Source organism: Nocardia sp. NPDC101769 (genome assembly GCF_044766925.1).
Lineage (GTDB): Bacteria > Actinomycetota > Actinomycetes > Mycobacteriales > Mycobacteriaceae > Nocardia.
Window position 1 is genome coordinate 304,206 of record NZ_JBIWMX010000001.1, and the last position, 57,671, is coordinate 361,876.

51 protein-coding genes and 1 pseudogene (2 of these 52 cut by a window edge) are annotated in these 57,671 nt (G+C 69.0%); 28 read left to right on the top strand and 24 right to left on the bottom strand.

The window, feature by feature from the left end; all coding sequences use genetic code 11:
* Positions 1 to 1,703 carry the 5' portion of an ABC transporter ATP-binding protein gene (locus tag ACIRRA_RS01140; RefSeq protein ID WP_402762224.1) on the bottom strand. 376 nt of this gene lie to the left of the window's left edge, so the window shows 1,703 of its 2,079 coding nt (coding positions 1-1,703); the start codon lies at positions 1,701 to 1,703; the stop codon falls past the left edge of the window.
* Positions 1,704 to 1,917: 214 nt separating this feature from the next.
* Positions 1,918 to 2,541, bottom strand: a complete 624-nt coding sequence (locus ACIRRA_RS01145; RefSeq protein WP_402761447.1) for a TetR/AcrR family transcriptional regulator — start codon at positions 2,539 to 2,541, stop codon at positions 1,918 to 1,920.
* 87 nt (positions 2,542 to 2,628) lie between these two features.
* Here ACIRRA_RS01145 and ACIRRA_RS01150 point away from each other — a divergent pair, with 87 nt between their 5' ends.
* Positions 2,629 to 3,612, top strand: a complete 984-nt coding sequence (locus tag ACIRRA_RS01150; protein WP_402761450.1) for an SDR family oxidoreductase — start codon at positions 2,629 to 2,631, stop codon at positions 3,610 to 3,612.
* 59 nt (positions 3,613 to 3,671) lie between these two features.
* The gene (locus tag ACIRRA_RS01155; protein WP_402761453.1) at positions 3,672 to 4,316 is read left to right on the top strand and encodes a cysteine hydrolase family protein; all 645 of its coding nucleotides are present in this window, start codon (positions 3,672 to 3,674) and stop codon (positions 4,314 to 4,316) included.
* 9 nt (positions 4,317 to 4,325) lie between these two features.
* Here ACIRRA_RS01155 and ACIRRA_RS01160 read toward each other — a convergent pair whose 3' ends face one another.
* The 4 genes from ACIRRA_RS01160 to ACIRRA_RS01175 form a co-directional block, all read right to left on the bottom strand.
* On the bottom strand, positions 4,326 to 6,602 hold the full coding sequence (locus ACIRRA_RS01160) for an ATP-dependent DNA ligase (RefSeq protein WP_402761456.1): 2,277 nt from the start codon (positions 6,600 to 6,602) through the stop codon (positions 4,326 to 4,328).
* Between the two features lie 172 nt (positions 6,603 to 6,774).
* Positions 6,775 to 7,095 (bottom strand): antitoxin, encoded by a 321-nt coding sequence (locus tag ACIRRA_RS01165; RefSeq protein WP_402762226.1) that lies wholly within the window; start codon positions 7,093 to 7,095, stop codon positions 6,775 to 6,777.
* A 36-nt stretch (positions 7,096 to 7,131) separates the two neighbouring features.
* On the bottom strand, positions 7,132 to 8,253 hold the full coding sequence (locus tag ACIRRA_RS01170) for an MBL fold metallo-hydrolase (protein WP_402761459.1): 1,122 nt from the start codon (positions 8,251 to 8,253) through the stop codon (positions 7,132 to 7,134).
* A 41-nt stretch (positions 8,254 to 8,294) separates the two neighbouring features.
* Complete coding sequence (locus tag ACIRRA_RS01175; RefSeq protein WP_402761462.1) at positions 8,295 to 9,020, bottom strand: enoyl-CoA hydratase; 726 nt, start codon at positions 9,018 to 9,020, stop codon at positions 8,295 to 8,297.
* Positions 9,021 to 9,102: 82 nt separating this feature from the next.
* Here ACIRRA_RS01175 and ACIRRA_RS01180 point away from each other — a divergent pair, with 82 nt between their 5' ends.
* A complete protein-coding gene (locus ACIRRA_RS01180; RefSeq protein ID WP_402761465.1) occupies positions 9,103 to 10,233 on the top strand; it encodes an NAD(P)-binding domain-containing protein in 1,131 nt (376 codons plus the stop codon).
* 2 nt (positions 10,234 to 10,235) lie between these two features.
* Here the strand turns inward: ACIRRA_RS01180 and ACIRRA_RS01185 are convergent, their stop codons facing one another.
* The 6 genes from ACIRRA_RS01185 to ACIRRA_RS01210 all read right to left on the bottom strand — a co-directional run bounded on the left by ACIRRA_RS01185 (position 10,236) and on the right by ACIRRA_RS01210 (position 18,344).
* Entirely contained in the window at positions 10,236 to 11,093 is an 858-nt protein-coding gene (locus ACIRRA_RS01185; RefSeq protein ID WP_402761468.1) for an aldo/keto reductase, read from the bottom strand.
* Positions 11,094 to 11,212: 119 nt separating this feature from the next.
* The gene (locus tag ACIRRA_RS01190) at positions 11,213 to 12,763 is read right to left on the bottom strand and encodes a carboxyl transferase domain-containing protein (RefSeq protein WP_402761471.1); all 1,551 of its coding nucleotides are present in this window, start codon (positions 12,761 to 12,763) and stop codon (positions 11,213 to 11,215) included.
* Positions 12,764 to 12,916: 153 nt separating this feature from the next.
* The gene (locus tag ACIRRA_RS01195; RefSeq protein WP_174391578.1) at positions 12,917 to 13,519 is read right to left on the bottom strand and encodes an ATP/GTP-binding protein; all 603 of its coding nucleotides are present in this window, start codon (positions 13,517 to 13,519) and stop codon (positions 12,917 to 12,919) included.
* Positions 13,500 to 13,874 (bottom strand): DUF742 domain-containing protein, encoded by a 375-nt coding sequence (locus ACIRRA_RS01200; RefSeq protein ID WP_033085504.1) that lies wholly within the window; start codon positions 13,872 to 13,874, stop codon positions 13,500 to 13,502. Before ACIRRA_RS01200 ends, ACIRRA_RS01195 begins: the two co-directional genes overlap by 20 nt.
* 7 nt (positions 13,875 to 13,881) lie before the next feature.
* Entirely contained in the window at positions 13,882 to 14,295 is a 414-nt protein-coding gene (locus ACIRRA_RS01205) for a roadblock/LC7 domain-containing protein (RefSeq protein WP_029930951.1), read from the bottom strand.
* Entirely contained in the window at positions 14,292 to 18,344 is a 4,053-nt protein-coding gene (locus tag ACIRRA_RS01210) for an ATP-binding protein (RefSeq protein ID WP_402761477.1), read from the bottom strand. The genes ACIRRA_RS01205 and ACIRRA_RS01210 overlap by 4 nt, the downstream gene beginning before the upstream one ends.
* A gap of 339 nt (positions 18,345 to 18,683) precedes the next feature.
* Between ACIRRA_RS01210 and ACIRRA_RS01215 the strand changes: the two genes are divergently transcribed.
* The 7 genes from ACIRRA_RS01215 to ACIRRA_RS01245 all read left to right on the top strand — a co-directional run bounded on the left by ACIRRA_RS01215 (position 18,684) and on the right by ACIRRA_RS01245 (position 25,965).
* The gene (locus ACIRRA_RS01215; protein ID WP_402761480.1) at positions 18,684 to 20,834 is read left to right on the top strand and encodes an AMP-binding protein; all 2,151 of its coding nucleotides are present in this window, start codon (positions 18,684 to 18,686) and stop codon (positions 20,832 to 20,834) included.
* A gap of 127 nt (positions 20,835 to 20,961) precedes the next feature.
* Positions 20,962 to 21,348 carry a hemophore-related protein gene (locus ACIRRA_RS01220; RefSeq protein WP_354830809.1) on the top strand — a complete coding sequence of 129 codons (387 nt, stop codon included), beginning with the start codon at positions 20,962 to 20,964 and terminating at the stop codon, positions 21,346 to 21,348.
* A gap of 173 nt (positions 21,349 to 21,521) precedes the next feature.
* Positions 21,522 to 22,223: a response regulator transcription factor gene (locus tag ACIRRA_RS01225; RefSeq protein ID WP_354830812.1), complete on the top strand. Its 702-nt coding sequence runs from the start codon at positions 21,522 to 21,524 to the stop codon at positions 22,221 to 22,223.
* A complete protein-coding gene (locus ACIRRA_RS01230) occupies positions 22,220 to 23,611 on the top strand; it encodes an ATP-binding protein (protein ID WP_402761483.1) in 1,392 nt (463 codons plus the stop codon). Before ACIRRA_RS01225 ends, ACIRRA_RS01230 begins: the two co-directional genes overlap by 4 nt.
* Positions 23,612 to 23,681: 70 nt before the next feature.
* Positions 23,682 to 24,842, top strand: coding sequence for a YhgE/Pip domain-containing protein (locus ACIRRA_RS01235; RefSeq protein WP_402761485.1), 1,161 nt, complete (start codon positions 23,682 to 23,684; stop codon positions 24,840 to 24,842).
* A 147-nt stretch (positions 24,843 to 24,989) separates the two neighbouring features.
* Complete coding sequence (locus ACIRRA_RS01240) at positions 24,990 to 25,271, top strand: hypothetical protein (protein ID WP_402762228.1); 282 nt, start codon at positions 24,990 to 24,992, stop codon at positions 25,269 to 25,271.
* A 55-nt stretch (positions 25,272 to 25,326) separates the two neighbouring features.
* Positions 25,327 to 25,965: an RDD family protein gene (locus tag ACIRRA_RS01245; RefSeq protein ID WP_402761488.1), complete on the top strand. Its 639-nt coding sequence runs from the start codon at positions 25,327 to 25,329 to the stop codon at positions 25,963 to 25,965.
* Between the two features lie 77 nt (positions 25,966 to 26,042).
* Here ACIRRA_RS01245 and ACIRRA_RS01250 read toward each other — a convergent pair whose 3' ends face one another.
* Positions 26,043 to 26,405 carry an FKBP-type peptidyl-prolyl cis-trans isomerase gene (locus ACIRRA_RS01250; RefSeq protein ID WP_402761491.1) on the bottom strand — a complete coding sequence of 121 codons (363 nt, stop codon included), beginning with the start codon at positions 26,403 to 26,405 and terminating at the stop codon, positions 26,043 to 26,045.
* 90 nt (positions 26,406 to 26,495) lie between these two features.
* Between ACIRRA_RS01250 and ACIRRA_RS01255 the strand changes: the two genes are divergently transcribed.
* Positions 26,496 to 27,299: a TrmH family RNA methyltransferase gene (locus ACIRRA_RS01255; protein ID WP_402761494.1), complete on the top strand. Its 804-nt coding sequence runs from the start codon at positions 26,496 to 26,498 to the stop codon at positions 27,297 to 27,299.
* Positions 27,296 to 27,589: a DUF2537 domain-containing protein gene (locus tag ACIRRA_RS01260; protein ID WP_402761497.1), complete on the top strand. Its 294-nt coding sequence runs from the start codon at positions 27,296 to 27,298 to the stop codon at positions 27,587 to 27,589. Before ACIRRA_RS01255 ends, ACIRRA_RS01260 begins: the two co-directional genes overlap by 4 nt.
* 1 nt (position 27,590) lies before the next feature.
* Here the strand turns inward: ACIRRA_RS01260 and ACIRRA_RS01265 are convergent, their stop codons facing one another.
* The 3 genes from ACIRRA_RS01265 to serC all read right to left on the bottom strand — a co-directional run bounded on the left by ACIRRA_RS01265 (position 27,591) and on the right by serC (position 30,970).
* A complete protein-coding gene (locus ACIRRA_RS01265) occupies positions 27,591 to 28,331 on the bottom strand; it encodes a DUF6928 family protein (protein ID WP_402761500.1) in 741 nt (246 codons plus the stop codon).
* A gap of 256 nt (positions 28,332 to 28,587) precedes the next feature.
* Positions 28,588 to 29,613, bottom strand: a complete 1,026-nt coding sequence (sepH, locus tag ACIRRA_RS01270) for a septation protein SepH (RefSeq protein ID WP_402761503.1) — start codon at positions 29,611 to 29,613, stop codon at positions 28,588 to 28,590.
* 232 nt (positions 29,614 to 29,845) lie between these two features.
* Positions 29,846 to 30,970 carry a phosphoserine transaminase gene (serC, locus tag ACIRRA_RS01275; RefSeq protein ID WP_402761506.1) on the bottom strand — a complete coding sequence of 375 codons (1,125 nt, stop codon included), beginning with the start codon at positions 30,968 to 30,970 and terminating at the stop codon, positions 29,846 to 29,848.
* Between the two features lie 133 nt (positions 30,971 to 31,103).
* On the opposite strand from serC, the gene ACIRRA_RS01280 reads away from it, so the two are divergent.
* A complete protein-coding gene (locus ACIRRA_RS01280; protein WP_402761509.1) occupies positions 31,104 to 31,859 on the top strand; it encodes a hypothetical protein in 756 nt (251 codons plus the stop codon).
* A 39-nt stretch (positions 31,860 to 31,898) separates the two neighbouring features.
* On the opposite strand, the gene ACIRRA_RS01285 is transcribed toward ACIRRA_RS01280, so the two are convergent.
* Entirely contained in the window at positions 31,899 to 32,765 is an 867-nt protein-coding gene (locus ACIRRA_RS01285; RefSeq protein WP_402761512.1) for a polysaccharide deacetylase family protein, read from the bottom strand.
* A 295-nt stretch (positions 32,766 to 33,060) separates the two neighbouring features.
* Here ACIRRA_RS01285 and ACIRRA_RS01290 point away from each other — a divergent pair, with 295 nt between their 5' ends.
* On the top strand, positions 33,061 to 33,885 hold the full coding sequence (locus ACIRRA_RS01290) for an RDD family protein (RefSeq protein ID WP_402761513.1): 825 nt from the start codon (positions 33,061 to 33,063) through the stop codon (positions 33,883 to 33,885).
* Positions 33,886 to 33,981: 96 nt separating this feature from the next.
* Here the strand turns inward: ACIRRA_RS01290 and ACIRRA_RS01295 are convergent, their stop codons facing one another.
* Positions 33,982 to 35,124 (bottom strand): citrate synthase 2, encoded by a 1,143-nt coding sequence (locus ACIRRA_RS01295; RefSeq protein ID WP_402761516.1) that lies wholly within the window; start codon positions 35,122 to 35,124, stop codon positions 33,982 to 33,984.
* 101 nt (positions 35,125 to 35,225) lie between these two features.
* Here ACIRRA_RS01295 and pdxH point away from each other — a divergent pair, with 101 nt between their 5' ends.
* From pdxH to ACIRRA_RS01320, 5 genes are all read left to right on the top strand, one after another.
* On the top strand, positions 35,226 to 35,951 hold the full coding sequence (pdxH, locus tag ACIRRA_RS01300; RefSeq protein WP_402761519.1) for a pyridoxamine 5'-phosphate oxidase: 726 nt from the start codon (positions 35,226 to 35,228) through the stop codon (positions 35,949 to 35,951).
* A gap of 130 nt (positions 35,952 to 36,081) precedes the next feature.
* Positions 36,082 to 37,365, top strand: coding sequence for an MFS transporter (locus ACIRRA_RS01305; RefSeq protein ID WP_402761522.1), 1,284 nt, complete (start codon positions 36,082 to 36,084; stop codon positions 37,363 to 37,365).
* Between the two features lie 187 nt (positions 37,366 to 37,552).
* A complete protein-coding gene (locus tag ACIRRA_RS01310) occupies positions 37,553 to 38,866 on the top strand; it encodes a citrate synthase (protein ID WP_402761524.1) in 1,314 nt (437 codons plus the stop codon).
* Positions 38,867 to 39,099: 233 nt separating this feature from the next.
* Complete coding sequence (locus ACIRRA_RS01315; protein WP_402761527.1) at positions 39,100 to 40,305, top strand: GNAT family N-acetyltransferase; 1,206 nt, start codon at positions 39,100 to 39,102, stop codon at positions 40,303 to 40,305.
* A gap of 330 nt (positions 40,306 to 40,635) precedes the next feature.
* Positions 40,636 to 41,025 (top strand): YccF domain-containing protein, encoded by a 390-nt coding sequence (locus tag ACIRRA_RS01320; protein WP_356999267.1) that lies wholly within the window; start codon positions 40,636 to 40,638, stop codon positions 41,023 to 41,025.
* 1 nt (position 41,026) lies between these two features.
* On the opposite strand, the gene ACIRRA_RS01325 is transcribed toward ACIRRA_RS01320, so the two are convergent.
* A complete protein-coding gene (locus tag ACIRRA_RS01325; RefSeq protein WP_356999022.1) occupies positions 41,027 to 41,464 on the bottom strand; it encodes a MarR family transcriptional regulator in 438 nt (145 codons plus the stop codon).
* A gap of 110 nt (positions 41,465 to 41,574) precedes the next feature.
* Here ACIRRA_RS01325 and ACIRRA_RS01330 point away from each other — a divergent pair, with 110 nt between their 5' ends.
* A complete protein-coding gene (locus tag ACIRRA_RS01330; protein ID WP_356999020.1) occupies positions 41,575 to 41,817 on the top strand; it encodes a DUF2530 domain-containing protein in 243 nt (80 codons plus the stop codon).
* A gap of 132 nt (positions 41,818 to 41,949) precedes the next feature.
* Complete coding sequence (locus ACIRRA_RS01335) at positions 41,950 to 42,564, top strand: TetR/AcrR family transcriptional regulator (protein ID WP_379397885.1); 615 nt, start codon at positions 41,950 to 41,952, stop codon at positions 42,562 to 42,564.
* Between the two features lie 128 nt (positions 42,565 to 42,692).
* Here ACIRRA_RS01335 and ACIRRA_RS01340 read toward each other — a convergent pair whose 3' ends face one another.
* On the bottom strand, positions 42,693 to 45,890 hold the full coding sequence (locus ACIRRA_RS01340) for a sacsin N-terminal ATP-binding-like domain-containing protein (RefSeq protein WP_402761531.1): 3,198 nt from the start codon (positions 45,888 to 45,890) through the stop codon (positions 42,693 to 42,695).
* Positions 45,891 to 46,587: 697 nt separating this feature from the next.
* Positions 46,588 to 47,394, bottom strand: a pseudogene (locus ACIRRA_RS01345) (DUF3027 domain-containing protein); the annotation flags it as partial.
* A gap of 47 nt (positions 47,395 to 47,441) precedes the next feature.
* On the opposite strand from ACIRRA_RS01345, the gene ACIRRA_RS01350 reads away from it, so the two are divergent.
* The 3 genes from ACIRRA_RS01350 (at position 47,442) to ACIRRA_RS01360 (ending at position 51,054) form a co-directional block, all read left to right on the top strand.
* Positions 47,442 to 48,236: a glutaminyl-peptide cyclotransferase gene (locus ACIRRA_RS01350; protein WP_402761534.1), complete on the top strand. Its 795-nt coding sequence runs from the start codon at positions 47,442 to 47,444 to the stop codon at positions 48,234 to 48,236.
* Between the two features lie 153 nt (positions 48,237 to 48,389).
* The gene (locus ACIRRA_RS01355) at positions 48,390 to 50,444 is read left to right on the top strand and encodes an MFS transporter (protein ID WP_402761536.1); all 2,055 of its coding nucleotides are present in this window, start codon (positions 48,390 to 48,392) and stop codon (positions 50,442 to 50,444) included.
* Between the two features lie 16 nt (positions 50,445 to 50,460).
* The gene (locus ACIRRA_RS01360; protein ID WP_402761539.1) at positions 50,461 to 51,054 is read left to right on the top strand and encodes a DUF2771 family protein; all 594 of its coding nucleotides are present in this window, start codon (positions 50,461 to 50,463) and stop codon (positions 51,052 to 51,054) included.
* Positions 51,055 to 51,128: 74 nt separating this feature from the next.
* Here ACIRRA_RS01360 and ACIRRA_RS01365 read toward each other — a convergent pair whose 3' ends face one another.
* Positions 51,129 to 51,572, bottom strand: coding sequence for a cold-shock protein (locus tag ACIRRA_RS01365; RefSeq protein ID WP_402762231.1), 444 nt, complete (start codon positions 51,570 to 51,572; stop codon positions 51,129 to 51,131).
* A 182-nt stretch (positions 51,573 to 51,754) separates the two neighbouring features.
* On the opposite strand from ACIRRA_RS01365, the gene ACIRRA_RS01370 reads away from it, so the two are divergent.
* The 4 genes from ACIRRA_RS01370 (at position 51,755) to ACIRRA_RS01385 (ending at position 56,035) form a co-directional block, all read left to right on the top strand.
* Complete coding sequence (locus tag ACIRRA_RS01370) at positions 51,755 to 51,985, top strand: hypothetical protein (protein WP_356999008.1); 231 nt, start codon at positions 51,755 to 51,757, stop codon at positions 51,983 to 51,985.
* Between the two features lie 443 nt (positions 51,986 to 52,428).
* Positions 52,429 to 53,061 (top strand): transglycosylase family protein, encoded by a 633-nt coding sequence (locus ACIRRA_RS01375; RefSeq protein ID WP_402761542.1) that lies wholly within the window; start codon positions 52,429 to 52,431, stop codon positions 53,059 to 53,061.
* A gap of 146 nt (positions 53,062 to 53,207) precedes the next feature.
* The gene (locus ACIRRA_RS01380) at positions 53,208 to 53,396 is read left to right on the top strand and encodes a hypothetical protein (protein WP_356999003.1); all 189 of its coding nucleotides are present in this window, start codon (positions 53,208 to 53,210) and stop codon (positions 53,394 to 53,396) included.
* Between the two features lie 365 nt (positions 53,397 to 53,761).
* Positions 53,762 to 56,035, top strand: a complete 2,274-nt coding sequence (locus ACIRRA_RS01385; protein WP_402762233.1) for a helicase-associated domain-containing protein — start codon at positions 53,762 to 53,764, stop codon at positions 56,033 to 56,035.
* 93 nt (positions 56,036 to 56,128) lie between these two features.
* On the opposite strand, the gene ACIRRA_RS01390 is transcribed toward ACIRRA_RS01385, so the two are convergent.
* Together ACIRRA_RS01390 and ACIRRA_RS01395 are read right to left on the bottom strand one after the other, a co-directional pair.
* Complete coding sequence (locus ACIRRA_RS01390; protein ID WP_402761545.1) at positions 56,129 to 56,659, bottom strand: hypothetical protein; 531 nt, start codon at positions 56,657 to 56,659, stop codon at positions 56,129 to 56,131.
* Positions 56,660 to 56,981: 322 nt separating this feature from the next.
* Positions 56,982 to 57,671 carry the 3' portion of a cellulase family glycosylhydrolase gene (locus tag ACIRRA_RS01395; RefSeq protein ID WP_402761547.1) on the bottom strand. Its footprint extends 936 nt past the window's final position, so the window shows 690 of its 1,626 coding nt (coding positions 937-1,626); its start codon lies off the right edge, out of view — the gene reads right to left on this strand; its stop codon occupies positions 56,982 to 56,984.

Below are 57,671 nucleotides of genomic sequence, written 5' to 3' on the forward strand. Positions count from 1 at the left end.
CGGCCGCCCCAGTCCTCGATCTCGGTGCCGACGTCCTGGCGCTGCAATTGCAGGCGGGAATGCTGGAAGGCCAGCTGCACGGCCCCGATCCGCTTGTGCACCGGACGGGTCGTGCCCATGGGTTCGCGCAGCACACAGCTGCCGGCCGTCGGCATGGTCAGCCCGGCCATGATCCAGGCCAGCGTGGACTTGCCGGAACCATTGCCGCCCACGATGAGCAGGGCTTCGCCGCGGCGGACGCTCAGGTCGATGTCGTGCAGGGCGGGCGCTTCCCAGGGGGTGCCGCGGTTGTAGATGTGGCCGACGCCCTGCAATTCGAGGACGGCGTCGCCCATGGGCCGGCGGCGTGGATCACGGACGGGGCGCGGCCAGGCGGGCAGATGCCCGACCGAGCGGCCCTGTTCCAGATGGACCACCCGATCCGCGGCGGCCGCGTCCGCCTCGTGATGGGTCACCAGGACCACGGCCATCGGATGCCTGCGCGGCAGGTCGGCCAGCAATGCGACCAGGTCGCGACGGCCATCGGGGTCGATCATCGAGGTCGCCTCGTCGGCGATGAGCAGCGTGGGCTGCCGGGCCAGGGCGGCGGCGACCGCGAGCCGCTGCTGCTGGCCGCCCGACAGGGTCGAGGTTTCGCGGCCGCCCATACCGGTCAGGCCGACCTCGGCCAGCAATCCGTCGATATCGACAGCCGCGGCGTCCGCGGTGGGCAGGCCCCACACCACGTCATCGGCGACGAGCACGCCCAGCGTCTGGCTCTCCGGTCGCTGCAGCACCATCGCGGTGCCGCCACGCACACCCAGACCCGCCGCGCCCGGCCGGGTGACGGTGCCCGCGGTCGGCGGGCGACCCGCGAGAATCCTGGTGAGCGTGGATTTTCCGGACCCGTTGTGGCCGACCACCGCCACGAATTCGCCGACGTCGACGGTCAGGTCGATGTTGTGCAGGGCATCGGCGCGCGCTCCCCGGTATCGGAACGCGACCTCCCGCAACGTGACCGGCAGCGGCGCGACCGGACGCGGGTCCGCGGGCGCGTCCAGCAGGCTGTCACGGCCCGGCAGCCAGGACAGGCGATCCAGCACCCGTCCGAGCACGAACCAGGAGAACACCCCGCTGACCAGCATGGCCGCAATGATGCCGCCGCCCACGAAGGCCCACCACCAGTGCAGGACGGTGTCGGTGTAGCTCGCGACCGCGCGGCCCAGCGGTTCCAGCGCAGGCTGGCGCGCCGCGAGGTTTTCGATGCCCTCGGCGGAATTGCGGATGTTGTCGAACAGCAGGTGCCGAGACTGCGCGAAGGCCAGCAGCATGCCGACCGTCAGAGCCGCCATGGCGGATCCCGCCACAGCCGACAGCGCCACCACCGCGGGCAGACCCCCGCGCCTGCGCTTGACCGTCCCGATGATCCCCCCGATCACCGCCACACCGACCAGATTCTCCGCGGGCAGCAGTCCCGCCGCCACGAACGTCACCAGCGTCCCCGCGATGGTGGTCGCCAGCTGCGCCCGGAACCGGTGCCGATGCGCCAGCAGCCCCATGGGCACCGCCGCCACCAGTTGCAGCGCCGCCGCGAACGGCACCAGCGACCCCAGCGTCACCAGCCCCACCGTCGCCCCGCCCAGCACGGCCGACGCGGCCAGCTCGATCGGCCGCAACGCTCCCGTGGGAAGCGTCGCCCCGGCACTGCTCCCGGCACGGGACACGCCAGCCTGCTCGGCCAGGCCACCGCGAATCTGGTACGAATCGGTCACGCCTACCAGTCTGCCGTGTCCGCACCCCAACCCACCGCGACCTCTCAACATCTCCACAGACTGCGGGCAATGCCGCCACGAATATCCGCCGTCGATCAGTGGGAACACCGACCCCTATGGCACAGCCCACCCGGTCGTCCGGCGGATCGGACCGCATTACCGGCCGCTAGGCCGGGCGCTGGTCGATGAGGTTGGCGAAGATGTGGGTGATACGGGCGGTGAGGGCTTCGGGGGTGGTGCCGGATTGGGTTGCGCGGAGGCCGAATTTGCCGTCGACGGTGAGGGCGGCCATGCCGTGGGCCAGCGACCACCAGGCCAGAGCCATGGTTTCGGCGTCGGTGGCGGGGAGGAAGCCGGAGCGGACAGCGTCGGCAACTGCGGATTCGAGGATGGCGTAGGCGGCGTCGCCCGCAGCCTCGGTGTCGGGGTGCTTCTCGGGCTGGGAGAGCTCCGGGCGGAACATGATCCGGAAGTAGGCGGCGTGGTCGCGGGCGAAGCCGACGTACCCCTCGGCCATGGCGAGCAGGGCGGCGCGCGGGTCGGGGGCAGCGGTGCGAGCGGATGTCATTGCGGCGCCGAGTATTTCGAAGCCGCGGGCAGCGAGGGCGGACATCAGGGCGGCACGGTCGGCGAAGTGGTGGTAAGGCGCGCCGGGGCTGACGCCGGCTTCGCGGGCGACCTTGCGCAGGCTCACCGCGGCCAGGCCCTCGGACTCGATCAGCTGCAGGGAGGCGCGCAGTAGTTCTTCGCGGAGGTCTCCGTGGTGATAGCGGTCCTTGGTCGGCGGCATGGGATGAGCGTAAGGGGTTGACGGCTCCCGGCCTCGGAATCTATACATTGTTTAGATTCTAAGCACTGATCAGATTGGAGACAGGCAATGTCCGATCTCGTTCTCGTCACCGGCGCCTCCGGCTATGTCGCCGGCCAAGTCATCCAGGAACTGCTCCGCCAGGGCTACCGGGTGCGCGGCACCGTGCGCTCGGCCGCCCGCGCCACCGAGGTGGCCGAACTACTGCCCGGCGTGGAGCTGGTCGAGGCCGATCTGGGTTCGGACGCGGGCTGGGCCGCGGCCGTCGCGGGCTGCCGCTACGTGGTACATACCGCCTCGCCCTTCCCCTCCGGCGTACCCGAGCACGAGGACGAACTGGTCCGCCCCGCCGTGGACGGCACGCTGCGGGTGCTGCGCGCGGCCGCCGCTGGCGGTGTCGAACGGGTCGTCGTGACCTCCTCCATCGCGGCGGTCGAGGTCGGCAACGAAGGGCATCTGCTCACCGAGATGGACTGGTCCGACACCGCGCGGTGCGACGCCTATCAGAAGAGCAAGACCCTGGCCGAGCGCGCCGCCTGGGACTTCGCCGCCGAACACCCGAATCTCGAACTGGCCGTGATCAATCCGGGCATGATCATCGGCCCCGTCCTGCGCGCCGAGGCCGGCACCTCGGTGGACGGCATTCGCGCCCTGTTGGCCGGGGGCATGCCCGGCGTCCCCCGCCTGAACTTCGCGACCGTGGATGTCCGCGACCTCGCGGTCGCGCATCGCCTCGCCATGGAAACCCCGCAGGCCGCGGGCAATCGCTACATCTGCGCGGGCGAGGAAGTCTCCTTCCCGCAGATGGCGCAGATCCTCGCCCAGCGCTACCGGGTGGCGACCCGCGTGCTCCCCGACTGGCTCGTACGCCTGAGCGCCCGATTCAACCCCGACGCCCGCACCGCCGTCCGCTTCCTCGGCCGCGCAGCGCACCTGAGCGCGGCCAAGGCCGAGCACGACCTGCACTGGACGATGCGCCCCGTGGCGGATTCGCTGCTCGACACCGCCGAGAGCCTCATCCACTTCGGCCTGGTCGCAGCTCCCCGATCATGATTCGCCGGAGCGGTAGGGTGGCGAAAGAGGGTGGGGCAGTGGGAGATTGCGGAGGGCTCATGCGGCGCGGGAACGGGCTGGAGATTCCGGAGACGCTCGAGGACGTGTGTTCGCCGGAGAAAATGGCTGTCGTCGTGTACGACATGCAGGTCGGGGTGCTCGGACAGCTCGACGACGGGCCGGCGATCACCGAACGGGTCGTGCGGGTCGTCGAGGCCGCCCGCCGCGGCGGCTACCCCGTGATCTTCCTGCGGCACTTCTTCCTGCCCAAGCGCCTCATGGGGACCTTCGCGCTGCGCATGGCCATGAGCTGGCAGGGCGTGAACTCCGCGGACGACGTGGTGCCGATCCTGCAGCGGGACACCCCGGGATTCGAGCTGGTACCGGAACTGCGGCCGCAGGACGGCGAGACCGTCTTCGACAAGACCTCGATGTCGGCGTTCGAGGGCACCCCACTGGCCTCCACCCTGCGAGACCTCGGGATAGGGGCGTACGCCATCGTCGGTGTCGCGCTCGAGATCGGCATCGCGCCGACGGTGTGCCACTCCACCGATCTGGGTTTCATCCCGGTGGTGATCCGGGACGGCGTCGGCGGGCGGGACGAGCCCGGACAACAGCGCGCCTGGGACGATTTCACGTTCCAGGGCCACGCCATCGTCACCGATATCGACAGCATGGTGCCGCTGCTCGAGCGGTCGAACTAGCCGAAACGGTCAGTCGGAGCTGGGAATCCAGGCCGGATGCCAGAGGCGTCCGGTCTCGGTCCAGTTCATGAAGCGCACGGTGCCGGTGAGTTTCGGCGTCACCCACACCGCGTCCTTGCGCTCGTCGGCGGTGAGTTCATTGTCGAACGGACTGGTCTTGCGTTCCAGGCGGCGCAGCCGATCGGCGAGGTCGCTCATCTCCTGCTCACTGAACCCGGTGCCGACCCGGCCCAGGTAGTACAGCTCCCCCTCGTGCGGAACACCGACCAGCAGCGAAGCGAACTGCCGCACCTCCGATCTCCGGTAGCCGCCGACCACCACCGACAGCGTCCGCCAGTTCCGGGTCTTGATCCACGACTGCCCGCGCCGCCCGGGCAGATACACCGAGTCCCGCCGCTTGGCGACCACACCCTCCATGCCGTGATCCTGGCTGTACCGCAGGGCTTCCGTACCCGACCCGCGCAACTGTTTCGGCACGATCAGCGAACGCGCCTGACCGGCAAGGGCTTCCAGCACTCGCCGCCGGTCATCGTAGCGTTTGCGGACCAGCGAGGTGCCGTCCAGATACAGCAGATCGAAGGCCAGGAAGACCGCCCGCGTCGAATCCTCCCGCAGCAGGCCGAGATTCGCGCCGCCGTGATCGTCGAAGACCACCGCCTCGCCGTCCAGCACCGCGCTGTGCCCGGACAGTTCCGAACCCAGCACCGCCAGGCCCGGATACTTCCCGGTGACCACATGCCCGGCCCGGCTGCGCAGCGTGACCGCGCCGTCCTCGATCTCGGCGATCAGCCGGAACCCGTCCCACTTGGTCTCGAAGGCCCAGTGCTCGGCGTCGAGGGTCCCCACATCACCCGCCGTCGCCAGCATGGGCTTCAGTCCCCGCGGCATGGGCGCGGGGGTGCGCGGCGGCGCGACCGGAACCGGTTGCGCCCCGTTGTCTTTCACCCCCGGCGGCATCTGATCCTTCATCAGGTGCATGAGCCACTGGTTGCCATTGGTCTGGATCAGCGCGTACCGCCCCGTCAACCGCCGCCCGCGCAGCCAGACGATGACCTCGTCGTCATGCCACTTCTCGGTCTCGTAGGTGCCGGTATCCCAGATGGTCATCTCGCCGCCGCCGTACTCGCCCTTGGGGATCGTCCCGTGGAAGGTGAGGTATTCCATCGGATGGTCCTCGGTGTGCACGGCCAGCCGGTTCTCGCCGGTATCGGTGGGCGGGCCTTTGGGCACCGCCCAGGAGGCCAGCACGCCCTCGCGTTCCAGCCGGACATCCCAGTGCAGCCGCCGGGCATGATGCTCCTGCACCACGAACCGATCCCCCGACCCGGCGGCGGGCGGGCCCGGCGGCACCGGTTCGGGCGTGCGCCGCGGGTCGCGCATCGATCGGTAGGTGTCGAGCCGGTCCAGAACCGGTTCCGGCAGTGGCTCGTCCAATCCGTCGAGCAGATCCCCTTGCTCCCGCCAGCGCCGCAGCACCTCGTCGAAGCGCAAGTGCCGCAGCCGTTTCGGCTTCTCGATCTCCGTCCAGGCCCGCGGCGCGGCCACCCACGGCTCGGTGCGCCCGCGCAGCGAATACGGCGCGATGGTGGTCTTGGCCGGATTGTTCTGGCTCCAGTCCAGGAACACCTTCCCGCCACGCGAGGATTTGGCCATGGTGGCCGTCACCAGCTCCGGCCGCAGCTGCTGCAGGTTGGTGGCGACCTGCTTGGCAACCGCCGACGCCCCGTTCGGCCCGAGTCTGCGGTCCAGCGGCACGTAGACGTGAATTCCCTTGGAGCCGCTGGTGACCGGGTAGGCTTCCAGTCCCACCTCGCGCACCACGTCCCGCAGGATGAGCGCCACCTCGGCGCACTGCGCCAGCCCGGCCCCCGGCCCGGGATCCAGATCGAAGACCAGCCGGGTGATGTCCCCGACCTCGGCCCCGTCGAAACGCCATTGCGGCACATGCAGTTCCAGCGCCGCCTGCTGCCCGAGCCAGGCCATGCCCGCGAGATTGTCGATGAGCGGGTACGTGACCGGCCGGTCGGAATGCTGAACCGTCCTCCGCTCCAACCACTTCGGCGCGTGCTCGGCCAGATTCTTCTCGAAGAACGACTGCTCGTCCACCCCGTTCGGCCACCGCTTGCGGGTCACCGGCCGTTGCGCGATATGCGGCAGCAGGGCCGGGGCGATGGCGGTGAAATAGTCGATGACCTCCCCCTTGGTGGTCCCGGTAGCCGGGTACAGCACCTTGTCGAGGTTGGTCAGCCCAACCTCGATACCCCCGAAATCCCTGCGGGACCCCATGACAGCAGTTTAGGTCCGGGTCCCGGCAAAGACCGGCAACCCGAACCGGCCCGGAAGAACTCGCGCCACCCGTGAAATGCCAACGGGCCGTTCAGGTCAGCGACGGGGGATCCCGCCACTCCCGAACAGCCCGTGGAACGACCGGTGCGACCGCTGCGAGACGCCGCGACGATTACGCCGGAGGCTGTTCGCCTTCCGCGGCCTCCGGCGCGAGTTCCGGGGCCGGTTCGGCCGTCGCCTCGGCGGGTGCCGGCTCCGCGGCCGGTTCGGCCGCGGGAGCCTCCGCGGAGGCCGCTGCCGGCGCCTCGACGCCCGCCTCGGGCTTGATGGCGGACTTGATCGCCTCCGCGCCCTTGTCGATCTGGGAGGAGAACTTCCCCCCGGTCTTCTCGTCGATCACATGTCCGGCCTTATCGACCGCCTGCTCGATCTTCTCGGCGTTCTGGGCCGCCACCTCTCTGCCCTTGCCGACCAACCCCTTGAGCGTGTCCATGAGACTCACAGCGCTGCTCCTTCGAACTCGGTCCCGTTATTGGCGGACATCTTCCCACCACGAATCCCGTGGTGACAGGCCGATCGGGTCGATTCGCTCACCCGGCTTCGGCACGGCGATGCGTGTCCCCGCCGCCTCTGCCGCCTCGACCAGTCGCCGGACCGGCTCCGACCAGCCGTGGAAAGCCAGATTGAAGGTGGCCCAATGGATCGGCACCAGCAGCCCGTAGCCCGCATCGCCGACACCCAGATCGGCGTGGGCGCGCACCGCCTCCTCGGGGTTCATGTGCACATCCGGCCAGTGCCGGTCATAGGCGCCGATGGGCAGCAGGGTCAGGTCGAACGGGCCCAGCCGCGCACCCGCCTCCGCGAAGGCCTTGGTGTAGCCGGTGTCGCCGCCGAAGTAGACCCGGCGGGTGGGACCGGCGATCGACCAGGACGCCCACAGCGTGGTGTTGCGCACCAGCCCGCGGCCGGAGAAGTGCCGCGCCTCCGCGCAGGTGATCACCAGATCGGTGCCGTCACCGTGATCCCGCTGCAGCTCCGACAGCGAAACCGAAGCGGCCCAGTCCAATTCGACAATGCGATGCTCGGGCACCGCCCAGTGCCGCAGATGCGCGCCGATGCCGATCGGCACGATGAACACGCAGTCCTGACCGTCCACCAGCTCGATCACGGTGTCGCGATCCAGATGGTCGTAGTGGTCGTGGGAGATGAGCACCGCGTCCAGCGCCGGCAGCTCCGACAGCGGCGACGGCACCGGATGCAGCCGGGCCGGACCCACCAGCGGCGACGGCGAGACCCGCTCGCTCCACACCGGATCGGCCAGCACCCGGTAGCCGTCCACCTCGATCAGGCAGGTGGCGTGCCCGTACCAGGTGACGGCCAGGTCGCCCGCCTGCTCCGGCAGCGCGGGCCTCACCAGTGGGATCGTCCCGACCGGGCGGCCCCGGTTGCGCTGGGTGGCCAGCTGATACAGCAGCTCCAGCGGGGAACCGGTGATCTGGCTGCTCGGTTCGGTGTTGTGGAACTGCCGATTGCGATAGGTGGTCGCCCCGTGCGCCGTCGGCGCGATGGCGGACATGGAGGCGCCCATGGCGGAGGGAATCCCCCACGCCGCCCGCACCAACCAGGAAAGACCGAATGCACCCGCAGACATGCCCACCAGTTTCCGCGCATTCGCGGTCGCGCGCTGCTCGTTCATTTGCCCTCGAACTTCGGGGACCGCTTCTCCTGGCGTGCCGCGCGCGCCTCCTGCGCGTCGGAACTCTGCCACGCGGCGTCCAGGGCCGCGGTCTGCTCGAGGGAGTCCGGGCCGCGGGTGTCGTCATCGTTGAAGACCAGTTTCAGATGCCGCAGCGACAGTGGCGCGAGTTCGGCGATCTGCTTGGCCCAGGCCTGCGCGTCGGCCAGCGTGCCGATCCGGTTGGCGAAGCCGAAGTGGTACGCGTCCGCGGCCTGCACCCGCTCGGCGCCCATCAGGATGGTGCGCGCCGGGCCGGGCCCGATCAGGTTGGACAACCGGCGCACGGTCCAACGGTCCACGGAGATACCGAGTTTCGCCGCCGGAACGGCGATGAAGGAGTCCGGTGTCATGACCCGCAGGTCCGACGCCAGGGCCAGCTGCACGCCCGCGCCCAGCGCCCCGCCGTTGATGGCCGCGATCACCGGCACCGGGATCGTCTCGATGGTGTGCAGCATGCCGAGCAGCCCGGTCAGGAACTTGTCCGAATACACGCCGTCCAGATCCGCGCCCGCACTGAAGATCGGCCCCTGGCCGGTCAGCACGATCACCCGGGCCGAGGTCGCGGCCTCCTCGAGCGCCGCGCGCAGCAGCCCGATCAGCTCCTCGTTCAGGGCGTTCCGTCGATCCGGACGCTGCAGTTCGATGGTCACTACCTCGCCATCGCGGCTGACTCCGAGCATCTGTCCCTTCCCCACTGTCCAACTCACCTGCGCTGTCGACCCATGATCGGCCTTCACTCTAGGTGCGCGTACCGTCGGGTCGGTGACCGCAGCACCCGATGTCGACATCCTCGTAATCGGCGCCGGGCAGGCCGGTTTATCGGTCGGCTATCACCTGCGGCGGCTCGGTTTGCGGCCGGAGCAGGACTTTCTCATTGTCGACCACGCTCCCGCGCCCGGCGGGGCGTGGCAGTTCCGGTGGCCGTCACTGACATTGAGCAACGTCAATCGGGTGCACGATCTTCCGGGCATGTCGTTCGCGGAGACGCTGCCCGAGGGCTCGGAGAACGCGCAGGCGGCCACGGCCGTCCCGCACTACTTCGAGCTCTACGAGAAACGCTTCGATCTGCGGGTGCGCCAGCCGGTGTCGGTCAGCCTGGTGTGCGACCGGGCCACCGCGGCCACCTGCCCGGATCAGGAGGTCGACGGGCTGCTGCACGCGGAGCTGACACCGGACGCGACACTGCGGGTGCGCGGGCTGGTCAATGCGACGGGCACCTGGGACAAGCCGTTCATTCCCTACTACCGGGGCGCGGACACCTTCACGGGACGTCAGCTGCACGCCCACGATTACCGCACCGCAACGGAATTCGCGGGCAAGCACGTGGTCGTGGTGGGTGGCGGGATCACTGCCATCCAACTGCTGGACGAGATCTCGCAGGCCACCGGCACCACGTGGGTGACCCGACGCGAACCCGTGTTCCGCTCAGGGCAATTCGCACCCGAAGACGGGCGGGCGGCGGTGGCCCTGGTGGAAGACCGTGTGCGGCGCGGACTCCCGCCCGGCTCCGTGGTCTCGGTCACCGGCCTGCCCGAGGACGCACGGGTGCGGGCCATGCGCGACCGCGGCGTGCTGGACCGGCGGCCCATGTTCGATCACCTCGAAGCCGATGGAATCCGCTGGGCCGACGGCACTTTCCAGCACGCCGACGTGATCCTGTGGGCCACCGGATTCCGCAGCGCCCTCGACCATCTGGCCCCGCTGCGGCTGCGCGGCCCCGGCGGCGGCATCACCATGGGCGGTCGGCTCGCCACCCGGGTCGAGGCCGATCCGCGCATCCACCTGATCGGCTACGGGCCGTCCGCCAGCACCATCGGCGCGAATCGCGCGGGCCGGGCCGCAGCCGTCGAATTGACCTCGTACCTGGGCATTCCCACCCGGCACGAACCGTGAGCTCAGGCGGGGGCGTCCATATCGAAGAAGTTCGGATCCGCGCCCTGCCGCGCGCCCTTGTCGATGCCGGCGATCTGCGTCATCTCCCGGCCGGACAGCTCGAAATCGAAGACCACCAGGTTCTCCGCCATCCGGGACGGCGTCGTGGACTTCGGAATGGCCACATTCCCCAGCTGCATGTGCCAGCGCAGGATGATCTGCGCGGGCGTCCGGCCGAGCTTGTCCGCCAGCGCGATGATGACCGAGTCGTTGAACTCCGCCCCGCGCCCCAGCGGACTCCACGCCTCGGTCACGATGCCGTGCGCGGCATGGAAGGCCCGCAGCTCCGACTGCGCGTAATACGGATGCAGCTCAACCTGATTGATGGCCGGCACCTCACCGGTCTCGCCGATCACCCGCTCCAGATGCGCCCGGGTGAAGTTGGAGACACCGATCGAGACCACCCGGCCCTGCCGCTTGAGCGTCTGCAGCGCGCGGAAGGTGTCGACGTACAGATCGGCCGTGGGTAGCGGCCAGTGGATCAGGAACAGATCGATGGTGTCGAGGCCCAGTCGCTTCACGCTGGCGTCGAAGGCGCGCATGGCGGCGTCGTAGCCGTGGTCGGCGTTCCACAGCTTGGTGGTGACGAACACCTCGTCCCGCGGTAGGCCCGATTCGCGGACCGCGCGGCCGACCTCCTCCTCATTGCCGTAGAAGGCGGCGGTGTCGATGCTCCGGTACCCGAGCTCGAGGGCCGTCGAAATGGTGCCGACCGCCTCGTCGCCGACGAGTTTGTACACACCGAACCCCAGCTTCGGCATGACCTGGCCATCACTGAGCACAATCGCTGGAATGCCGCTGGCCTCGAACCGATAAGTCACCAGTCCGAAGGTAGAAGCGCCGTTCCACCCCGTCAACCGAACGCGCGATGGTGAAGAAGATGGATGTGATCCGCACGGTGGCAACTTCTCAGCGTCGCCCTGGTGCGATGTGACGAGAACTACGACCCGAGACCCAGGCGACGGTATCGCAACTGCCGCGCCGTCAGCAGATCCGCGGCGGACCGACTGGTCAGACCGGCCAGTTCGTCGGCAATGGCCGCCACCATGCGCAGCGCGAAATCCACCGGCTCGTCCGCGGCATCGGGATACTCGGACACGATGCGGTCCACGATCCCGTCGGCCCGCAGATCCTGTGCGCGAATCCGCTGGGCGGCGGCCAGTTCCGGGGCGTGCCGGGTGTCGCGGTAGACGATCTCGCTCGCGCCCTCCGGCGGGAGCGGAGCCAGCCAACCGTTCGCGGCCGCCAGCACCCGGTCCGCCGGCAGCAGGGCCAGTGCACCACCACCGGTGCCCTGCCCGAGCAGCACCGACACCGTCGGCGTATCGAGGGTGACGAGATCGGCTATGCAGCGAGCGATTTCGGGTGCCAGGCCACGCTCCTCCGCCTCACGGGACAACGCGGCGCCCGCGGTATCGATGACGAGGACCAGGGGGACGTGGAGTTCGGCGGCCAGATGCATGCTGCGGCGAGCCTCGCGCAACGCCGCCGGACCCATGGTGTTCTCGGGCGACTGCCCCGCGCGATCGTGGCCGAAGACAATGCAGGGCTGGCCCCGGAAGCGGGCGAGCGCGTGCACCACGGTGCGATCCAACTCCCCCTGTCCGGTGCCGGACAACGGAACTCGATCGGTGGCGTGGCGCAGCAGTTCCCGGATTCCCGGCCGATCGGCCCGCCGCGAGATGAGCACCGACTGCCAGCCGTGGACATCGCCGGTATCGAGCCGCGCCGGGCCGCCACGCTCCTCCGGACCCGTCGGCAAGGAAGCGGCGCCCTCCTTGGAACGGTATGGGCCGCCATCGTTTTCGGGCAGCGGGAGCGGTCCGTCGCACAAGACGTTCAGGGCGCGATGCGCGATCCGACGGAAGATCGGCACCGGTACAACTCCGTCGATAACGCCATTGTGGTAAAGGTTTTCGGCCGTCTGCACGCCCTCGGGGAACGATTTCCCATACAGCGCCTTGTAAACTCGCGGCCCGAGAAACCCGACCAGCGCGCCCGGCTCGGCAAATGTCATGTGCCCCAACGATCCCCACGAGGCGAACACCCCGCCCATGGTCGGGTCGCGCAGATAAACCAGATACGGATGCCCCGCCGCCCTGTGCGCGGCCAGGGCCCCGGCGACCTTCACCATCTGCACGAAAGCGACTGTGCCCTCCTGCATTCGGGTACCGCCGGAGGTCGGCGAGGCGAGCAGCGGCAGTCCCAGCTCGGTGGCACGTTCCACCGCCGACACGATGCGCTCGGCCGCGGCCACCCCGATGGACCCCGCCAGAAACCCGAACTCACACGCGAGCACGGCGACCCGCCGTCCGCGCAGCAACCCCTCCCCGGTGAGCACCGCCTCATCGGTACCCGCCGTTGCCGCAGCAGCCAGCAAATCCTCGCAATACTCGGCCGATGCCGCCACCGCAACGGGTGGCCGATCCCAGCTCACGAAGGAACCGGGATCGAGCAATGCGCCGAGCAGCTCCCGAGCCGAGATCTTCATGAGGCATGAGAGTAGCTACAAATGGCACACCATCAGTTCGCGGCCCGCCTCGGCCTGGACTGACGGAGCGGGGGAGCGAAGCGGAGGAGCGGAGGAGGGAAGGCCGAGGTAGCAGGGCCGCGAACCGCGGCGGCGGAGCCGCCGCAATTCAACTCAGTAGCCTTGAACGACCTTGCGCAGTGCGTACTCGGTGACCGCGACCAGAGCCTGCTTCACCGGCTCCCGGCGACGGGCGTCGATCGAGAGGATCGGCACGTCCGCGGGCACCGCCAGGGCCTGGCGAATGTCCTCGACCGGATACCGTGGCGCATCATCGAATTCGTTGATGGCCACCAGGAAGGGTAGGTTACGCGCCTCGAAGTAGTCGACGGCGGCGAAACTGTCCTCCAGCCGACGGGTGTCGACCAGCACCACCGCGCCGATGGCGCCCTTGATCAGGTCGTCCCACATGAACCAGAAGCGGTACTGGCCGGGCGTGCCGAACAGGTACAGCACCAGGTCATCGGCCAGGCTGATGCGGCCGAAGTCCATGGCCACCGTGGTGGTGGCCTTCGACGGGACCCCGGTCAGGGAGTCCACGCCGACACTGGCATTGGTCACCAAAGCCTCGGTGCGCAGCGGAACGATCTCCGACACGGCACCGACCAGGGTGGTCTTGCCGACACCGAAACCACCGGCCACGACGATCTTGGCCGACGTTGGCTTGCTGGTGCGCGTGTCGACCTGTGTCGTCGAATCAAATACGCCGGAGTCCACTGAGAACCCTTTCGATCAGCTCGCGACGTTCATCGTCGCTGGAATCGTCTTTCAATGTCGCCGATACCCGCACATGGCCGGCATCGATGAGGTCGGCGACCAGCACCCGCGCGACCCCGAGCGGGATGCCCAGACGCGCGGCCACCTCGGCAACCGACGGCGATTCTCTGCACAACTCCACGATTGACGTCTCGATATTGGTGAGTTCGAACTGCCGCTCGAGGGCGACCGGATGCGATGCGACGAGCGCCTCCAGGGCGAGCTCCACCTTCGGCCGGGTGCGACCGGCCGTCAGTGAATAGGGGCGAACCAGGCTCGGTTCGGCGCTCCCAACGCGTTCGTTGTCTATATCCATCCCGCCATCAGGAACCCATCGTGACGCGAGGTGTGGCCTGGACCGTCTGGCCCACTCGCTCGACCAACAACGCCATCTCGTATCCCACCTGGCCGATGTCGCAGGACGTATTCGTCAGGACCGCCAGGTAAGAGCCGTCGCCGACCGCCATGAGCAGCAGGTAGCCGTGTTCCATCTCGACCACCGACTGCAACACGGTGCCGCCCTCGAACAAGTTCGAGACACCCACCGAGAGGCTCGCGAGCCCCGCGGTCACCGCTGACAGCTGTTCGGCACGGTCCACGGGCAGCTGCGCACTCGCGGCCATCAGCAGGCCGTCAGCCGACACCAGGACCGCGTGCGCAACGCCGGGAACCTCATTGGCGAAATTCGAAACCAGCCAATCCAGCTGACGCTTCGTACCACCTAGATCGGGGTTCATCGGTCTCCTTTATCTCCGGTTAGGTTCATAGCTTTCATCGCGCGGCCATCCCGGACGCCCTGCTGGTGACGACTCAGACTTGACCTGATGGATTCTGGGTCCCGATGGGCCGCCTTGTCAGCGTTTCCGGTGACACCGCCGGGCACAAGTCGGTTACCGGGATCGCGCTGTGGCAGACCCGCGGCGGTCCGCTTGTCCGCCGAGGACTCGTTGACGCGGCGGGCCGCCTGCCAGCCCTCGTCACCCGGTGATTCGAAGGAAGATGCCACCTGGGACCGGTCGGCATTCGGATCCGACAGCCACGCCGACATCATCTCCGCGAAAATCGGCGTGCCGCCCATGATCGCATCACCACCGGATTCGGCGGGCTGCAAACGGGTCTGGAAGAACGACGCCGCCTTCTGCGGATTCGACCGGAAGCTGTGTCGTCCTGGCTCCTTGACAGCGTCGGAGCCGTTCTGCGGCAGGCCAACACCCGGAATCGGGCTCGGGCGCTGCGGCAGCACCGCACCCGGATCACGCTGCGGCAGACCGGTCGCGCCCCGCTGCGGCGCTCCACCTCCCAGCGCTTGCCCCGCGCCCGGATCACGCTGCGGCAGCGGACCGCCCAGCGGATCACGCTGAGTCAGACCACCCGACAACGGATCAGCACCCGCGGCACCACGCTGCGGCAGACCACTGCCCGCGTCCCGCTGCGGCAGGCCGTTGCCACCGCGCTGGGGCAGACCACCGGCAGCGGAATCACGCTGCGCTGCTCCACCTCCCAGCGGATCACGCTGAGTCAGACCACCCGACAACGGATCAGCACCCGCGGCACCACGCTGCGGCAGACCGTTGCCCGCGTCGCGCTGGGGAAGACCGTTGCCCACGTCGCGCTGGGGCAGGCCACCGGCCGCACCACGCTGCGGCAGACCACCCGCGGCCGAATCGCGCTGCGGCAGACCACCCGCGGCCGGATCACGCTGGGGAAGTCCCCCGGCGGCCGAATCACGCTGCGGCAGACCTCCCGCGGCCGGATCCGCTCCGCCTCCCCGCGCTTGCGGCGGCAGGACGCCGTCGCGCGGCGCGAGGCCATCACGCTTCGGCAGACCCGGCACGTCCGAATTCTGAGCGGCGGCGAGGCCATTGGCCCCGTCCCGCTGCGGCGCGGCACCCCGCTGCGGCAGCCCCTGACCCGGAGCACCCGGACCACGCTGTGGCGGAGCGCCATTGGCGCCCGGCTCCCGACGCGGCAGACCACCCGCGGCCGAATCACGCTGCGGCAGACCACCGGCGGCGGGCTCACGACGGGTCGGACCCGAATCCGCTCCGCCTCCCCGCGCTTGCTGCGGCGCACCATTGCTACCCGCGTCGCGCTGCGTCGCTCCACCACCCAGCGCCTGACCGCCGGGCGCGGGGCGCTGCGGCTGACCGAGGCCGGTCTCGCGGCCCGGCGCACCGTTGGTGCCCGGCTGACGCTGCGGCAGACCACCCGGTCCCGACGGAGCTCCACCCGGCGCGGAATCGCGCTGCGGCAGGCCGACAGCGGGATTGCGCTGCGGCATCGCACCCGACTGGCCCGGCTGCGGCAAACCTCCCTGCGCTCCGCCTCCCCGCGCTTCCAGACCGCTCGGCGCGGCTCCCGGCTCACCCGGTCGCGGCGGCATGCCGCCCGGTGCACCTTGACGCTTGAGCATATTGGCGGCGAGACCGCCACGCGGCTGCGACGGGCCCTCGGGGCTCTGGCCGCGCTGCGGCAGATTGGCGCCCGGCTGGGCCGAGGGCGCGGATGGACCGTGTGCGCCCGGATCACGCTGGGGTAGGCCGGCGGGTTTCGACCCGCCCGGGGCCGTCAGGGTGTGCTTGACGGTGGGCCCGTTGACACCGGGCTGCCGGGTCGGCAGACCGCCCGGCACCTGGGCGCCCGGCTGCCGCGTCGGCAGTCCGGTCGAGGCGCTGGCCGCCGCCGGGCTCGGGGCGGCGCCCGGCGTCTGCCCCGCCGGAGCCGGAATCGGCCCGCTCACACCCGGATCCACGGTGACCATCACATTGCCGGTCGCCGTGCGGGTGACCGCGCGCATCTGCATGGAGGACGGCGCACCGGCCTGGTTGCCCGCACCCTGCGGCGCGGGAGCCGGAGCCGACGGCGGCTGCTGACCCTGCTGCGGCGGCACCGAGATAGGCCCGCCCGCCGAGACGATCAGCGGCCTGGGCACGTGCACGGTGACCGTCACGCCCGGGTCCCGGGCGATGTCGAAGGTCGGACGCAGCCGCACGGTCAGGCCGTGCCGCTCGGCCAGGCGGCCGACGACGAACAGACCCATGTGGCGGGCGGTGTCCGGACCGACCTCGGCCACGGCCTCCAGTCGCCGGTTGATCTCGGCCATTTCGGCGGGGGGCATACCGATACCGCGGTCGGCGACCTCGATCAGCAGACCCTGATCGTGCGCCTGCGCGAAGGTGAACTTGACGTCCGTCTCCGGGGGCGAGGCGCGCAGCGCGTTGTCCAGGAGCTCGGCGAACAGGTGCGCGAGGTCGGAGGCGGCGGGCTCGACGAGCGCACCCCGCGGGGTGGCGCCCAGCTTGACGCGTTCGTAGTCCTCCACCTCGGAGATGGCGGCGCGCAGGACGTCGGCGATCTCGACGGGCGCGGACTTGCTCCGGCGCTGTTTGGTACCGGCCAGAATCAGCAGGTTGTCGCCGTTTCGCCGCATACGGGCGGCGAGGTGGTCGAGGCGGAAGAGGTTCTCGAGCAGGCGCGGGTCCTTCTCGTCGTACTCCATCGCCTCGATGAGCGAGAGCTGGTGATCGACAAGGGACTTGGAGCGGCGGGCCAGGGTCTCGAACATGTCGTTGACCTGGGTACGCATGGCGGCCTGGTCGGCGGCCAGTCGCAGCGCCTGACCGTGGATGTCGTCGACGGCGCGGGCCAGCTGGCCGATCTCCTCGTCGGTGTGCACCGGCATCGGTTCCAGCGGAACGTCTTCGGGGTCCGCACCATCACGCAGGGAGGAAACTTCCTGACCGAGGTCGTATTCGGCGACGCGGAGGGCGGCCAGACGCAGACGGCGCAGCGGGACGATCATCGCGCGCGCGATCAGCACCGCCAGCGCGAGGGCGCCGAGGATGGTGGCGATGACGATGATCGAGTAGCGGATGGCGCCCGAGCGGGCCGCCGCGGCCAGATCGTCCACCCGGGACACGATGTCCTTGGTGGAGGCGGTCGCGATGGACTGGTAGCCGTTGATGCTGGCGACCAGCGAATCCTTCAGCTCGGCGACGGGCAGCTGCCCGGCGAGCGCCTGCGGGCCGTTGACCAGCTGCACGCGGGTGTCGGCCTGCCGATCGAGCTCCGCGATGGTGGCGTCGCCGTCTGGGAAGCGGTGCGCCAGCACGGCCAGCATCTGCCGCTCGGTATTGACGCCGATCTGGATGTCCTTGAGGCCATCCTTGGGGTTGTTACGGAGCGCCTCGGCCATACCGGCGACCTCGTTGAACAGCATCCAACGGCTGTTCAGCGAGTCGACCAGGCGCAGCTTGGACTGGTCCACGTTCTTGTCGGCGACGCTGGCCACGATGTTCTCCACCGTGCGCACGCTGTCGCCGCGGATCCGTTCGACCGCGGTGACGGTATCCGGAATCGACTTCGACGGCGCCAGGCCCTGGGCCCGGATGTTCTTGGCGCCCGCGATCATCTCGTCCAGCGCCGAGCGGGCGCTGGGCATATCGCTCAACCGCGCGGCGGCCTTCTCGGCGAATGCGATGGCCGTATCCAACTGCGCGAGTTCCGGATCCGAGGTCAGCGACTGGGTCGGGCCCAGCATGACCATCTGACCACTCGCGACCTGCGCAGCATCAGCACTGAGACCGGTGATCGCCGGGATGACCCCGACATGATCGGTCGCCGTCGAAAGCCGGCTGGAGTCGGCGAACTCCGCCGAGATCCTGGACGCTCCCAGCACAACAGCGACCAACAGCGGCACGGCGAGCACCGCCGTGACCTTCCATCGCAGGTCCCAGTTGCTCAGCGCCCAGCGCTTGGTGCTGCCGGACCTAGCGGCGTCACGCATCTCCCACTCACTTTCCAAACTGGCCCCAGCCACGCGCCATCAGCGAGCCTCCGCGATCGCACGCTGGGCTCGACTGGCACAGCTGGCCGAGAACTGCGGCTGGCCGAGAAATTGCGTCCATGACGGCCGAAATATGTGACATGCGATTCTAACGGATCAATAACTTCTTGTGTGACCTCTTGGCAACCACCGGTCCCTGACCTGCCATTTGCAGGCAAAATCAAAGGTCGCGGCGTCCGCCCGGACGTCGCGTGAAGTCTGCCACAATCAGCTGGATCTATCGAGGCGGGCATCTCAGCGCATCTCAAAGACACATGGCGGAGCTAGGGAGTCACCGGGTTGAACGCGAAGCAGGAGTACCGACAGGCGTATCAGCTGAGCCTGGTCGATCCCTCGGAGTTCTGGCGCGATGCGGCCGAAGCCATCAGCTGGGATGTGCCCCCCACCCAGATTCTCGATACCGCGGTCCGTCCGACGGTGCGCTGGTTTCCCGACGCTCGCCTCAACACCTCCTACAACGCCCTGGATCGGCATGTGCGCGAGATCACATCCCCGGAGGGCCCGACCGGAGGCCAGGAGGGGGGTCGCGCCGAACAACCGGCCCTAATATACGACTCGGCTATGACCGGGTCCAGAAGGATCTACACATATCGGGAGCTGCTGGACGAAGTCGCCCGATTTGCCGGATCCATGCTTCGACTGGGCGTCAAGACCGGTGACCGCGTTGTCATCTATATGCCGATGATTCCGGAAGCCGTGGTGGCCATGCTCGCCTGCGCCCGCATCGGCGCGGTGCACTCGGTGGTCTTCGGCGGATTCGCCGCCCATGAACTCGCGGCCCGCATCGACGATGCCGAACCTGTGCTGATTATCACTGCCTCCGGCGGACTGGAGCCCGGCCGCCGCATCGAATACCCGCCGATCGTGCTGGCCGCCCTCGACCTCGCGCAGACCACCGCGCCCCGCACGGTGCTGGTCAAGCAGCGGGACGGCTTCCCCACCATTCGTTTTCCCGCCGAGCAGGCTGCCACCGAACATCTGCCCGCCTCCTCCGACACCGTCGCCGCCCGCTGGCTGGACTGGGACGAGGCGCAGGTCGGCGCGGAACCGGCCGATCCGGTCTCGGTGGCCGCGACCGATCCGCTCTATATCCTTTACACCTCCGGGACCACCGGGAAGCCCAAGGGCGTGGTGCGCGACAACGGCGGGCACGCGGTCACACTGGCCTGGTCCATGCGCAATATCTACGAGGTCGGCCCCGGGCAGACCATGCTCACCACCTCCGACATCGGCTGGGTGGTCGGGCACTCCTACATCGTGTACGCGCCGCTGCTGGTCGGGGCGACCACCATCCTCTACGAGGGCAAGCCGATCGGGACCCCGGACGCCGGGACCTTCTGGCGACTGGTGGACGAGTACAAGGTGGACGTGATGTTCACCGCACCGACGGCGCTGCGGGCCATCCGCCGCGCCGATCCGGACGCCGCGCTCGCGCATCGGCACGATCTGACCCGGTTGCGGGCGCTGTTCTGCGCCGGCGAGCGGCTGGATCCCGCCACCTACGAGTGGGCGGTGGAGACCCTGCTCGCGGAGCGGCCCGACTGCCCGGTCGTGGACCACTGGTGGCAGACCGAGACCGGCTGGCCCATCTGCGCCAATCCGCTCGGACTGCAGCAGCTTCCGATCAAGCCCGGTTCGGCCTCGGTGCCGGTGCCGGGGTACCGGCTGCGGGTGCTGGATTCCGAAGGCAATGCGGTCCCACCCAATACAGAAGGAAACATCGTCATCGGGCTGCCGCTGCCGCCCGGCACGCTGACCACACTGTGGCGCGACGACGCCCGCTACGAGCGCTCCTATCTCTCCGCGTATCCCGGCCACTATCTGACCGGGGACTCCGGCTTCTTCGACGAGGACGGTTACCTGTTCGTCCTGGGCCGCAGTGACGACGTCATCAATATGGCCGGGCACCGGCTCTCGGCGGGCGGTATCGAGGCGGCCATCTCCGGGCATCCGGCGGTGGCCGAGACCGCGGTGGTCGGTATCCCGGACGAGCTGAAGGGGCAGCGGCCGATCGGGTACGTGGTGCTCAAGACCGGCATCGACATCGAGTCCGAGCGGCTGCGCGCCGAGGTCATCGAGCGGGTGCGCGAGCGGGTCGGCGCCATCGCCACCCTCTACGACGTGGTCGCGGTGACCGCGCTGCCCAAGACCCGCTCCGGAAAGATCCTGCGCCGCACCATGCGTCAGATCGCGGCGGGTGAAACCTTCGAGGTGCCGCCGACCATCGACGACGCCGCCATGCTGCCCACCCTGGAGAAGCAGATCCGCGACGCGGTCACCCTGATGGAGGACAAGGAGCGCATCGCCGCCGCCGAGGCCGCCGCGGTCGCCACCACCCCGTTCCGCCGGATCGATCCGGCCGGCCTCGATACCGGCACGCCCGGGGTGGATCCGGCCGCTCAGGCCGGGGATTCGGCCGTCCCGGGCTAGCCTCAGAGAGTTTTCATACTTCGCTCATCGGCCTCCCATGCGGGTGGTTTAGCGTCGGGCGGGCGCGGATCGCGGGATTCGCGCGCGCCAAGTTTCGCTCTGCTTGTCGAACAAGAAAGGTCGATGCATGAGCTTCGTCCGTAATCGCCGCGTCGGTGCGCTCTTCGGAGCCGGCGCGGTCGCCGCCGTGGCCCTCGCCCTCGCGCCCGCCACCGCCTCCGCCTCCCCCGCGGATCTGGTTGCGCCGCTACTGAACTCGACCTGCACCTTCACCCAGGTGGACGCCGCCCTGCACGACAAGGCCCCGGCCCTGGCCTCGTTCCTGGACCAGAACCCGGGCTACAAGTCCGAGTTGCAGGCCAAGTTCGCGCTGTCGCCCGAGCAGCGTCAAGCCGAACTCGACCAGTACCTGAAGGACAACCCGGACGCAGCCGACCAGGCCGCGGCGGACCCGCGGGCCGGTGGAATCGCCGCGGCGATCCAGCAGGTCGCCGACTCCTGCCACAACTACTGACCTTCGTCGGACGATACTGATGTGGTGTGCCGCCCTGGTGGCACACCACATCAAGGTTCGCGGCCCGTCTCGTTCCGGACTGAGCGCAGCGGGGGAGCGAAGCGGAGGAGCGCAGGGAGGGAAGAACGAGACCTCCAGGGCCGCGAACCGCCCGGAGCGAAGCGGAGGGCAAATTGGATACAGCGGTACCCACTGTCCTGGTCGTCGACGACGACGAGGATGTGCTCGCATCGGTCGAGCGCGGGCTCCGGCTGTCGGGGTTCCGGGTGGTGATCGCCCGGGATGGCGCGGCGGCGCTGCGCAGTGTGAACGAATCCGCCCCCGACGCGGTCGTGCTCGATATGAACATGCCGGTGCTGGACGGCGCGGGCGTGGTCACCGCGCTGCGCGCCATGGGCAATGAGGTGCCGATCTGCGTGCTGTCGGCGCGCAGTTCGGTCGACGACCGGATCGCCGGGCTGGAATCCGGGGCCGACGACTACCTGGTGAAGCCGTTCGTGCTCGCAGAACTGGTCGCCCGCATCAAGGCGCTGCTGCGCCGGCGCAGCGACGTACCCGCCTCCGCCATTCCGGGCGCGATCACCGTGGGCCCCTTGGAAGTCGATGTCGCCGGCTACCGGGCGCTGCTGCACGGCACCGAGATCGAGCTCACCAAGAGGGAATTCGAGCTGCTGTCCACCCTGGCCCGCAGCGCCGGCGTGGTGCTGAGCCGGGAGCGACTGCTGGAACTGGTGTGGGGCTACGACTTCGCGGCCGACACCAATGTGGTGGACGTCTTCGTCGGCTACCTGCGCCGCAAACTCGAGGTCGACGGCACCCCGCGCCTGCTGCACACCATTCGCGGGGTGGGATTCGTCTTACGCGCACCCAAATGAACCGGCCCGCACCCGATTCCACGCCAATGCGTCGGCGCCGCCACTCCTATTCGCTGCGCTTCCGGGTCGCGGCGGCCGCGGCTCTGGGCGCGAACATCATCGTGGCGGTGCTCAGCTGGGTCACCATCACCGCCATCGAGCGCAACAATCTCGGTCAGGCCGATCAGCAGCTGGCGCTGACCTCGCGGATCGTGCTCATCGAGCCGCAACTCGCGGTGACCGTCCTCGATGTGCTGGGACCCACCAACCAGCTGGCGCTGACCGTGCGCAATGCCGACGGCTCCATGACCAGCACCGCCGTGCAACTGCCCGTCCTGTCGGTGGGCAATCACACCGTCACCGTGGACGGCAATACCTACCGCGTGCTCACCACCACCGAGAACCAGCCCGCGGGACGCGTTGTCTCCCTGGGCATTCCGACCACCGAGACCGAGCACGCCACCGCGGAGCAGCGGCGGTTCGTGTTCTTCGCGGCCCTGGCCGCGGTGGCGGCGTCGGCCGGGCTGGGCTGGCTGTTCGGCGGCCGCGCGGTGCGGCCCATCGTCCGGCTCACCGAGGCGGTCGATCAGCGCGGGCCTACCGGCGGCCCGAATGCGCCGCTACCCGTGGACGGTTCTGGGGTCAGGGAGGCCGACAAGCTGGGCGAGGCCGTCAACACCATGCTGGAGCGGCTGGATCGGGCGCAGGCCGAGATCGCCGCGGCGCTGGAGACCGCGCGCGACTTCGCCGCGGTGTCCGCGCACGAACTGCGCACCCCGCTCACCGCCATGCGCACCGATCTGGAAGTGCTGCGCACCCTCGACCTCAGCGAGGACCAGCGCCGGGAGATCCTCGGCGACCTGCAGCGCGGCCAGAACCGGGTGGAGACCACCCTCGCGGCGCTGGAACGGCTGGCCGCCGGTGACCTCACCAATGAACGCGACCACGTGGTCACCGATGTGGCCGAGCTCTGCGACGCCGCAGCGCACGACGCCATGCGGCACTTCCCGCAGCTGAAGGTGCGCATCGACACCGACGCCGAACTCGTCACCCGGGGCCTGCCCACCGGGCTGCGGCTGGCCGTGGACAACGCACTCACCAATTCGGCGCGGCACGGCGGGGCCACCGAGGCGCTGGTATCGGCGCACCGGGCGGCGAACGGGCGCATCGTCATCTCCGTCGACGACAACGGGCGCGGACTGCCGACCGCGGAGCGGGAGGCGGTGTTCGAACGGTTCTTCCGGGGCAGCCATGCCGCCAAGGGCGGGTCCGGGCTGGGGCTGGCGCTGGTCGCGCAGCAGGCCCAATTACACGGTGGCCGAGCCTATTTCGACGACGGAACGCTGGGCGGGGTGCGCCTGGTGCTGGAGCTTCCGGACCGCGATGCGCCGCCGCCCGGCCGCGGGTGAACGTACCGGTCTTTACCGAACTCTCAGACAACCATCAGAGCCGGGGACAAGCCGTCCCTCTACGGTCTGAATGGTGTTCGGAAAACGCACCCGCTGGGTCCTGATCGTCCTGCTGCTCGCCGCCGCGGTCACCGCGGGCACGATCAGCGTCCTCCGGCTGCGCTCCGCGCCCACCGCGGTCGCGCTCATCAACGGCGATACCGGGCCGCTGGGCGCGCGCATCGCAAAGGAGCTGCAGGGCAGCGGAACCCGGCACTGGGATGTGGTCGACGAGGCGAGCACCAAGGACTACGCCGCGGTGGTCACGCTGCCCACCGACCTCAGTACCGATATCACCTCCCTGCTCACCGACAAGCCGAAGCGGGCGCAGGTCACCGTCACCACCCACGATCGCGCCGACCCGAACCTGGTCAACGACGCGGTGGCCGAGGTGACCAAGAAGATCAGCGCCGCCGGGCTGGACACCCTGTTCGCGACCATGAACACCGCGCGGCTGCAGGTGTCGCAGATCGCGGGCACCTCGCAGCTGCTCGGCGCGGGCGTGCAGGCGGCCGCCGACGGGGCGCAGCAGTTCTCCGGCGGCGCCGACCAGATGATGGACTTCCTGAATCAGGCGAAATCCGGTGCGGGACAGCTGACCTCCGGCATCGACGCACTGAACTCCACCCTGAGCGCCGCCACCACACAGGCGAATCAGCTTGCCGCGGCGCTGGATTCGACCGGCGTCACCATGGGACAGGTCTCCCAGGCGGCGGGCACGCTGTCCAATGGACTCGACTTCGTGGTGCCCCTGCTGCAGGCGCTGCCGTTCGCCAATGATCCGCAGCTGGCGAATGTCATCACCCAGCTGCAGGGTCTGCAGAATGTGGCGAATCAGGCCAACACCCAGCTCAGCGGCTTCGCCAATCTGACTGGTACACAAGTCACTCCGGATACCGAGGTCGGACAACTACTGCGCGACGCCGCCGGCAGGCTGAACGACGCGAGCACGCAACTGAATCAGGGCGCGTCGCTGGCACAGAGCATTCCGGCCATCGCCGATCAGGCGGGCACCCAGCTGGTGGCGGCCATGCAGGCGCTGACCGGTGGCGTCACCCAATTGCAAGCCGTGACCAAAATATTGGGCAATCAGACCAATCAGGCGATGGGCGCGCTCCCGCAGCTCGGGGTACCGCAGCAGACGGCCATCGCGGCCACCCTCACCGACCCGGTCGACATCATTCGGAAATAACGATCGCAAACAATCAGCAACGATCGGCGATTCACCCGGATAGAATCTGCCCGGATTGCTCTAATCGACGCGTTTCGGAAGCTCAACTGCTCTACCGACCCTGGCTCCACCTAGCGCCCTGGTACCGGAGAGGAAACGATCGTGAGCATGCTGATGGCCGCGCATGATGTGTACGGCACGGTTCTCGCCCAGATGAGCAACCCCACCTCGGAAGCCCCGCCCGTAGCCGACAAGGTGATGAAGATGTTCCGCTACTTCACCTGGTTCACCCAGATGTCGGGCCTCGCGGCCATCACCTACGGCGGCGGGCGCTTCGGCTGGGAGAAGTGGGGCGGCGGCTCGGCCTCCCCCAAGATGGTCGCCAACGCCATGGCCGGCGGCGCGATCGCCACGAGCGCCGGAACAATCATGAATGCCATCGTGAACTAGGGATCCGGGAGACAATGCGGGGGCCAAGCCCCGCATTCCCCCTGGGGAGGAACCGATGACCTACGGCAACGATCCCTACTCGCAGCAGCCGCAACAGCCAGGATTCGGGCAGCAGCCCGGGTACGGCCAGCAGCCACCACCCGGGTACGGGCAGCCGATGGGCGGCTATCCGGGTCAGCCCGGGGGTTATCCGCCCGGACCCGGCTACGCCGCGTATCCCCAAGCGCCCTATGCCAGTTGGGGCGCGCGCGTCGGGGCGTTCCTCATCGACCGGTTGATCATCGGCGTGCCCGCGGGCATCTTCTACGGCATCGGCTTCGCGGTCGGGTCCAAGGACATGAACTGCACCACCGACTCGACCGACTCGTCCTACAGCACGTCCTGCTCGGGCGGACTGTCCGCGGGCGGGATCGTGCTGGTGCTCATCGGCGCGGCCATCGCGATCATCGGCGGGCTGTACCTCATCTATATGGAGGGCACCAGCGGCCAGACCCCCGGTAAGAAGCTGCTGGGCATCAAGCTGATCCGCGAGGCCGACGGGCAGACCCTGGGCTTCGGGATGGCCTTCGTCCGCCAGATCTGCCACATCGTCGACAGCCTCCCCTGCTACCTCGGCTGGCTCTGGCCGCTCTGGGACGCCAAGAGGCAGACCTTCGCCGACAAGATCATCAGCAGCACCGTCGTGAAGGTGTGAGGTCCGGCCGGAAAGACAACCGTGCCCGCCGCGCTGAAAAGCACGGCGGGCACGGGTTTTTCGTCGACCGGGAGTCGTCAGTTCACGACGTCCAGGAGGTCGATGACGAAGACGAGGGTCTTGCCGGACAGGTGGTGGCCACCCGCCTCGCCGTAGGCCAGCTTCGGCGGGATGGTCAGCTGGCGACGGCCACCCACCTTCATGCCCGGGATGCCGTCCTGCCAGCCCTGGATCAGGCCGCGCAGCGGGAAGACGATGGACTCACCACGGTCCCAGGAGGCGTCGAATTGCTCGCCCGAGTCGTACTCGACGCCCACGTAGTGGACATCGACGGTGTCGCCGGGCTTGGCTTCGGCGCCGTCACCCACAACGAGGTCCTTGATCACGAGCTCGGCGGGGGCGGGGCCGTCCTGGAACTCGATTTCCGGCTTGCTGCTCATGGGCTGTCCTCTTCGATAGATCGGAATCGGGTCTCGATCACCTTATGCCCCGCGCATTCGCCCGCCCGCAGCGGAGGCGAAAATGTCACGGTGTCAGAAGTGATCGATATCGACGACCCGGACGACCCGCGGGTCGCCGAATTCCGCGACCTCAACAATGCCGATCGACGCCCCGACCTGCCCGGCGGCAAGGGATTGGTGATCGCCGAGGGCGTGGTGGTCGCGCAGCGCATGCTGGCCTCACGATTCACTCCCTTCGCATTGTTCGGTGTCGCGAAGAGATACGAACAGCTCGCCGAGGAGCTGACCGGAGTGGAAATTCCGTATTATCGGACCAGCGCCGAGGTGATGGCGCAGGTCGTCGGATTTCATTTGAATCGGGGCGTCCTCGCGGGTGCCTATCGGCCGCGTGAACTCACCCCCGGCGAGGTGCTCGCGGACGCGCGCACGGTGGCGGTGCTCGAGGGCGTGAACGACCACGAGAACATCGGGTCGATCTTCCGCAATGCCGCCGGATTGGGTGCGGACGCCGTGCTGTTCGGCGACCGCTGCTCGGATCCGCTGTACCGGCGTGCCGTGCGGGTCTCCATGGGCCACGTGCTGCGAGTCCCCTTCGCCCAGCTGCCGCCCTTCCCGGCGGGGCTGGACCTGCTGCGCGACAACGGCTTCCAGATCATCGCCCTGACTCCGAACCCGAAGGCCGACACCCTCGCCACCGCCATGACCGGCGAGAAGGTGGCCCTGCTGCTCGGCGCGGAGGGCCCCGGCCTCACCGAGGAGACCATGCGGGCCAGTGACATTCGTGCCCGCATCCCCATGACGGCGGGCACCGATTCGCTTAATGTGGCGACCGCAGCCGCCATGGCCTTCTACGAGAGAGTGCGTGCCCAGTGAGCCATCCGCCCGACGGACCGTATGGATACGGCTATTCCGAGCCCACCCCGTGGGCCAGCGGCATCGCCGTGGTCGTCATGGTGGCCGCGCTGACCACCGTCGGCGTCTACGCCTTCGGCGCGGCGCTGGCCCAGATCCATCCGGTGCTGTCGGTGGCGGTCAATCTGATCGCGGTGGGCGGGGCCGCGCCGACCGCCTGGCGCTGGCGCTACGCCCCGGTGACCCGCTGGGTGATCGCGGGCCTGGGCGCGGGCGTGCTGCTGGCATGGCTGGGTCTGCTGCTGCTCTGACTCAGGAGACCCGGTCGCTGCCGCGCAGCCAGCGCAGCAGTCCGCGTTTGCTGCCGTTGTGTTCGGCGGGCGCCTCCGGCACGACCTCCGTCACCGTCGGCGCCTCGCCCCTGGGGAAAAGCGAGAAGCCGCACACCTCGATCCGGTCGGCGGTCAGCCCCTGCTCGGAATCCTGTCCGCGATAACGGAAGCCGAGCCACTCCTGATTGGCGGCGTCGGCGAAGTTCGGCGGGTCGAAGGGCAGCAGCTGCGGGTCGGGCAGCTCGCCGGGCGCGAGCTGGATGGGATGTTCGCCCGCCCAGTGCGGCCGCTCCCACACCCGCGGCATGCCCTCATCCTCCAGGATATTGACCCGGGTCGCGCTGAAGGAACGGCGGAATTCGCCGCGCTCCCAATACGCGAACGCACCCCAGCCCAGTGACAGCTTGTAGGAGATCAGGTAGGTCTGCTCGGAGGCGAGCGGACGCACCAGCAGCTCCGGCAGTCTGGTGGGGCGCGGCAGCGTGGCCCGGGTGGAGCAGACAACCGTGACGCCGGGATAGCAACCGATATAGATGGATCCGGGATCCGGGCCCGCCCACACCTTCATGGTGCCCGAGGCGGCGGGCACCACGTCGCGGTCCGGGTTGAGCTGTTTGGCGAGTGCGAAGGCGGCATCCGGGTCGGGTCCCGGGTGCGCACGCAGCACGGCCACCGGATCGGGTGCGTCGACGTACCACAGGGATGAGACCGTTGATGGCACCGACGTCACCTCCCCTCAGTCACTACACACAGGTTGGCTGCTTTGTAGCAAACATGCGGCGGCCGATAGTCGGCATCGACGTGGATCGGCCCGGCACTGACCGCCGACCAAATGAATCTACCCCCGCGAGGGCCGAAATATCGCCGATGCCAACGCTGTTTCGCGGCGCGGCGCAGAGCGGACGGCCGGCGGATTCAGCAATCCACTAGCATCCGAAAGATTCGAGCGGCCGACCCGGTCGACCCCTGAAACGGACTCAGTGACCCGAGGACCGCACGCCCAGGAGCACATCCTCCCAGGACGGCATGGGCGCCTTGCCGCCTCGTTTCGCACGATTCGGCTTCTGCGCGTTGGCCTTCGCCGCCGGCTGTGCCGGGGCGGGAGCCGGTTCCGCGGGCTCGGCGGCAGCGGCCGGAGCGGGCGCAGCCGGGAGCGCCGGAGCGGGCTGCTCCTTCGCCGCCGGAGCGGGCGCGGGCGCCGGGGCAGCGGCGGTGGTCACCGGCACGGTGCCGTCGCCGACCGCGGCGCGCTGCTCGAAGTAGTCGTCCATGTTCTGCTGCTTGGCGACTCGCGCCGGCGCGGACTCGTAGTCGGGGGTCCGCTCCTCACGCGGGGCGGGCGCGGGCGCGGGGACCGGCACCTCGTCCACCGCCGGGTCGGTCTGGTCCGGCAGGATGGTCGCCAGGCCGCGCAGCGCCCGGCCGAAATCGGGATCGATCAGGTCCGAGGCCGGATCATCGAGCGGCACCACCGAGCCGCCGTGCGCGTCCGGCTGGTAGCGCCAGTGCGCGGCGATCACGGAACGGCCCGCCTGCCACTGCAATTGGGCCACCCAGTAGCCCTTCTCATCCTTCCAGGCGTCCCATTCGGCGACCTCGATATTGTGGCCGCGCTCGGCGAAGGCGGCCGACACGATCTCGATCAGGGTCTCCACAGCGGGACCGTCGTTGCGGACCGGGTGGGCCTTCTGCGCCAGCTCTGCGGCCCGGGCGCGTTCCAGCAGAACGGGATACGCGAAACGCTCAACCCGCGACAGCGGCATACCCGACTCTTCGGTGACCTGCTCCACCGACGCACCGGCACGGATACGGGCCTGGATATCGCGAGGACGCATCGTGGCTTCCGTTTCGATCTCGATTTGGCCGAATCGGGCAAGATCTCCGCGGGCAGCGGCGCGTAGTTTATCGTCGGCGGCGAGCCGGTACTTCTGGCCGCTCTCGGTATCGATGCACACGATGTGCGTGGAATCGGGCGTCAATCCGATTACTCGAAGTTCACGCACCGTTACCTCCTGTTCGCTGCGCAACTCACAGCCATAGCTAGGCTCGCGACACCGCCCACGTTCTGGAACAGTAGTGCACTTCTGAGAATCATGGGGCAAGACACGCGGCGCGGAAATCTGTTCCCAGACTTCCGCGCCGCATTAGTGTGAGCGATTCCCCCCAGCGGCGAGACCGGTTTCATGATCTCCCGAAGATCGTGAGAGAACCGTGAACCGATGTCGTTTTTACTGCTCAGGCAAGCTTTTCGACGACCCAGTCGACACAGCGGGTCAGCTGCGACACATCTTCGGGGTCGATGGCCGGGAACATGCCGATGCGCAGCTGGTTACGGCCCAGCTTCCGGTACGGCTCGGTGTCCACGATTCCATTGGCGCGCAGCACCTTCGCCACCTGCGCGGCGTCCACGCTGTCGGCGAAGTCGATGGTGCCGACAACCTGCGAGCGCAGCGCCGGGTTCTGCACGAACGGGGTTGCGTACGCACTGGTCTCGGCCCACGAGTACAGGCGCGAGGACGAGTCGGCGGTGCGCTTCACGGCCCAGTCCAGGCCGCCGTTGCCATTCAGCCACTCGATCTGGTTGGCGAACAGCAACAGGGTGGCAAGCGCCGGGGTGTTGTAGGTCTGGTCCTTGGTGGAGTTGTCGATCGCGATCGGCAGCGAGAGGAATTCGGGGGTCCAGCGACCCGAGTTCTTGATTTCTTCCACCCGCTCGAGCGCCTTGGGGCTCATGAGCGCGATCCACAGGCCGCCGTCGGAGGCGAAGCACTTCTGCGGGGCGAAGTAGTAGACGTCGGTGTCGGCGATGTTCACCGGCAGACCGCCCGCGCCCGAGGTGGCGTCGATGGCGACCAGCGCGTGCTCGGAACCGGCCGGGCGCGACACCGGGATGGCGACACCGGTGGAGGTCTCGTTGTGGGCCCAGCCGATCAGGTCGGCCGACGGGTCGGAGGTCGGCTCGGGGGCGTCGCCCGGCTCCGACTTCACCACGATCGGGTCACCGATGAACGGGTTGCCCTTGGCGACCGAGGCGAACTTCGAGGAGAACTCGCCATTGCTCAGGTGCAGCGACTTCTCGCGGATCAGGCCGAAGGCGGCGGCGTCCCAGAACGCGGTGGTGCCACCGTTGCCCAGCACGACCTCGTAGCCGTCGGGCAGTGAGAACAGGTCGCGCAGACCGGAGCGCACCCGCGCCACCACGTCCTTGACCGGCTTCTGCCGATGCGAGGTACCGAACACCGAGGCACCGGTATCAACCAGGGACTGCAGCTGCTCGGGGCGGACCTTGGAGGGGCCGCAACCGAACCGTCCGTCGGCGGGCTTGAGATCGTCGGGGATGGTCGGGAACGCAGAGGTCATGGCGACAAGGGTAGAGGTGCTATCACCCACGGTCACGTCCGGGTCCGGTCGGAAAAAACATTCCCACGAGCGGGTTCGGCAAACCGAGAGTATCGCTGTGCCGGGGACCACACAGCCGTTACGGTGTACCGCCATGGACATGGCCGCACACGAGCGACCGCGCAGCGCTTCCGACCAGCCGCCCGCTTCCGGACCCGGCGCGCTCCCGAATTCCGGTCGGCCGCGCCGCGGTGCGCAGGTCGCGCCCGGCCCCCGACTCGGACTGCTCGCCCGGTTGTCCTCGCAATTCGGTTCCTGTGGCCTCGCCCGCCGCGGGCCCGCACTCGACGACGCCGCCCGGCGCGAACTGCTGCTGCACGGCGTCGAGGGCGCCGCGACCGTGCTCAGCGTCCACGGCACCGCCGAGGCCGAGCCGGGGCAGGAGTTCTGGGTGCGGATCGAGCTCGAGAGTCGGCATGCCTACGAGACGCGGGTCCGGCAGCGGGTGAACGCCGCCGATCGGGAGTGGATGCAGCCCGGCGATGTGGTCTGCTGCCGGGTCGATCCGGGCGATGACGACCGGGCGGTGCTGTATCTGCCCGCGCCCGAGGAGACCTCGCGCACCGGTATCGCCAAGATCCTGGCCGATGGCCGCCGCGCCCACGCCACCGTGCTGGCCGCGACACCGGTCGCAGCCGACTACACCGGCAGAGACGATCCGGTGCTGCGGCTGGATCTGGAACTGCACGCCTGGGACGAGCCGGGGCCGTGGCGGGTGCGGGTGGTGCAGCCGGTGCCCCTGTCCGGCCTGGAATTGGTGGATCTGGGTCGGCAGCTGGAGGTCGCCTTCTTCACCGTCGACCGCGGCGAATCCGTCGCGGTGGATTGGGCGGCCTCGCAACCCGACTGACCGAAGGGCCCGAGACGGTTTTGGCACGTGCACGAATTGCTATGGCAGGTGCACGAATTGGAAGCCGTTGGACTTCAGGGTGGGCAGGGCGGCGAGCATGCCCGCGCCGGTGCCCGACTTCGGGCGGTGCATGTGCGCCAGGGAGATGCCGCCGGCCTTGGCGGCCGTCATGTTGTTCTGGACCTGGGCGGCGGTCGCGGTCGCGCCGAAGTCGGCGTTGACCGAGAAGCCGACCGGGGTCTCGCCCAGTTCCTTCACGATCGCCACGGCCACGTCGTCGTAATGCGCGGTACCCGCGCGGAAGAAGCGGGGCGCGTGGCCGGTCAGGGCGGTGATGCGCTGGTGGTTGCCCCACACCTCGTCCACGGCCGCCTGCGCGGACGCGGTGCCCTTGATCTCGTAGGCGGCGCGGCCGGTCACCGACAGCGGGCAGTGCGCGGTGCCGTGATTGCCGATCTCGAAGAGCGGGTTGGCGGCCAACTGCCCGGCGCGACCGGGATTCGCGTCGATCCAGCGCTTGTTCAGGAACAGGGTGGCCGGAATCTGCTGGGCCTGCAGGAAGGCCAGCAGGTTCTCGTCGATGTCGTTGTTGCCGGGGCCGCCGCAGGCATCGAAGGTGATCGCGAACTGCTTGCCCGTGGCATTGAACCCCGTCACGATGCCGTCGAGGTCCATGCCCCAGTCCTGCGGCTGCCGACCGGCGTACTTCGCGGCCACGGCGTCTGGCGACACCGTGGTGGCGGGTAACCGCGACGGCGCGGTGGCCGGATCGGCCCCGGCGCGCGGATCGAGGATGCGGTCGGACGAATTGCCGTTCGCCACACCGCATCCGGCGGTGACGAGGCCCGCGGCGAGCGCCGCGCCCGCGGCGAACAAGCCGCGCCTGGACAGTCCTGCGTCGAGCACCGGTGCAGGTTATGTGAATCCGGTCGCAGTAGCCAGGACCACGATCATGATTGTTCGAACTGTTGCGGTCTGGCAACCAATTCGCCACCGCCGTTGGTACAGCTGCAATCGATTGTTTCACCAGAGAATTCGCCGCAGCCGCCCAGATACGGGCTGCTCGGGGCTGTGCCGCCGGTGAGCGGATCAGCAATCGTGCAGCGCACACAGCGTGTCGGATTTCCAGTTCATCCCGAAGGCCGGATTGCTCCAGACTGTAGCCTGCCCGACCGAAACAATCCCTTTGCGAGGAAACGCATTGACATACCCGAACAACCCGTACCCGCAGCAGCAGCCCGGATACGGCTACCCGCCCGCCGATCAGCCCGCCCCCGGCTACGGCGCTCCCCAGCCCGGCTACGGCGCTCCGCAGCAGCCCGCCTACGGCGCACCCCAACCCTCCTACGGCGCAGCACAACCCGCGTACGGCACCCCGCAACCCGCGTACGGCACCCCGCAACCCGCGTACGGCGCGCCGCAGCCCGGCTATGACGCCCAGTCCCCCTACGGCGCTCCGCAGCAGCCCGCGTACGGCGCGCCCCAACCCGCCTACGGCGCAGCGCAACCCGCGTTCGGCGCGCCGCAGCCCGGCTATGCGCCGTTCGGAGGGTACGGGGCACAGTATGCGAGCTGGGGCGCCCGCGTGGGCGCGTACCTGATCGACGGGGCGATCTGGATTCTGCCCGGGGCGATCCTGCGCACCATCGCGGTCACCGCCGGCACGTCGAAGGTGCAGTGCAGCGTCACGCCAGGCACGTACCACACGTCCTGCACGGGCGGTGGGATGAACGCGGTGGGCATCATCTGCCTGCTGCTCGCCTTCGTCGTCGGCGTCGCGGGCCTGCTGTTCATCAGCCACCAGGAGGGCACCACCGGTCAGACCCCGGGCAAGCGCGTGGTCGGCATCCGGTTGATCCGCGAATCCACGGGCCAGCCGGTCGGTTTCGGTCTCGCCCTCGGGCGCCGCCTGCTGCATTTCATCGACGCCCTCCCCTGCTACCTCGGTTTCCTGTGGCCCGCCTGGGACGACAAGAAGCAGACCTTCGCCGACAAGATCGTCAGCACCATCGTCGTGAAGGGCTGAGAGATTCCCGGGGCTGGGGGGTGACCCGGGGACGGATGTGAAAAACGGTGGCCCGCAGCGATTCTCGCTGCGGGCCACCGTCGTGTTCGGACCGGATTACTTGTGCGACACCAGATCCCAGCCCGGGACGGCGTCCGGCTTGCGCGGGGCCGGGCCGGTGTAGATGGCGGCCGGGCGGACCAGCTTGCCCAGCTTCTTCTGCTCCAGGATGTGGGCACACCACCCGGCGGTGCGGCCACAGGTGAACATGGCGGGCATCATGTGCGCCGGGACCTCGGCGAAGTCCAGGATCACGGCGGCCCAGAACTCGACATTGGTCTCGATGGCGCGGTCGGGGCGGCGCTCGCGCAGCTCGGCCAGAGCGGCCTGCTCCAGGGCGGCGGCGACCTCATAACGCGGGGCGTCGAGGCGCTTGGCGGTGGCACGCAGCACGCGAGCGCGCGGGTCCTCGGCCCGGTAGACGCGGTGGCCGAAGCCCATCAGCTTCTCCTTGCGGTCCAGGATGCCCTTGACCAGTGCCCGGGCGTCGCCGCTCTTCTCGACGGCTTCGATCATGGGCAGCACGCGGGCCGGGGCGCCGCCGTGCAGCGGGCCGGACATGGCGCCGATGGCACCGGACAGCGAGGCCGCCACGTCGGCGCCGGTGGAGGCGATGACACGGGCGGTGAAGGTGGAGGCGTTCATGCCGTGCTCGGCGGCCGACACCCAGTAGGCGTCGATGGCCTCGATGTGGCGCGGGTCCGGGTCACCCTTCCAGCGGGTCATGAACCGCTCGGTAATGGTGGCCGACTCGTCGATCTTCGCCTGCGGCACGGCCGGCTGGTAGATGCCGCGCGCCGACTGGGCGACGTAGGACAGCGCCATGACCGAGGCCCGGGCGAGGTTCTCGCGGGCGGTGTCGTCGTCGATGTCGAGCAGCGGCTCGTAGCCCCAGATCGGGGCCAGCATGGCCAGGCCGGCCTGCACGTCGACGCGCACGTCACCGGTGTGGATGGGGAGCGGGAACGGCTCGGCGGGCGGTAGGCCGCGGCCGAATTCGCCATCGACCAGCAGGGCCCACACGTCGCCGAAGGTGACCGAGTTGCCGACGAGGTCCTCGATGTCGACGCCGCGGTACCGGAGCGCACCGCCGTCCTTGTCGGGTTCGGCGATATCGGTGGTGAAGGCCACCACTCCCTCGAGACCGCTCACGAAGCCGTCGGGGACGACCGAGCTTGGTACCGCAGCGCTGGCAGTCATGTTGTGACTCTCCTTGCAAAGTCGGGCCGCCCGATCTTTGGGCAGCCACGCCGATCAACTGGAGCTTAACCCCCGCATTACTCCGGAGTAACGTCTGCCCCATGGTTGACCAGGAGAAATTCGCCACCCCCGACGTCGATATCGCGGCCCTGCGGGTCGAGTACGGAGTCGATCAGGGTGACAATCATCCGGGCCCGGAAACCGACCTCGACGAGACCTGGCTGTCCGACGGCTGGGAGCCGTTGCTGCGCAACTGGATCGAGGACGCGACCAGCGCGGGCATGACCGATCCGAACTCGATGGTGCTGAGCACCGTCGAGATCACCGAAACCGGTCCGCGGCCCTCGTCGCGAACTGTCCTGTGCAAAGGGCTCTCTCCCGAAGGTGTGACTTTTTACACGAATTACGAATCGTTCAAGGGCCTCCAGCTGACCCGAACCCCGTATGCCTCGGCCACTTTCGTGTGGCCCACCATGGGCCGGCAGGTCACGGTGCGCGGGCCGGTGCGGCGGGTCCCGGCCGAGGCCACCGAGGTGTACTGGCAGTCCCGTCCGCGCGGTTCCCGGCTCGGCGCGTGGGCCTCGGAGCAGTCGCAGCCCATCGCCTCCCGTGCCGAGCTGGACCGGCAGATGGATGCGACGGCTGCCCGGTTCGCCGAGGTCGGCGACATCCCGGTGCCGCCGTTCTGGGGCGGCTTCCAGATTCAGCCGGAGACCGTGGAGTTCTGGCAGGGCCGCCGCAGCCGCATGCACAACCGCATCCGGGTCACCGTCGAACCGGGCAATACCGACGTGTCGGTCATGAAAGTCGAACGCCTGCAACCCTGACCGGCTCTCGTGGCTGCCGGGGCTTCCCCTGGCAGCTACCCGAAAGAGTTGGATATCTCACGTTCAAATGATGGGATGATCGGCCCAAAATGCCTTCCCAAGCGCTCTTCGGCGTCGCTAGGTTGGGTCGGTGAAGCTGCTCGCCGACATAACTCCATTACGGAATCCCGACTACCGGAGGCTCTGGACCACCGGCATCGTCACCGTGATCGGCGCACAGCTGTCCGTCGTAGCCGTCCCCAAACAGCTCTACGACATCACCCACAGCTCTTCGTATGTCGGCCTGGCCGGACTGTTCGGCCTCATCCCGCTCATCGTCTTCGGCCTGTGGGGCGGCGCGCTCGCCGACGCCATGGACCGCCGCAAGATGTTGCTCATCACCGGCGCGGGCACCGGCCTGACCTCGCTGGTCTTCTGGGCGCAGGCCGCCGCCGAGCTGAACAACGCCTGGCTGGTGCTGATCCTGTTCTCGGTGCAGCAGGCGTTCTTCGCCATGAACCAGCCCGCGCGCAGCGCCATCTATCCCCGGCTGCTGCCGCCCGAGCAACTGCCCGCGGCCAATTCGCTGAGCATGACGGTCATGCAGTTCGGCGCCATCGCCGGTCCCGTGCTGGCGGGCATGCTGATTCCGTTCGCGGGCCTGGCCACGCTGTACCTGATCGACTCCATCGCGCTGCTGGCCACACTGTGGGCCACCTGGAAGCTGCCGCCCATCCCGCCGCACGGCGAGACCCGGCGCGCGGGCCTGCGCGAGGTGTTCGACGGCTTCGCCTACCTGGCCACCCAGCGCATCCTGCTGGCCTCGTTCGCGGTCGACGTGGTGGCCATGGTGTTCGGCATGCCGCGCGCCCTGTTCCCGCAGATCGCCCAGGACAGCTTCGGCGACACCGCTTCCGGCGGAACGGCACTGGGCCTGCTGTTCGCGGCCATGTCGGTGGGCGCGGTGCTGGGCGGGGTGTTCTCCGGCTGGCTGTCGCGGGTGCGGCGGCAGGGTCTGGCCGTGGTGGTCTGCATCGTGCTGTGGGGGCTGGGCATGGTCGGGTTCGGCCTGGCCGTGGGCCTGGTCGGGTACGGCCTGAGCATGACGCTCGCGCTCTGGATCGCGCTGGCCTGCCTGGCCTTCGGCGGCGCGGTGGACATGTTCTCCGCGGCCCTGCGCACCACCATGCTGCAGTCGGTGGCGACCGACGAGATGCGCGGGCGACTGCAGGGGGTCTTCATCGTCGTCGTGGCGGGTGGACCGCGCATCGGTGATGTTGCGCACGGTTTCGCGGCCGCGGCCGTGGGTACCGCGACGGCCGCGGCCGGCGGTGGTGTCCTGGTCGTGATCGGCATGATGATCGCGGCCTTGGCTTTTCCGGCGTTCGTGCGATACCGAGTGGCGCGTGCGCATTCGGAGGTGCAGCTCGCGTGACGTCGCGGGGTTCATGCACATAGCACATGACCGCCGCTCTCCTCACCCGCGAACGATGTGACTGTGAGGTAGCAAAGAGCCACCCTCATTGGTCGGGCGTAGTGGACAGCGGCTAGCGTTGACTCGAGCGCATCGCACGCCGACCGTGTCCGGTGCCTACGGTTACAAGCCTGAGAGGGATCCTTCCGTGCCCGCTGAGAACATCATCAACGTCGACGACGACGCCAAGCCGGTACTGCAATACCCGGGCGGCGAGTACCCGATGACCGTCGCCAAGGCTGTCGAGGGCAATGACGGAATCGACCTGGGCAAGCTGCTCGCCAGCACCGGGTACGTCACCTATGACCCCGGTTTCATGAACACCGCCTCGACCAAGTCGGCCATCACCTACATCGACGGCGAGGCGGGCATCCTGCGCTACCGCGGGTACCCGATCGAGCAGCTGGCCGGTAAGTCGACCTTCATCGAGGTCAGCTACCTGCTGATCTACGGCGAGCTGCCGACCCAGGCCCAGCTCGACGACTTCACCGACCGGATCCGCCGGCACACCCTGCTGCACGAGGACCTGAAGCGGTTCTTCGACGGCTTCCCGCGCAACGCGCACCCGATGCCGGTGCTGTCCTCCGCGGTCAACGCGCTGTCGGCCTACTACCAGGACTCGCTGGACCCGCGCGACCCCGAGCAGGTCGAGCTGTCCACCATCCGACTACTCGCCAAGCTGCCGACCATCGCGGCCTACGCGTACAAGAAGTCGGTCGGCCAGCCGTTCCTGTACCCGGACAACTCGCTGTCACTGGTGGAGAACTTCCTGCGGATGACCTTCGGCTTCCCGGCCGAGCCCTACGAGGTCGACCCGGAGATCGCCGCGGCACTGGACATGCTGCTCATCCTGCACGCCGACCACGAGCAGAACTGCTCGACTTCGACTGTGCGCCTGGTGGGTTCGTCCGACGCCAACCTGTTCACCTCCGTCTCCGGCGGCATCAACGCGCTGTGGGGCCCGCTGCACGGCGGCGCCAACCAGGCCGTGCTGGAGATGCTGGACGACATCAAGGCCAGCGGCAGCGACGTCAAGGAGTTCGTCCGCAAGGTCAAGAACAAGGAAGACAGCGTGAAGCTCATGGGCTTCGGGCACCGCGTCTACCGCAACTACGACCCGCGCGCCACCCTGGTCAAGCAGGTCGCGGACAACATCCTGTCCAAGATCGGCGGCGACGACCAGCTGCTCGACATCGCCAAGGCCCTCGAAGAGGCCGCCCTGACCGATGAATACTTCATCGAGCGTCGCCTGTACCCGAACGTCGACTTCTACACCGGCGTCATCTACCGGGCCATGGGCTTCCCGACCCGCATGTTCACCGTGCTCTTCGCCATGGGCCGCCTGCCGGGCTGGATCGCCCACTGGCGCGAAATGCACCGCGAGCCGCTGAAGATCGGCCGTCCGCGCCAGATCTACACCGGCTACGGCGAGCGCGACTACGTGCAGATCAACGGTCGCTGACCCCGACGGGCCCTGCGCCCGAAGGATTTCCGAAGAACCCCGCCGCAACTTCGTTGCGGTGGGGTTCTTCGTTTACAAGGACGTGTCGAGAATCCTGCTGGGGTGCGGCGGCAATCTTGTTCCCGTGAGCCGGAAACGATCTCAGCTTCGGTGTCACCTGCCGCGGCGGGCGCGGCAGGTGACACCGGAGAAAATCGGGTGCGGGGCCCGGTAACACGTGGGATGTTCGGGGTATGGCATCGACGACTGGCATTACCGTGCGTTCGGCGCGAGCGGACGAGCGGGCGGAGATCATCCGGCTCTCGGAGATCTGCTTCGGGATGCGGGTCGGCCCGGCCGATCTGGAATACGGCGGCGGCGTCTTTCCGACCGAGCGGGCCCTGGTGGCGGTGGACGGCGATCGCATAGTGGGGCACACCAACGACCGCACCATGACCGTCACCGTGCCCGGCGCGCGCACCGTGCGGGCCTGCGGCGTCACCAGCGTCGTGGTCGCGCCCACTCATCGGCGGCGCGGCATTCTGCGGGCGCTCTACACCGAGCAGCATCGCCGCACCGAGGCCGAGGGCATACCGCTCACCATCTTCACCGCCAGTGAGGGCACCATCTACGGCCGCTTCGGCTACGGCCCGTCCATTGTCGAGAACGAGATCTCCGTGCGCGGTCGCACCGCCGAATTCCGTTCCACCACACCGGATCCCGGCGGCGTACAGGTCGCCGATCCGGAAGAGGCGAAGCTCCGGTTGCCCGAGATCTACGACCGCTGGCGGCGGCTGGTCCCGGGCGCGCAGGCGCGGCCCGCGGCCCGCTGGCAGCAGCGGTTCTTCGCCGATGCCGTGCAGAGCGAGGAGAGCTCACCGCAGTTCTTCCTGATCCATCCGGACGGCTACGCCATCCTGCGGCGCGCCTGGCACCGGGACAAGAACACCGCCTCCGTCCGCGAATTGCGGGCGGTCACAGCTGAAGCCCATGCGGCGCTGTGGCGGGTGCTGCTGAGCCTGGATCTGGTGGACACGGTCGAGGCCGCGCTGAGCGATAACGATCCACTCCCCTACCTGGTCACGAATCCGCGCCTGGTGCGCGTCACCGGCCGCCACGACGCGCTGTGGACCCGGGTCATGGACGTCCCCGCCGCCCTCACCGCCCGCACCTACCAGCGGGATCTGGATATCGTGCTGGCCGTGGACGATCCGTTCCGCGACGCGGGCGGCAGCTTCGCGCTGCGGGTGCGGGACGGCATCGCCGAGTGCGCGCCCACCGGCCGCACCCCGGATCTCGAACTCGGCATCGATGTACTCGGCAGCCTCTACTTCGGCGCGTACCGGGCCCGGGTCTTCGCCGCCGCCAACCGGATCCAGGCCAAGGACACGGCGGTGCTGCGCGCGTTCGACGAGGCGTTCACCGCCGAACGCGACGCCGAACTCGGCTGGTTCTTCTGAGCGGATGGACGAAAACGGCTGCCGACGCTGTCGAACAGCAGCGCGCGAGGTGGCGACCAGGATGTGCCCGTCATAAGTCATGCTGACGCCGCTGGGCCCACCGATAGTCGCGATGCTTTGCTCAAAATGTGCTCCTGATTCTTTCCTTGCCAGAAAGAATGGGTAGAGCTGCATGAGCGGAGATAGCGCGACATTCGCATCGAGTCAAGGCGTCAAAACGCTTTTCAGGGCATTTCACCCGATTCGGGCGAGGGCCATCCCCGGCGAGTTCAGGGTTTTCCCGGTGGTGGGTGAGCACCGGACGCTGGCATGCTGGGGTACGTGAAACCCATCCAGTTGATACTCAACGTCCTGTGGCTCGTGCTGGTCGGATTCTGGATGGCCATCGGCTATGTCATCGCCGGACTGATCTGCTGCGTGCTGATCGTGACCATCCCGTGGGGAGTCGCGTCCTTCCGCATCGCCAATTTCGTACTCTGGCCCTTCGGGCGGGAAGCGGTGGAGAAGCCGAGCGCGGGCGTGGGCTCGATGCTCGGCAACATCATCTGGATCATCGTGGCGGGCTGGTGGCTGGCGCTGGGTCATCTGATGACCAGCATCGCCCTCGCCGTCACCATCATCGGGATTCCGTTCGCCTGGGCCAATCTCAAGCTGATCCCGATCTCCCTGTTCCCCCTGGGCCGCGAAATCGTCGACAGCGACCGGCGTTTCGGCTATTGAGTCACTCGGATTCGTCGACGATCTGCTTCATGATCCCGACCGCCTCGGCGAGCACGCCGACCTGGGCGGGGGACAGCCGGGACAGCTGATCGGTCATCCACGCCTCGCGGGCCTGGTTCTCGTCGGCGATCAGGGCCCGCCCGGCGTCGGACAGCGACACGATGATCTGCCGTCCGTCGGTGGGGTGCGGGTTGCGTTCCACCAGATCCATTTCCGACAGCGAGGCGATGACCCGTGTCATCGATGGCGGCTGCACCCGCTCCTTGGCGGCCAGCATTCCCGGCGTCATGGCGCCCTCCCGATTCAGCGTGGCGAGCGCGGACAGCTGAGTCAGCGAAATCTGGGCATCGGCCCGCCGGCCTCGCAGATGCCGAGTCAAGCGCACCACCGCCAGCGAAAGTTCACCGGCGAGCGCTCGAATGTCGGAAGGCGTTGTCACAGAGGCAAACGATACGGGACCGCCCGCGCGGGAGTCGGCTGTTCCGGTGCGCGCGGGCGGGCCGCCCCGGCGCGCCACCCGAACCGGGCCATGCCCTCTAGTCTGGTGGGGTGACCACGCCGCCCGTTCCGGAGATCCCCCCGCGCTTCACCGATCCGCGCCCGGTACTGGCCGTGGGCACCATCGGTTTCCTGATCGCGACGGTGGCGGTGTGGGGGAACGACGCGTGGGCCACTGCGCGGCCGGTCTGCCTGATGGGTCTGGCGGTGGGTCTGCTCGGTTACACGATCTTCACGATTCAACGCCGGGCCGCGCGGCGCGGGGACAAAGGCGCACAGCTCGGTCTGGATTAGCGGGGCCCGGGTCCGGATTAGCGCTCGAAGCGACCGGTCGGCCGTCCAGAGGGTCTGACAAAACGAACTTGCGGACCGTGCGAATTGACTGCACGCGCCTCGGAGGCTTAACTCCCTGGAGTGTCCTCCCGATTGAGCGTCGAAGAACGACGGGCCCACCTTATCGAGGCAGCCATCGGCCTTGCCGAAAAAAAGGGCGTGGCAGGAGTTACCACGCGCGATGTTGCCCAGGCAGCCGGTGTTTCCCTCGGTGTGGTGCATTACTGTTTCGAAAACAAAGATCAGCTGATGACCGAGCTGGTCAAGGCGCTCTCGATGGAATTGCGCGATTCCGTCGATGCCAACGAAACGGTATGGCAGGACGTCGGAACCGGAAAAGAAGCGCTGCAACAATTGGTGCGCGCCGGTCTGGAACTCATGTGGCTCAACATCGAAGCCACTCCGGAACGCCAACTACTCACCTACGAAACCACCACCTATGCCCTACGTGAAGGCGAACAGACCCCCGCGAAACTCGCCATCGCACGGGAGCAGTACACCTTCAACGACTCCACGGTCGCCGACGTCATCGAACACGCGCGCGAAGCCACCGGCACCTCCTGGACCGTCCCCGTCGACACCCTGTCCCGTTTCATCCTGGCCGCGATCGACGGCATCGTGCTGCGCTGGCTGGTCGACAACGACAGCGCCGCTGTCCGTCAGCAATTGGACGTCCTCGCCACCACCGTGGCAGCCCACGCGGCCTGACCCGGGCCTCCCCCGCTCCGGCGCGGGCACTGTGCAGCATCGCCCGCGCCGGACCCGAATTCGCCTGCCCGCCTGTGTATCTCACCCAGGTCGGGCCCGCGTACGGCCATTCGGGCCGCCGCGAACCCTCAGCGGCGCGAGAAGTTCTGCGGCTGCGCCTGCACGTGGGTGATATCGCCCTCCCGCCACCACGCGACCGTCACCGTGGCCTCGAACGCACCCGTCAGCCGGACCCGGAGTTCGTCGTGCACCACGAGATCGCCTGTGGGCAACGGCAAGTCGAACTGCAGGCGCAGCAGCACGCCCAGCGGCTCGGCGGTCCAGCTGGTCTCCCGGCCGGTGCTCACCACCTCCGCCGTCACCGCCTCGGAGGCCAGCGGCAGATCCAGCAGCGTGGCCAGCGGGCGCGCCGACGCCAGGTCGCCCACGACCAGCCGATCGGCGGGCAGCGCCGGGCCCAGCCACGGGCGATCCAGCACCAGGGCGTCCGCGGCCGGGATCACCTCGCCGGTCAGGGCGCGCACCTGACCCGGCAGTACCAGATCCTCGGTGTCCAGGCGGCCCGCGTCGAGGGCCTCGGCCAGATGCCGGTACGTCTGTGAAATCGATTCCGGGGTGGGCATTCTCGCCGGATCGGCGAGGGCGTCGAGAAGTTCCTCGGCCAGCGCGGGCGTGAGCACCTCCGGGTCGGCGAGCACGCCGCGCAGCACCGCCAGATCGTTCGCGTCGAAGCCCGGCAGCTGCGGGAGCAGACCCGCGAACAGGGTGTCGTCCGGGTGGCGCAGCAGGCCCAGCGGAATACCATCGACGTGCGCGTGATGGCGCAGCCACCACGCGGTGTAGCCGTCGCGGTCCGCGAGCAGCCGGCGAGTCGTCTCATCGGACAGCAACAGCCGCAGCGCCTCCGGCCATTCGGCGTCATCCACCAGGTCCAGGTCGCGGACGGCCACCAGTTCGGCCGGATCCTCGGCCAGGCCCTCCCACCAGGTCTCCTCGTCGTCGAGGTGGTGGTCCGGGCCGGTCGGATCCGACTCGGCGACCAGGGTGAAGCTCCAGCCGACACCGATGGCGCGCAGGGCCTCCGGGCCGTAGCGCTCGAGCACGCCGGCGTCCACGGTGGTGAAGGGCGAATCCTCGACGAGCACGCGGGCCAGCGGCGCTCCGGGCAGCAGCAGTTCGTCGGCCGGCGTCGATTCGCCGTCGATATCGGGCAATTCGACCAGACCCAGCCAGGACGGGAGAACACCCGGTGCGGCCAGGGTGGTGGCCGCCAGCTTCAGCACCGCGTCGACGGTGTCCGGATCGCCCGGATCGTCCTCCAGCACCGCCTGCAGCCCGGCGTCATTGAGCAGATCCTCCGGCGCGGCCGGGCGCGCGCCCAGCCGGCCCAGCAGCTCGTGCACAGCCTCCGGATGCACCAGGCGTGCCCAGTGCACCGGAATCGCCTGTTCCAGACGGTCATCCAGCACCACCGTGCGCGGCCCGGTCACCAGGCGGCCGTCGGTCAGCGGCACCGCCAGGGCGCCCAGCTCCTCCACCGCCAGCGGATCCACCGCGAACGGCTCCAGCGCGTCGTAGAGCGAATACCACCACTGCGGTTCACGTTCCAGGCTGCTCGAGAGCTCGGCGATCCGGGCCAGGCCGATCCGGTGCACATCCAGCACGGCGAGGGCGTCGGCGTACATGCGTCCCGACAACTCCGGAATCACCAGCGGGCCAACCATGTCCGCCAGCAGATCGGCCAATTCCACGGTCGCACCGGTGAATACGGTGGCCCGGCGCGGCGAGGCGACATTCGCCCGCGAATCTCCACCCGCTCCGGGGGTTTCGGTGACCGCCGACTCATCCACAAGCATCCCCAGGTCCGCTGGGGATGGTTCCTCGAACTCGGTCGGGTCGAAGGTCGCGACCACATCGTGCGGTCCGATGGCGTCGTGGGGTTCGACCGTGTCGCCGGGCGCTTCGTCCTGGGCCGGAAGATCCCACAGCGGCAGGGTTTCCTGCTCCCATGCCGCGCTCGCCTTGGCGGTCGGCGCGGCAGCAGCCTCGACGTCCGGCGCGGCGGCCAGTTCGAGCGCGGCCGCGGTATCGGGATCGCCCGATGCCTGCACCCGACCGGCCTCGGCACCGTGACCGGCCGGCGCGACGGCTGCCGCCTCGCCGATCGCGGCGTCGAATTCCTCTGGTGCCGGTGCGTATTCGGCAGCGCGCCCCGGGCGGCCGGTGAGGACCGGAAGCCACTCGTTGTCGCGGAGCTCGGCGATCAGGGCCTCGCGGAGCAGGCCGTCGGCCTCGCTGCGGGCGAAGCCGGGAGTGGGGACCAGGACCAGGCGGTCGCGTGGCGGCAGGGCGCGGGCGAACGTGGCGTAACCGGCGGCGAGGGCGGTCAGGTGCGCACCGGGGAGCAGGCGGCGGCGGTCCGGCTGCATGGGGATGTCGGCGATGAGCAGGGCCGGGATGGACAGCTCCTCATCGGAGCGGGTGGGTGCGCGCAGCACATCGGGCCGGGCGGCGATCGGGCGGCCGTCGCGCACGGGCAGCAGCCAGCGGGCGCGCTCGGTGCGGTACTGCCACCACACGCGCTCATCGGAATTCGGGCCGGTGACCCGCAGTTCCGTGAGGCCGTCACCGAGTTCCCGCTCGGCACTGGCGATCTCGTCGTCACCGATCCGGATGGCGTGCAGCGCACGCAATTCCAGCAGCAGATCGGCCGCCTCCGACCGCATCTCCGCGAGCAGGGCGACGGTGTCCACGTTCTCGCGCAACCGCAGCACGATCTCACTGTCGAAGCCGTTCGCGGGCTTCTCCGCGGTGGCCCAGGCCAGTCGCAGCGCGGGCGGCTCGAAACCGCCCGGCGTCTCCGGAATCGCGATGCCCTCCACGCCGAGCAGCGCCCAGGTCTCGGCCCGCGAGAACCGCACCGAGCCGCCGGTCGAGCGGAACTCCACCTCGTCCGACACCGTCAGCACGGCGGTGAATCCCACACCGAACTGCCCGACGGCCGCGGCGTCGGTCTTCCCCGACGCGCGCAGCGCGGTGAGCGCGTGCACGCCCGAAACATCCAGCGGTGCACCGGTATTGGCCACATGCAAGGTGCGGCCGTCCAGCCAGACCGCGATCCGCCCGTCAACGCCCGCCTTGGCGGCCGCGTCGGCGGCGTTCTGCGCCAGCTCGGTCAGCAACCTGTCCCGGTATCCGGCCCGGACCAGGTCCGCCTCCGTGGCGGCGTCCTCCCGCAACCGGGTGGGCGACCCGCGCCAGGCGGCCACCACCCCGGCCCGCAGTTCCGCCGTCCCGAACGGATCCCCCGCATCGGTCGCGACCACGCCCTACACCCCTTCCGCACAACCGTTGATGGCACGCCAGAGCCAAGCATCCGGGTATCTCACAGAACTCCGGCACGATCCATCGAAAACCGCACCCGCCGCCGGGAATCCGGTGGCGCTACAACCTAGCCGGGCGATCGCCTCAGCGCGACTCGGCCGAACCGGTCTCGGGCTCCACCGGCACCGCATTCACGGCCCACGCATCGTCGTACACCGCATCCGGATGGCCCACCTCGAACAACCCGGCCGCGCCGGAATCGTCCGCGACCACCGTCTTCTCGGACGCTCCCGCAGCCTCGCCGTTCTCGGACGCTCCTGCGGCCTCGCGGCTCTCGGACGCTCCTGCGGCCTCGCCGCTCTCGAGCACCACCGAAACAGCGGCGACCTCGACGTCCGCATCGACTACACCTGCCCGCGCATCCGCGGCATCAGCCAGGCCTGTCGCCGGATCAGCGTCAGCCGCAACACTCGTATCCGCGGCGACCGCGTCGGTCTCCGCAGTCCGAACCGCGCCAGATTCGTCCGTCTCGCCCGATTCCACTTCGGCCACAACGGCAAGTTCAGTTGCCGCGACCTCGATAGTCGTGGCAGCGTCAGCGGTCGCATCGGCGTCGGCCGTCGCGTCGGCGGCGTCAGCTGTCACGGCGGCATCGGCGGTCGCGGCGGCATCGGCCAGGGTGGGCGTCGAATCAGTGCCGCTCGCGGGCGCTTCCGCACCCGCTATCTCGCCGGAATCGTCTGTTTCGCCGGGCTCGGCTGCTTCCAGCGCGGCGGTTTCGGTGTGGAGGTCGGAGGTCGGGAACAGGTCCACGGCGGCGTCGTCGTAGGCCTCGTAGAGGGGAGAGCCGCCGCCGGTGGGGAGTTCGACGTCGGAGTGGGCGCCGCAGCCGTAGGCGACGTGGACCACATGGCCGTCGGCGCCCATGGCATTGGCGCAGACGCCGAAGGCGGCGTGCAGGGCGCCGGCAATGGGGACGAAGAAACCGCAGCGGCCACAGGTGGACGGCGCGGCGCGAGCCATGTCGGTGTCGGGGCCGTATTCGGAGAACCAGCGGTCGGCGGCCTCCTCGCGACCCTCGCGGGAGAGCACCTGGGTGCGGCCGAGCCCGATCTCGAGGGCGACCTCGTCGACGGCCGGGTCACCGGTGGCGACATAGCCGGGCACCAGGCGCGGGTCGCCGAGCGGCGGGGCCAGCAGATCGCCCGGCGCGAGATCGCCGGGGCGGATGCGCTGATCCCACGGAATGAAGTCGGGCGCCACCAGCGCGTCCGGCCCGGGCAGCAGCGCCGACTCGCTCACCGTGGCGCTGGTCGCCTCCGGCGGCGCGGCCACCACGACCGCCCACTGCCAGCCGCGATAGCCGGGCAGCGTCGCCTCGAAGTGATGGGTGGCCGAGGATTCGTCCTCGCCGGTCACGCCCAGATGCGCGCCCACCCCGACCGGTTCCAGGTCCAGGAGCGCACGGCGGGCCAGCTCGACCGCCTCCGCCAGGATCGGCCGCATACCGGACTCCGAAACTCCAACCGCGCTCACGCCCTACATTTTGCCGTATGGAGCGCAAACGCCGTGCACCGGTAGCGGCCGCCACGATCATGCTGTCCACGGCCCTGGCCCTGGCCGCGACCGCGACCGGCTGCACCAGCAGTGACAACACGCCGAAGCTGCGGGTCGAGGTGGTCGCCACCTGGCCGCACGACCCGGGTGCGTTCACCGAGGGCCTGGAGGTCGACGGGTCGGTTCTCTACGAGAGCACCGGACTCGCCGGCAATTCCTATATCCGGGCCACGGACCTGAACACCGGCGCCGAACTCGCCCGCGCCGACCTGCCCGCACCCCTGTTCGGCGAGGGCATCACCCGGGCCGGCGACGTGCTGTGGCAGCTCACCTACAAGGACGGCGTGGCCATCGCCCGCGACCCGGGCACCCTCGCGGAACTGCGCACCACGCATTTCGACGGCGAGGGCTGGGGCCTGTGCACCCGGGACGATCGCGTGGTCATGAGCAATGGCAGCTCGACCCTCACCTTCCGCGATCCGCAGACCTTCGCGATCACCGGGAGCGTGGCGCTGACCAGCCACAAGGACGCCAGGCTCAACGAACTGGATTGTGCCCCCGACGGTTCCGTCTACGCGAACACCTGGCCGACCGACACCATCCTGCGCATCGATCCGGGTACCGGCGAGGTGCTCGCCACGATCGACGCCTCCGGCCTGCTCCCAGACAGCGCACGCACCCCCGACACCGATGTCCTCAACGGCATCACCCACCTCCCTGGCACCGACCACTTCCTCCTCACCGGCAAGAAGTGGCCGACGTCCTATGAAGTGCGTTTCGTCCCCGCCTGAGCGGGCCCATCGCGACCGGTCGCCACGAACTTGTGGCGGCCCACACCGGCCGTAGTGCAGCCACCGGCCGACGGCACTGCAAGAATTGGGTGCGTGACTCCTCCCCGTGACCCCGGTGCCGACCCAGGTCGCTGGGGCGACGAGGACTCGCCCATGATCGAACGGCACCCGGGGTACGACCGCTATCCGCCCGCCAACCGCGCGGGCCGTCGACCCGTCCCGCCGGGCGACGAGAACGAAGTGCCGGAATTCCTGGCCCGGCGTACGTCCGCGCGTCCCACCGACCCGCCGTCGAGGTCGCGCGGCGAATCTCCCCGCAGCCTTGGTGGCGAACCCGAGGGCCGGACCTCTCGCTGGGCGCGCCGCCGCCACGACAAGGCCGAAACTCACGACAGGGCCGAGGACAACCCGCCGACTCGGCCGTACGAGACCCAGCCGCCCGAAGGAACCGCGAGCGAGCCGGAAGCGTGGCAGCAGCCGCACGACTTCGGCACCACGCGGCGGGTGCGCTACGACCCGGAGTCCGGATACTCCCCGGAGTCCAAGCGCTCGCACCGCCACGAGCGCTCGCACGACCCCGAACGGTACGACGCGGAGTCCACGTCTCGATCCCGGCGACACGAGCCGGAATCCGCGCCGCCCGCACACCGCGATCAGGGTCATCCGACGCGCCCCGACGACACGCGGCACGCGCACACCGAGCCGCCGCGCCCGGAAACGGCTCACACGCAATCGTTTTCACACGAAGCCGACCCGGATGCCCAGGACAGCGGCGGGCTGCACAAGCCGCCCCGCAAACTGACCGTCACCCGGGTCGCGGCGCGCCGCAGCATCGAGCTGACGCAGAGCGGTTTCGCGACCTTCCAGCGCGCCGCCAAGGCCGACGGGGCGGAGGAGTCGGGTCTCACCGCGCTCATCTACGCCACCATGGCCAACTTCGCCACCGACGCCGCGATCGCGGTGGCCCTGGCCAACACGCTGTTCTTCGCGAGCGCCACGGCGGAATCCAAAACCAAAGTGGCGCTGTACCTCTTGATCACGATCGCGCCGTTCGCGGTGATCGCCCCGGTCATCGGCCCCATGCTGGACCGCCTGCAACGCGGTCGCCGGGTCGCGCTGGCGGGCTCGTTCGCGCTGCGGGTGTTCATCGCCGGGCTGCTCATCTTCAATATCGACAACTGGGCGCTGTACCCGCTCGCCCTGTGCATGATGATCCTCAGCAAGTCGTTCTCGGTGCTGAAGTCCGCGGTGACCCCGCGCGTGCTGCCACCGGGAATGGACCTGGTGCGCACCAATTCCCGGCTCACCGTCTTCGGCCTGGTCGGCGGCACGCTGGGCGCGGGCGGCGTGGCCGCGCTGATCGCCAAGCTGACCGGCTCGACCGGTGCACTGCTCTTCGCCGCCGTGCTCGCGGCCGCGGGCGCGTATCTGAGCCTGCGCATCCCGTCCTGGGTCGAGGTCACCGAGGGCGAGGTCCCGGCCACCCTCGGGTATCACGGCAACGACGCCCGCACCGAGGTGCTGGACCCCAACCGGGCCGACCAGGTGCAGCCGAGCAAACGCCGGCAGCCACTGGGCCGTTCGGTGGTGACCGGGTTGTGGGGCAACAGCACCGTGCGCGTCCTCACCGGCTTCCTCACCTTCTACGGCGCGTTCGTGGCCAAGGCCACCGAGCATCGGCCGGTGCAGCAGATCGCCATGCTGGGCGTGATCGGCGCGGCCGCGACCATCGGTAACTTCACCGGCAATGCGAGCGGCGCGCGCATGAAACTCGGCCGCCCGCAACTGATCGTGTTGAGCTGCACCATCGCCTGCGTGGCGGTCGCGATCGTGGCGGCCCTGCTGGACAACCTGATGGGCGCGGCCATCGCGACCATGGTCGCCGCCTGCGCGAGCGCGCTGGCCAAGGTCTCCCTCGATGCCGCCATCCAGGACGATCTGCCGCCGGAATCGATCGCCTCCGGTTTCGGCCGCTCCGAGACCGTGCTGCAGCTGTCCTGGGTGATCGGCGGTGCGATGGGCGTGATGCTGCCGCCGATCTGGTGGATCGGTTTCACCGCAGTCGCGTCGGTGATGGCGCTGGGCTTGATTCAAACCGTGGTCAGCTACCGTGGTCATTCGCTGCTGCCCGGTTTGGGCGGTAACCGACCTCAGCACGCCAAGCAGGAGATCCCCGCCGCGCACGGTGCGGGGGAACCCACCCAGTGACGGACAGGAAACCCCGGTGAACCAACCCAAAGCCCGCACGATCATCGCTCTGCTGGCGGTTCTAGTCGTGGTGGCAGTGGCCTATTTCGCCGCGATCGTGGTCATCGCCCGCCACACCACCAAGCCGGATCCGCAGATCACCGCGTACGCGCACGGGAAGTCGGTGTCGGTGAATCCGTTCCTGTACTGCAACCTCGAGGTGTCGAAGGACCGGCTGGCGTTGGGCAAGTGCAATTCCACCCAGTCCGTCTCCGATCTCGATGTGCCCCCGGGCTCGACGGTGCAGATCTCGCTGCCCAAGGAGGTCGCCGACGCGCCGTGGGAAATGCTGATCGGCTACCGCCTGCCGAACAACAAGGCCGACGCGGAGGTCCTGACCTACAAGCAGCCCTGGCGGCTGTCGGGCAAGCCGGAGCGGGATCAGGATCGCAAATACGACAAGCCGCTCACCCTGACCATCAAGACCCCGCCGACCGAGCACGTGCGCCTGGCCATCATGGAACTGCACCTGCCGATTCCCGCCCGGGACGAGAACGGTAACGAGGGTGTCATCTCCCGCGGGATCTGGGCGCTGCACACCCCCGCGTTCGATCCCGCGCTGTTCAGCTGAGATCCCGCCTGCCGCAACAACGTAACGGGCCCCGGTGATGGAATCACCGGGGCCCGTTGGCTTCTCGTCTCGACCTAGTGGTCGAGCTCCCGCGCCGCGCCGCGCACCACTTCGGCGATGCGCTGGGCGGTCTTGCGGTCGGGGTACTTGCCGCGGCGCAGATCCGGCTGCACCTTGGTCTCCAGCAGCGTGATCATGTCCTCGATGAGGCCGTGCAGCTCGTCGGGGCTCTTGCGGTTGATGGGGGCGTCATTGCGCCCGCCGCCGCGACGGTCGCCGCGCTCGCCACGGCCGCCGCGCTCCTCGCGCAGGGACGGGGTCTCCAGCAGCTTCAGCGAAAGCGCCTGTGGGCCACGGCGACCCGCCGCCATTCCGAATTCGACGCGCTGGCCCGGTTTGAGGGCCTCCACGCCATCGGGCAGCGCCGACGATCGAACATAGACGTCCTCGCCCTCATCCTGGGAAAGGAAGCCGAAGCCCTTTTCGACGTCGTACCACTTCACCTTGCCGGTCGGCACTGCGCTCACCCGTTCGTCATTCAAGCCCGGGCAGCCGGGCACATTCGTGGTCGCCGGACGCATGCGCTGGCGACCTTTCCGTTTGCGAAAAGAACGCGCCCCACACAGCTATGCAGGACGCGACTGACACCGAGTCTACCCCGGTGCGAATAGCGCAAGCACATCAGTTTTACGGTTCAGAGGTGTCCGACACTTCTTCCAAGCAGGCCCCTCGCGGTTCCGCGGGCTGGCTGCTGTATATCGCCTTGGGCCTGTTCGCGATTGGATTGCTGGCGGTGTTCGCGATCTTCGGCGTGCATCTGCTGACCGATGCGAAGCCGGGCCTGTGGCTGTATCTGCTCGCCATGTGCGCGCCGCTGGGTTTCCTGCTCTCGGTGGTCTACGCGCTCTGGTCGGGTCGCCGGTCCCGCTGACTGTCCGGGTCAGGATCGGGAGCCTGCCGACACGCGGGCGACGACACGGAGATTGCCCAGTTCGTTACCCGAGCATGCATGTGATCTTCGTCACATAACAAGAAGGTCACAGAGCGGTGACAGACCCCTATCGGCGGGGACTCGCCGTGACCACCTGCGAAGAAGCCATCCGGAACCCCTTGCGCCGGTTAGCGACCCGGACAGACACAGCGGTTACCAAATGGTGATTTTTGGCGGCGGTCGTCGTAGTGTCTTCCTCGCCGGGTCAGCCCGGCGCCACCGGCCCGCCGCACCGAACTTCGCCCCGCGGGTACCGGACCCCCAACTGGAGAAAAGGGGCGAAGACGAGGAACAGCGCACATCCAGTGCGCCGGGCCGGACGACCTCTCAGTTCGACCCCGGTAGTCGGCCTCGCAGGCGCGTACGAGAGGAAAGACCCGAAAATGAGTGGACGCCATCGCAAGCCGACCAACACCGGCCGCACTGTCGCCAAGGTTGCCCTGACGGGCATCGCTCTCGGCGGCGCCGGAGTGGCCATGGCAGGTAACGCCAGCGCGGCACCCGACTCCGACTGGGATCGCCTCGCACAGTGCGAAGCCGGCGGTAACTGGGGCATCAACACCGGTAACGGTTTCCAGGGTGGGCTGCAGTTCTCGCCCGGCACCTGGAACGCAGCGGGCGGCGGCGAGTACGCCCCCACCGCCAACCAGGCCACCCGCGAGCAGCAGATCGCGGTCGCCGAGAAGGTGCTCGCCACGCAGGGCTGGGGCGCTTGGCCCTCCTGCTCCTCGAGCCTCGGCCTGACCAGCGGTTCCACTCCGCGGACCGCCCCCGCGCCCGCGACCTCGGACACCCCGCAGTGGAACCCGCAGCAGGCGGGCCCCGGCGCCGGCACCGACGGCACCCAGGAGGTCTTCCAGGCCGTGGACCGCGCCATCGCGGTCGCCCAGTCGCAGGGCGTCCAGATCCCGCAGCCCGCACTGGATTTCCTCAACGCCACCAAGGCCAACGGCACCAAGCTGGACCCCGGCATCGTGAACTTCTTCGAGGCGAACAAGGGCCTGCTGCCGCAGTAGCACCCCGTTCCCTCTTCGGAATGCCCCGCATCAATGCCGATGTGGGGCATTCTCGATTTCCGGGGTTGCTGATGGAACGCCGTGGCGGGGGCGAACTTCGGGTGCCGGAGGGGGCGGTCCCGGTGGCCGCATGCCAGAATGGGCGCGTGGTGAACAAATCGAACAAACCCTATGTCGACAACGGCTGGCCGGACATGGCCAATGGCGATCACGCGGTCACCGAACTCTCGTCGACCCGCTCCGGCGGCCTGTCCCCGTACGGCGAGGACACCGAGTTCCCGCTGCCGGCCGATCAGCTGCCCTACGTGCACCCGCACACCATCGTCAACCGCTGATCCGACGCACGACCGACAACCATGCGGTTAACGGCGCTCGTTCCCGGGCGGCCGCCGCGCATACGACCCCAGGCCCGCGGGGCGGGCACAGTGCCCGAAGCCCCACCTACCGCCTGGTCGCCGCGGCGGCCGCTGAGCCGCGTCCGCACCGTGCCCGATGAACCGCGCCCGCGCATTGCCCGACATGTGGGCTGCCCGATGGATCGGGTGAAGTGACCGACCTCCCCACCCCAGCCACGACCGGCGACGCGGCCGCGCCCACCGAACCGGCCTCCGCTCCCGCAGGATCAGCCTCCGCGCCCGCGGCATCGGCGACCGCGCCCGCCCGTCCCGCCAAGTCCGCGAAATCCGCCGCCCGCGCGGATGTGACTCTGGCCGAATGGCTTTCCAAGCGCAGCGACGAGGATCTCGTGACGCTGCTGCAGCTGCGGCCCGATCTGGCCGTCCCCCTGCCCGGTTCGATGGCCGTGCTGGCCGCGCGGACCGAACAGCGCGCCTCGGTGCTGCGCGCGGGCGACGAGCTGGACACCCTCGATTTCGCCGTCATCGAAACCCTTGTGGTGCAAGGAGCCGGAGACGGCGGCCGCGGCGTGCCGCTGCCCGCCAAGACTCTGCGCAAGCTGCTGTCGGACCGGGTTCCGGCGGCCACCGTCAATGCCGCGTTGCAGAAGCTGCGCGCCCGCGCCCTCGTCTGGGGCCCGGATACCGCCCTGCGTGTGACACCCGCCGCCCAGGAGGCGCTGCCGTGGCCGCTGGGCAGCACCACCGAACTGCCGGACGCGCTCACCGAACCCGAGATCACCGCGGCCCTGGCCGCGTCGACTCTGCAGGAGCGGACCCTGCTGGAGAAACTGGCCGGCACCGGTCCGCGCGGACGCACCCGCGATGCCGCGCCCGGCACCCCCTCCGAGCGCCCGGTGCAGCGGCTGCTGGCGCATCGGCTGCTGAACTGGATCGACGAGGAGACCGTGGAGCTGCCGGTCTCGGTCGGACAGGTGCTGCGCAACGAGCCGGTCAGCGATCCGCATGCGCTGGTGCCGCCGCACCCGGATTCGACCAAGCACGCCCCTGCCGACATCAATGCGGTGGCCGCGGGCGAGGTGGGAGAACTACTGCGGCACAGCACGGCCGTCCTGGACGCGCTGGGCGGGTCGCCCGCCCCGGTGCTGCGCTCCGGCGGTCTCGGCGTCCGCGAGCTACGCCGCGTCGCCAAGCAGACCGGCATCGACGAGAACCGGGTCGGCCTGCTGGCCGAAGTCCTCACCGCTGCCCGGCTGATCGACAAGGGCACTCCCGAGCCCGCGCCCGACGGCGACGGCGCCGAGGACTACTGGACACCCACCACCACCGCCGACGCCTGGCTCGCGGTGGTGCCGCCGCGCCGCTGGACGGTGCTGGCGCAGGCCTGGCTGGACCTGGACCGGTTCCCGTGGATGATCGGCCTGCGCGACGCCAATGACAAGCCCCTGGCCGCGCTGTCGGCGGAGCTGCGAAATGTGCACGCCGTGCGCGACCGGCACGCCGTGCTGGGCGTGCTGGCCGAATTCCCGCCCGGCACCGAGGTTTCCGCCGCCGCCCTGGGCCGGATCCTGGCCTGGCGGCAGCCGCGCCGTCGACGGCACTACCGGCTGGAGGTGGTGGCGAACACGCTGGCCGAGGCCGAGGCGCTCGGGCTGGTGGCGCGCGGCGCCGTCACGTCGGCGGGCCGGGCCCTGCTGCACGGCAATCCCGAGGACGCCGAATCCGAGATGGCGATCGCGCTGCCGGAGCCGGTGGACCACGTCCTGGTGCAGGCGGATCTGACGGTCATCGCGCCCGGTCCGCTCACCCCGGAACTCCAGGACCGGGTCGCCATCGTCGCCGATGTCGAATCCGCGGGCGCCGCAACGGTTTACCGCATCAGCGAGATCTCGGTGCGCCGGGCGCTGGACGCGGGCGCGACGGCCGCGGAACTGCACAACCTGTTCACCACGCACTCCCGCACTCCGGTCCCCCAGTCGCTGACCTATCTCATCGACGATGTGGCCCGCCGGCACGGCCGCCTGCGCGCGGGCATGGCGCAGAGCTTCGTGCGCAGTGAGGACCCGACGCTGCTGGCGGAGGTGCTGGCAGCCCCCGTGGCCGGTGAACTCGCGCTGCGCGCCGTGGCCCCGACCGTCGCCATCTCGCAGGCGCCGCTGGGCGAGGTGCTGGGGCGGCTGCGGGCCGCCGGTTTCAGTCCGGCCGGCGAGGATTCGTCCGGCGCCATCGTCGACCTGCGTCCCCGCGGGGCCCGCCTGGCCGCGCGGGGCCAGCAACGCCCCAACTGGCGGCCCAACCCGCCGAGCACCGAACAGCTCCAGTCATTGGTCGCCGAACTCCGCGCGGGCGAACGCGCCGCCAATGCCCGCCCCGGCCAGGCCGTGCGCTCCGACGGCTCCCGCACCAGCACCGCCGCCACCCTCAACCTGCTACAGCTGGCCGTCCGCACCCGCCGCCCCGTCCACATCGGTTACGTGGACGCCCAGGGCATCGCCACCCAGCGCGTGGTCGAACCCCTCAAGGTCGGCGGCGGCCAGCTCGACGCCCTGGATCCGGTCACCGGCGCGGTCCGTCACTTCACGCTGCATCGCATCGCGTCCGTCGCCCTGGTCGAATAGCGGACTCGGTCGCCCTGGAACAGGAAAAGCCCGGTACCCGAACGACATTCGTCATGCCGTCCGTGAACCGGGCCGGAATTCCCGAGCGTCGGGCTACCCCTTCGGGTTGCCCAGGCAGAAGGTGGTCTTCGGGTCGTGAACAATGCGGAAGCTGGTGGCGGTGTTGGCGTCACAGGCGAATTCGTCGTCCTGGCCTTCGATCCGCTTGAGCACCTTGAAGGACGCCTCGGGAGCCGTGCACGCCACGTACTTGTAGCCGGTGGACGGGCTTTCGTTGTAGCAGGCGCCCTCCTTGAAGTTCGGGCTCAGGCACAGGAACGCGGTGGTGCCGCCATTGAGGGTCTCCTCGTAGGAGGTCTCCTCTTCCTTGCAGTCGGTCTTCTTGTCGTAGACCGCCGCGACCTTGTACACCGCCTTCTGGTCGGAGCAGTCGACGGGCGTCGTCTTCGAGTCGGTGGCCGAGCCTTCGATGACGTTGATACAGTCGCCCACCTTGGACTTGGCGGTATCGGACTTACTGGCGTCCTTGAGCATCGAACAGCCGGAAACGGCCAGCACGGCCACGGCAACCGCCACGAGGGCGAGTACGAGGCGCACCAGCGTCCTCGTTCCTGCGAACTTCACTAGCGAAAACCTTTCTCACCGAACAATTCACGGCTGTGAACGCGGTGAGAATACCTGTGTGTCGCCCGTACCCGCATCCGACATGGGGGTTATATCAGGACTGCATGAGTTTCTCAGTGCAGCATGGACAGCCCGCGCATGCCCAGCCACGAGAGGTTCACGAGGATGGTGGGGAGGGCATTGAGCAATTGCAGGCTGAAGGCGTTCACGGTCTATACCTCTCGATCGGATCAAACTGTGCGCAGGTCCAACAATGTTCCTGCGCCCTGTGTCGCACCCCACCCTCAACTCGTTACATAAGCACATCAACGGGTTTCGCGCATCACCGCGCCGAACCGGTCCCCGACCCGGTGCCCGCCGAACCGCTGGCCGAACCACTGTCCGCCGAACCGCCGGCCGAACCACTGTCGGCGGAGCCGCCGGCCGAACCACTGTCCGCCGAACCCGTCCCGATCGGACCGCTGGGCACGGTCGCACCCTTCGACCCCGGCCGGTTGACGTAAACGGTCACCGGCGTCGATGCATCCGCCTCCACCGTCACCACCCGGGCACCCGCCGCGGAGGTGACATGGCCGCCGTCGACCCGTACCGCGTACCCGTCCGGATAGTGCACATCGGACACATAGATCTCGGTCGGCCCACTCGCCGGTCGGGGGGTGTACCGGTATGCGAAGTCGCCGGTGTCGGGATCGAAGATCATCCGGCCCGGCGTTCCGGCGGTGGCCTGCGGGTAGGTCCGCACCAACTGCTTGCCGATATCCCCGAGGAACGGGTCCGGCTTCGGCGCGCCCGCGCCGAACCGCGTGGTGTAGGTCCAGTACTGCCAGCTGACGAAGCGTTCGTCGGCACGGCTCAGGGTATTGCCCAGCACGGTCGCGTCGCCGTCGCCGAATTCGGTGACCAGGGTGGGCAATTGGGTGCGGGCGGTGAAGGCGTCGATATTGCTCCAGGTCTTGGCCTGCTGCACCGGGCACAGACCGCGCAGAAAGGTCGGCAGCCCCGAATAGATGGC

Bases quoted from the DNA above. Each gene is read 5' to 3' on its own strand.
- ACIRRA_RS01145 (WP_402761447.1), bottom strand. From the start codon at position 2,541: ATGCCGCCGACCAAGGACCGCTATCACCACGGAGACCTCCGCGAAGAA.
- ACIRRA_RS01150 (WP_402761450.1), top strand. From the start codon at position 2,629: ATGTCCGATCTCGTTCTCGTCACCGGCGCCTCCGGCTATGTCGCCGGC.
- ACIRRA_RS01155 (WP_402761453.1), top strand. From the start codon at position 3,672: ATGCGGCGCGGGAACGGGCTGGAGATTCCGGAGACGCTCGAGGACGTG.
- ACIRRA_RS01160 (WP_402761456.1), bottom strand. From the start codon at position 6,602: ATGGGGTCCCGCAGGGATTTCGGGGGTATCGAGGTTGGGCTGACCAAC.
- ACIRRA_RS01165 (WP_402762226.1), bottom strand. From the start codon at position 7,095: ATGGACACGCTCAAGGGGTTGGTCGGCAAGGGCAGAGAGGTGGCGGCC.
- ACIRRA_RS01170 (WP_402761459.1), bottom strand. From the start codon at position 8,253: ATGTCTGCGGGTGCATTCGGTCTTTCCTGGTTGGTGCGGGCGGCGTGG.
- ACIRRA_RS01175 (WP_402761462.1), bottom strand. From the start codon at position 9,020: ATGCTCGGAGTCAGCCGCGATGGCGAGGTAGTGACCATCGAACTGCAG.
- ACIRRA_RS01190 (WP_402761471.1), bottom strand. From the start codon at position 12,763: ATGAAGATCTCGGCTCGGGAGCTGCTCGGCGCATTGCTCGATCCCGGT.
- ACIRRA_RS01200 (WP_033085504.1), bottom strand. From the start codon at position 13,874: ATGGATATAGACAACGAACGCGTTGGGAGCGCCGAACCGAGCCTGGTT.
- ACIRRA_RS01205 (WP_029930951.1), bottom strand. From the start codon at position 14,295: ATGAACCCCGATCTAGGTGGTACGAAGCGTCAGCTGGATTGGCTGGTT.
- ACIRRA_RS01210 (WP_402761477.1), bottom strand. From the start codon at position 18,344: ATGCGTGACGCCGCTAGGTCCGGCAGCACCAAGCGCTGGGCGCTGAGC.
- ACIRRA_RS01220 (WP_354830809.1), top strand. From the start codon at position 20,962: ATGAGCTTCGTCCGTAATCGCCGCGTCGGTGCGCTCTTCGGAGCCGGC.
- ACIRRA_RS01230 (WP_402761483.1), top strand. From the start codon at position 22,220: ATGAACCGGCCCGCACCCGATTCCACGCCAATGCGTCGGCGCCGCCAC.
- ACIRRA_RS01235 (WP_402761485.1), top strand. From the start codon at position 23,682: ATGGTGTTCGGAAAACGCACCCGCTGGGTCCTGATCGTCCTGCTGCTC.
- ACIRRA_RS01240 (WP_402762228.1), top strand. From the start codon at position 24,990: ATGCTGATGGCCGCGCATGATGTGTACGGCACGGTTCTCGCCCAGATG.
- ACIRRA_RS01245 (WP_402761488.1), top strand. From the start codon at position 25,327: ATGACCTACGGCAACGATCCCTACTCGCAGCAGCCGCAACAGCCAGGA.
- ACIRRA_RS01250 (WP_402761491.1), bottom strand. From the start codon at position 26,405: ATGAGCAGCAAGCCGGAAATCGAGTTCCAGGACGGCCCCGCCCCCGCC.
- serC (WP_402761506.1), bottom strand. From the start codon at position 30,970: ATGACCTCTGCGTTCCCGACCATCCCCGACGATCTCAAGCCCGCCGAC.
- ACIRRA_RS01280 (WP_402761509.1), top strand. From the start codon at position 31,104: ATGGACATGGCCGCACACGAGCGACCGCGCAGCGCTTCCGACCAGCCG.
- ACIRRA_RS01295 (WP_402761516.1), bottom strand. From the start codon at position 35,124: ATGACTGCCAGCGCTGCGGTACCAAGCTCGGTCGTCCCCGACGGCTTC.
- pdxH (WP_402761519.1), top strand. From the start codon at position 35,226: ATGGTTGACCAGGAGAAATTCGCCACCCCCGACGTCGATATCGCGGCC.
- ACIRRA_RS01315 (WP_402761527.1), top strand. From the start codon at position 39,100: ATGGCATCGACGACTGGCATTACCGTGCGTTCGGCGCGAGCGGACGAG.
- ACIRRA_RS01350 (WP_402761534.1), top strand. From the start codon at position 47,442: ATGGAGCGCAAACGCCGTGCACCGGTAGCGGCCGCCACGATCATGCTG.
- ACIRRA_RS01355 (WP_402761536.1), top strand. From the start codon at position 48,390: ATGATCGAACGGCACCCGGGGTACGACCGCTATCCGCCCGCCAACCGC.
- ACIRRA_RS01375 (WP_402761542.1), top strand. From the start codon at position 52,429: ATGAGTGGACGCCATCGCAAGCCGACCAACACCGGCCGCACTGTCGCC.